This window comes from Lysinibacillus sp. FSL M8-0355 (assembly GCF_038008985.1).
Taxonomy (GTDB): domain Bacteria; phylum Bacillota; class Bacilli; order Bacillales_A; family Planococcaceae; genus Lysinibacillus; species Lysinibacillus fusiformis_D.
In genome coordinates, this window is the sequence record NZ_JBBPAI010000001.1 from 57,672 (window position 1) to 115,342 (window position 57,671).

55 protein-coding genes, 3 tRNA genes and 2 rRNA genes (2 of these 60 cut by a window edge) are annotated in these 57,671 nt (G+C 38.9%); 55 read left to right on the forward strand and 5 right to left on the reverse strand.

Annotation, left to right across the window (positions count from 1 at the left end; all coding sequences use genetic code 11):
* The 10 genes from MKY46_RS00255 to rsmI form a co-directional block, all read left to right on the forward strand.
* Positions 1-29, forward strand: partial view of an aminotransferase class I/II-fold pyridoxal phosphate-dependent enzyme gene (locus MKY46_RS00255; protein ID WP_036122273.1) — the 3' portion only. It extends 1,405 nt beyond the left edge of the window; only the last 29 of its 1,434 coding nucleotides appear in the window; its start codon lies beyond the left edge, outside the window; it ends in the stop codon at positions 27-29.
* A gap of 17 nt (positions 30-46) precedes the next feature.
* Positions 47-676, forward strand: coding sequence for a dTMP kinase (tmk, locus tag MKY46_RS00260; protein ID WP_036122276.1), 630 nt, complete (start codon positions 47-49; stop codon positions 674-676).
* A 227-nt stretch (positions 677-903) separates the two neighbouring features.
* Entirely contained in the window at positions 904-1,233 is a 330-nt protein-coding gene (locus tag MKY46_RS00265) for a cyclic-di-AMP receptor (RefSeq protein ID WP_004229230.1), read from the forward strand.
* Positions 1,234-1,342: 109 nt separating this feature from the next.
* Positions 1,343-1,783: a YaaR family protein gene (locus MKY46_RS00270; protein WP_036122373.1), complete on the forward strand. Its 441-nt coding sequence runs from the start codon at positions 1,343-1,345 to the stop codon at positions 1,781-1,783.
* Positions 1,784-1,940: 157 nt separating this feature from the next.
* Entirely contained in the window at positions 1,941-2,945 is a 1,005-nt protein-coding gene (gene holB, locus MKY46_RS00275) for a DNA polymerase III subunit delta' (RefSeq protein ID WP_036122279.1), read from the forward strand.
* Entirely contained in the window at positions 2,938-3,753 is an 816-nt protein-coding gene (locus tag MKY46_RS00280) for a PSP1 domain-containing protein (RefSeq protein WP_036122293.1), read from the forward strand. Before holB ends, MKY46_RS00280 begins: the two co-directional genes overlap by 8 nt.
* Positions 3,754-3,780: 27 nt before the next feature.
* Positions 3,781-4,137 carry a DNA replication initiation control protein YabA gene (gene yabA / locus MKY46_RS00285; protein WP_004229222.1) on the forward strand — a complete coding sequence of 119 codons (357 nt, stop codon included), beginning with the start codon at positions 3,781-3,783 and terminating at the stop codon, positions 4,135-4,137.
* Between the two features lie 63 nt (positions 4,138-4,200).
* The gene (locus MKY46_RS00290; RefSeq protein ID WP_036122296.1) at positions 4,201-4,950 is read left to right on the forward strand and encodes a tRNA1(Val) (adenine(37)-N6)-methyltransferase; all 750 of its coding nucleotides are present in this window, start codon (positions 4,201-4,203) and stop codon (positions 4,948-4,950) included.
* Positions 4,934-5,197, forward strand: a complete 264-nt coding sequence (locus tag MKY46_RS00295) for a GIY-YIG nuclease family protein (protein ID WP_036122300.1) — start codon at positions 4,934-4,936, stop codon at positions 5,195-5,197. The genes MKY46_RS00290 and MKY46_RS00295 overlap by 17 nt, the downstream gene beginning before the upstream one ends.
* Positions 5,194-6,072, forward strand: a complete 879-nt coding sequence (gene rsmI, locus MKY46_RS00300; protein WP_036122303.1) for a 16S rRNA (cytidine(1402)-2'-O)-methyltransferase — start codon at positions 5,194-5,196, stop codon at positions 6,070-6,072. Before MKY46_RS00295 ends, rsmI begins: the two co-directional genes overlap by 4 nt.
* A gap of 185 nt (positions 6,073-6,257) precedes the next feature.
* Here the strand turns inward: rsmI and MKY46_RS00305 are convergent, their stop codons facing one another.
* On the reverse strand, positions 6,258-6,536 hold the full coding sequence (locus MKY46_RS00305; protein ID WP_004229214.1) for an AbrB/MazE/SpoVT family DNA-binding domain-containing protein: 279 nt from the start codon (positions 6,534-6,536) through the stop codon (positions 6,258-6,260).
* A 334-nt stretch (positions 6,537-6,870) separates the two neighbouring features.
* Between MKY46_RS00305 and metG the strand changes: the two genes are divergently transcribed.
* The 25 genes from metG (at position 6,871) to MKY46_RS00430 (ending at position 31,070) form a co-directional block, all read left to right on the forward strand.
* Entirely contained in the window at positions 6,871-8,862 is a 1,992-nt protein-coding gene (gene metG, locus MKY46_RS00310; protein WP_036122305.1) for a methionine--tRNA ligase, read from the forward strand.
* Between the two features lie 252 nt (positions 8,863-9,114).
* A complete protein-coding gene (locus MKY46_RS00315) occupies positions 9,115-9,885 on the forward strand; it encodes a TatD family hydrolase (RefSeq protein WP_036122308.1) in 771 nt (256 codons plus the stop codon).
* Between the two features lie 135 nt (positions 9,886-10,020).
* The gene (locus tag MKY46_RS00320; RefSeq protein WP_036122310.1) at positions 10,021-11,232 is read left to right on the forward strand and encodes a G5 and 3D domain-containing protein; all 1,212 of its coding nucleotides are present in this window, start codon (positions 10,021-10,023) and stop codon (positions 11,230-11,232) included.
* Positions 11,233-11,499: 267 nt separating this feature from the next.
* Positions 11,500-12,066, forward strand: a complete 567-nt coding sequence (rnmV, locus tag MKY46_RS00325; RefSeq protein ID WP_036122312.1) for a ribonuclease M5 — start codon at positions 11,500-11,502, stop codon at positions 12,064-12,066.
* Positions 12,059-12,940, forward strand: a complete 882-nt coding sequence (rsmA, locus tag MKY46_RS00330; RefSeq protein WP_036122314.1) for a 16S rRNA (adenine(1518)-N(6)/adenine(1519)-N(6))-dimethyltransferase RsmA — start codon at positions 12,059-12,061, stop codon at positions 12,938-12,940. Before rnmV ends, rsmA begins: the two co-directional genes overlap by 8 nt.
* A gap of 156 nt (positions 12,941-13,096) precedes the next feature.
* Positions 13,097-13,357, forward strand: coding sequence for a biofilm formation stimulator Veg (veg, locus tag MKY46_RS00335; protein ID WP_004229199.1), 261 nt, complete (start codon positions 13,097-13,099; stop codon positions 13,355-13,357).
* Positions 13,358-13,471: 114 nt separating this feature from the next.
* On the forward strand, positions 13,472-13,651 hold the full coding sequence (locus MKY46_RS00340) for a small, acid-soluble spore protein, alpha/beta type (protein ID WP_036122317.1): 180 nt from the start codon (positions 13,472-13,474) through the stop codon (positions 13,649-13,651).
* A gap of 221 nt (positions 13,652-13,872) precedes the next feature.
* The gene (gene ispE / locus MKY46_RS00345) at positions 13,873-14,739 is read left to right on the forward strand and encodes a 4-(cytidine 5'-diphospho)-2-C-methyl-D-erythritol kinase (protein WP_036122319.1); all 867 of its coding nucleotides are present in this window, start codon (positions 13,873-13,875) and stop codon (positions 14,737-14,739) included.
* A gap of 56 nt (positions 14,740-14,795) precedes the next feature.
* The gene (purR, locus tag MKY46_RS00350; protein WP_004229190.1) at positions 14,796-15,629 is read left to right on the forward strand and encodes a pur operon repressor; all 834 of its coding nucleotides are present in this window, start codon (positions 14,796-14,798) and stop codon (positions 15,627-15,629) included.
* Positions 15,626-16,000: a RidA family protein gene (locus MKY46_RS00355; protein ID WP_036122322.1), complete on the forward strand. Its 375-nt coding sequence runs from the start codon at positions 15,626-15,628 to the stop codon at positions 15,998-16,000. Before purR ends, MKY46_RS00355 begins: the two co-directional genes overlap by 4 nt.
* Before the next feature lie 219 nt (positions 16,001-16,219).
* Positions 16,220-16,522 carry a septation regulator SpoVG gene (gene spoVG, locus MKY46_RS00360; protein WP_036122325.1) on the forward strand — a complete coding sequence of 101 codons (303 nt, stop codon included), beginning with the start codon at positions 16,220-16,222 and terminating at the stop codon, positions 16,520-16,522.
* Positions 16,523-16,783: 261 nt separating this feature from the next.
* The gene (glmU, locus tag MKY46_RS00365) at positions 16,784-18,154 is read left to right on the forward strand and encodes a bifunctional UDP-N-acetylglucosamine diphosphorylase/glucosamine-1-phosphate N-acetyltransferase GlmU (RefSeq protein ID WP_036122328.1); all 1,371 of its coding nucleotides are present in this window, start codon (positions 16,784-16,786) and stop codon (positions 18,152-18,154) included.
* A gap of 24 nt (positions 18,155-18,178) precedes the next feature.
* On the forward strand, positions 18,179-19,138 hold the full coding sequence (locus MKY46_RS00370) for a ribose-phosphate diphosphokinase (protein WP_036122331.1): 960 nt from the start codon (positions 18,179-18,181) through the stop codon (positions 19,136-19,138).
* Between the two features lie 249 nt (positions 19,139-19,387).
* Positions 19,388-19,978, forward strand: coding sequence for a 50S ribosomal protein L25/general stress protein Ctc (locus MKY46_RS00375; RefSeq protein ID WP_036122334.1), 591 nt, complete (start codon positions 19,388-19,390; stop codon positions 19,976-19,978).
* A gap of 145 nt (positions 19,979-20,123) precedes the next feature.
* Complete coding sequence (pth, locus tag MKY46_RS00380; protein WP_036122336.1) at positions 20,124-20,690, forward strand: aminoacyl-tRNA hydrolase; 567 nt, start codon at positions 20,124-20,126, stop codon at positions 20,688-20,690.
* Between the two features lie 245 nt (positions 20,691-20,935).
* Entirely contained in the window at positions 20,936-21,163 is a 228-nt protein-coding gene (locus MKY46_RS00385) for an anti-sigma-F factor Fin (RefSeq protein ID WP_004229176.1), read from the forward strand.
* Between the two features lie 142 nt (positions 21,164-21,305).
* A complete protein-coding gene (gene mfd, locus MKY46_RS00390) occupies positions 21,306-24,812 on the forward strand; it encodes a transcription-repair coupling factor (RefSeq protein ID WP_036122341.1) in 3,507 nt (1,168 codons plus the stop codon).
* A gap of 255 nt (positions 24,813-25,067) precedes the next feature.
* On the forward strand, positions 25,068-25,604 hold the full coding sequence (spoVT, locus tag MKY46_RS00395; RefSeq protein ID WP_036122344.1) for a stage V sporulation protein T: 537 nt from the start codon (positions 25,068-25,070) through the stop codon (positions 25,602-25,604).
* A 159-nt stretch (positions 25,605-25,763) separates the two neighbouring features.
* Positions 25,764-27,386 (forward strand): putative polysaccharide biosynthesis protein, encoded by a 1,623-nt coding sequence (locus tag MKY46_RS00400; RefSeq protein ID WP_036122352.1) that lies wholly within the window; start codon positions 25,764-25,766, stop codon positions 27,384-27,386.
* A gap of 9 nt (positions 27,387-27,395) precedes the next feature.
* A complete protein-coding gene (gene mazG, locus MKY46_RS00405; RefSeq protein ID WP_036122356.1) occupies positions 27,396-28,856 on the forward strand; it encodes a nucleoside triphosphate pyrophosphohydrolase in 1,461 nt (486 codons plus the stop codon).
* A gap of 4 nt (positions 28,857-28,860) precedes the next feature.
* Positions 28,861-29,151: an RNA-binding S4 domain-containing protein gene (locus MKY46_RS00410; RefSeq protein ID WP_036122359.1), complete on the forward strand. Its 291-nt coding sequence runs from the start codon at positions 28,861-28,863 to the stop codon at positions 29,149-29,151.
* 146 nt (positions 29,152-29,297) lie between these two features.
* Entirely contained in the window at positions 29,298-29,597 is a 300-nt protein-coding gene (yabP, locus tag MKY46_RS00415) for a sporulation protein YabP (protein ID WP_004229167.1), read from the forward strand.
* The gene (gene yabQ, locus MKY46_RS00420) at positions 29,594-30,085 is read left to right on the forward strand and encodes a spore cortex biosynthesis protein YabQ (protein WP_036122364.1); all 492 of its coding nucleotides are present in this window, start codon (positions 29,594-29,596) and stop codon (positions 30,083-30,085) included. Before yabP ends, yabQ begins: the two co-directional genes overlap by 4 nt.
* A 17-nt stretch (positions 30,086-30,102) precedes the next feature.
* The gene (locus MKY46_RS00425) at positions 30,103-30,507 is read left to right on the forward strand and encodes an FtsB family cell division protein (protein WP_036122366.1); all 405 of its coding nucleotides are present in this window, start codon (positions 30,103-30,105) and stop codon (positions 30,505-30,507) included.
* 134 nt (positions 30,508-30,641) lie between these two features.
* The gene (locus MKY46_RS00430; RefSeq protein ID WP_004229154.1) at positions 30,642-31,070 is read left to right on the forward strand and encodes a S1 domain-containing RNA-binding protein; all 429 of its coding nucleotides are present in this window, start codon (positions 30,642-30,644) and stop codon (positions 31,068-31,070) included.
* Between the two features lie 88 nt (positions 31,071-31,158).
* Here the strand turns inward: MKY46_RS00430 and MKY46_RS00435 are convergent, their stop codons facing one another.
* From MKY46_RS00435 to MKY46_RS00450, 4 genes are all read right to left on the reverse strand, one after another.
* Positions 31,159-31,410, reverse strand: coding sequence for a hypothetical protein (locus tag MKY46_RS00435; protein ID WP_036122369.1), 252 nt, complete (start codon positions 31,408-31,410; stop codon positions 31,159-31,161).
* Between the two features lie 163 nt (positions 31,411-31,573).
* Positions 31,574-31,645 (reverse strand) — tRNA-Glu (locus MKY46_RS00440).
* 5 nt (positions 31,646-31,650) lie between these two features.
* A tRNA-Met gene (locus MKY46_RS00445) sits at positions 31,651-31,727 on the reverse strand.
* 10 nt (positions 31,728-31,737) lie between these two features.
* Positions 31,738-31,812, reverse strand: a tRNA-Gly gene (locus MKY46_RS00450).
* Between the two features lie 412 nt (positions 31,813-32,224).
* On the opposite strand from MKY46_RS00450, the gene MKY46_RS00455 reads away from it, so the two are divergent.
* The 20 genes from MKY46_RS00455 to MKY46_RS00550 all read left to right on the forward strand — a co-directional run.
* Entirely contained in the window at positions 32,225-34,618 is a 2,394-nt protein-coding gene (locus MKY46_RS00455; RefSeq protein WP_036120664.1) for a SpoIIE family protein phosphatase, read from the forward strand.
* Between the two features lie 29 nt (positions 34,619-34,647).
* On the forward strand, positions 34,648-36,054 hold the full coding sequence (gene tilS, locus MKY46_RS00460; protein ID WP_036120667.1) for a tRNA lysidine(34) synthetase TilS: 1,407 nt from the start codon (positions 34,648-34,650) through the stop codon (positions 36,052-36,054).
* A 67-nt stretch (positions 36,055-36,121) separates the two neighbouring features.
* Positions 36,122-36,664 (forward strand): hypoxanthine phosphoribosyltransferase, encoded by a 543-nt coding sequence (gene hpt / locus MKY46_RS00465; RefSeq protein ID WP_036120670.1) that lies wholly within the window; start codon positions 36,122-36,124, stop codon positions 36,662-36,664.
* Between the two features lie 278 nt (positions 36,665-36,942).
* Complete coding sequence (gene ftsH, locus MKY46_RS00470; RefSeq protein ID WP_036120673.1) at positions 36,943-38,970, forward strand: ATP-dependent zinc metalloprotease FtsH; 2,028 nt, start codon at positions 36,943-36,945, stop codon at positions 38,968-38,970.
* 195 nt (positions 38,971-39,165) lie between these two features.
* Positions 39,166-39,966: an aldo/keto reductase gene (locus MKY46_RS00475; protein ID WP_051891624.1), complete on the forward strand. Its 801-nt coding sequence runs from the start codon at positions 39,166-39,168 to the stop codon at positions 39,964-39,966.
* A gap of 245 nt (positions 39,967-40,211) precedes the next feature.
* Complete coding sequence (locus tag MKY46_RS00480) at positions 40,212-40,979, forward strand: type III pantothenate kinase (RefSeq protein ID WP_036120679.1); 768 nt, start codon at positions 40,212-40,214, stop codon at positions 40,977-40,979.
* Between the two features lie 21 nt (positions 40,980-41,000).
* Positions 41,001-41,882 carry an Hsp33 family molecular chaperone HslO gene (gene hslO / locus MKY46_RS00485; RefSeq protein WP_036120682.1) on the forward strand — a complete coding sequence of 294 codons (882 nt, stop codon included), beginning with the start codon at positions 41,001-41,003 and terminating at the stop codon, positions 41,880-41,882.
* A complete protein-coding gene (locus MKY46_RS00490) occupies positions 41,866-42,837 on the forward strand; it encodes a peptidyl-prolyl cis-trans isomerase (protein ID WP_036120685.1) in 972 nt (323 codons plus the stop codon). Before hslO ends, MKY46_RS00490 begins: the two co-directional genes overlap by 17 nt.
* Before the next feature lie 249 nt (positions 42,838-43,086).
* On the forward strand, positions 43,087-44,016 hold the full coding sequence (gene cysK / locus MKY46_RS00495; protein ID WP_036120688.1) for a cysteine synthase A: 930 nt from the start codon (positions 43,087-43,089) through the stop codon (positions 44,014-44,016).
* A gap of 127 nt (positions 44,017-44,143) precedes the next feature.
* Positions 44,144-45,574 (forward strand): anthranilate synthase component I family protein, encoded by a 1,431-nt coding sequence (locus tag MKY46_RS00500; RefSeq protein ID WP_080717051.1) that lies wholly within the window; start codon positions 44,144-44,146, stop codon positions 45,572-45,574.
* On the forward strand, positions 45,571-46,152 hold the full coding sequence (pabA, locus tag MKY46_RS00505; RefSeq protein ID WP_036120693.1) for an aminodeoxychorismate/anthranilate synthase component II: 582 nt from the start codon (positions 45,571-45,573) through the stop codon (positions 46,150-46,152). The genes MKY46_RS00500 and pabA overlap by 4 nt, the downstream gene beginning before the upstream one ends.
* Positions 46,153-46,992, forward strand: coding sequence for an aminodeoxychorismate lyase (gene pabC / locus MKY46_RS00510; RefSeq protein WP_036120697.1), 840 nt, complete (start codon positions 46,153-46,155; stop codon positions 46,990-46,992).
* Positions 46,993-47,005: 13 nt separating this feature from the next.
* On the forward strand, positions 47,006-47,860 hold the full coding sequence (gene folP / locus MKY46_RS00515) for a dihydropteroate synthase (RefSeq protein WP_036120700.1): 855 nt from the start codon (positions 47,006-47,008) through the stop codon (positions 47,858-47,860).
* Complete coding sequence (gene folB, locus MKY46_RS00520; protein WP_036120703.1) at positions 47,860-48,225, forward strand: dihydroneopterin aldolase; 366 nt, start codon at positions 47,860-47,862, stop codon at positions 48,223-48,225. The genes folP and folB overlap by 1 nt, the downstream gene beginning before the upstream one ends.
* Entirely contained in the window at positions 48,225-48,737 is a 513-nt protein-coding gene (gene folK, locus MKY46_RS00525; protein WP_036120706.1) for a 2-amino-4-hydroxy-6-hydroxymethyldihydropteridine diphosphokinase, read from the forward strand. The genes folB and folK overlap by 1 nt, the downstream gene beginning before the upstream one ends.
* Positions 48,738-48,824: 87 nt before the next feature.
* Complete coding sequence (gene dusB / locus MKY46_RS00530; protein ID WP_036120709.1) at positions 48,825-49,865, forward strand: tRNA dihydrouridine synthase DusB; 1,041 nt, start codon at positions 48,825-48,827, stop codon at positions 49,863-49,865.
* Positions 49,866-50,046: 181 nt separating this feature from the next.
* Complete coding sequence (gene lysS, locus MKY46_RS00535; protein ID WP_036123105.1) at positions 50,047-51,552, forward strand: lysine--tRNA ligase; 1,506 nt, start codon at positions 50,047-50,049, stop codon at positions 51,550-51,552.
* A 209-nt stretch (positions 51,553-51,761) separates the two neighbouring features.
* The gene (locus MKY46_RS00540; RefSeq protein ID WP_036123109.1) at positions 51,762-52,043 is read left to right on the forward strand and encodes a hypothetical protein; all 282 of its coding nucleotides are present in this window, start codon (positions 51,762-51,764) and stop codon (positions 52,041-52,043) included.
* Between the two features lie 874 nt (positions 52,044-52,917).
* Positions 52,918-54,469: ribosomal RNA gene (locus tag MKY46_RS00545) — 16S ribosomal RNA — on the forward strand.
* 309 nt (positions 54,470-54,778) lie between these two features.
* A 23S ribosomal RNA gene (locus MKY46_RS00550) occupies positions 54,779-57,671 on the forward strand (it continues 35 nt past the right edge of the window).
* Together the 16S and 23S rRNA genes form the textbook arrangement of a ribosomal RNA operon.

Here is a 57,671-nt window from a genome sequence, read left to right on the forward strand (position 1 = left end):
CAGAAAAAATGATTCAGGTCATTAGATAGTTGGAGGCAATAACAGCATGAAAAGCAATTTATTTATTACATTCGAAGGTCCAGAGGGAGCAGGGAAAACAACAATCATTCAAATGATAGCTGAGCGACTAGCAGAAAAAAATATTGACGTTCTAGCAACAAGAGAACCAGGCGGCATTGAAATTGCAGAAAAGATAAGAACCATTATTTTAAATCCTGCACATACAGCTATGGACGAGCGAACAGAAGCATTGTTATATGCTGCAGCAAGAAGTCAGCATTATTTTGAAAAAGTACAACCAGCTTTAGATGCTGGTCAGTTGGTAATATGTGATCGTTTTATCGACTCATCTTTAGCTTATCAAGGTTATGCAAGAGGAATAGGTGTTGATGAGGTACTTTCTATTAACGAATTTGCTATCGGTAAGAAATTACCTGACTTAACTATATTATTTGACCTTCCTCCAGAAGTTGGATTAGCACGTATTCATGCAACTAACAAGAGAGAAATAAATCGTTTAGATGTTGAAAGTTTGCCGTTTCATCAGAAGGTACGTGAAGGATATTTACAACTAGTAGAGCGGTACCCAGAACGTATACGTGTAGTGAATGCAGACCAACATATTGAGCATGTTGTTGAAGATGTATGGTTATTATTATTGGAAGCAATGCACTAAAAGCATGAAGTTGTCCACAACATTGTGATATAATGATACTATCCATTATTTTATCTAATTCAACAGATACCTACTGAATTACGAGCAAGCTTGATAAAATATGGATGTAATTATGCCGAGGTGTAATTAATTTCACATGGATAACAGTCGAAGTATTAATGTTTATAAATGCTTAGGAATAGTATGAAAACCTATTTAGGTGAATTTTATAAAAGGGGTGAGTGCGAATGAAGTTAGTCGTAGCTGTAGTGCAAGATCAGGATAGCAGTCGCTTATCAAATGCTTTAACGAAAAATCAGTTTCGCGCAACTAAATTAGCGAGCACAGGAGGATTTTTACGTTCAGGAAATACGACATTTCTTATAGGAACTGAAGACTCTCTCATACCCAAACTTTTAGATATTATTCGGGATAATTGTCGAGCACGGGAGCAAATGGTTGCACCAGTTTCTCCATTAGGAGGAAATGCCGATTCCTATATACCTTACCCTGTGGAGGTAGAGGTAGGAGGAGCTACTGTATTTGTTTTACCAATTGAACAATTCCATCATTTTTAATAAGTAGCCTCCATTCGTAAGAGGTCACTGATATTAGGCTTATCATATGAGCCTGATATTTATCCCAATGCAGGGAGAAATTGATAAAGATAGTGGGGGCGAAACCAGCTTGAAGATTAATCAAGATATACGTGTCGGGTTAAATACAAATCGCAATGAGCCACTACAAAATAATAATCAAAATAACCGATTTGGAGATATGGTCGTTAAGCAAGGTAACAAGCTACAAACAGAGCAACTAACACGTTTATTAGGAGATATTTCGAGTGCTGGTGATCGTGTTGCAAGATCACGTAATTTACGGGAACTTGCTAAGTTTAAAATGCTTGTAAAACGATTTCTACAAGAGACAGTAGAACATGGAATGGATTTAAAACAATCACATACATGGAATCGTTTTGGCGAAGGCAGACGATTAAAAATCATTGAAACTATTGATACACGTCTTGTCGAACTTGCCCAAGATCTCTTAGATGAGGAAAAAGAAGCGATAGACCTCCTTGATAAAATCGGTGAGATTAAAGGCTTACTAATTAATTTATATATGTAAAACCCGTGTCTCATTCTCATTTAGGCGCGGGCTTTTTTCAAATTTTGATTTGGCAGCTTGCCACTAAACTAGGAAGCACTGTAATGTTTCTTTTCAAAAAGTAAAAATTGGAGACAGTTACACTTTTTGTTGTAGATACAGGAAGGAATTAAAATGTATGGCCAAGAATGTTGAAGAGCTATTCACGCTACAGCCAGTCGTAATGAAGCAACTTCAAACGATTTTTGACAAAAATAGATTAGCACATGCATATATTTTTGATGGCGAAAAAGGGACAGGCAAGGCAGATATTATGACCTTTTTTGTCAAATTAATGCTATGTGAGCAACCAAATGGAAATGTTCCATGTGAAACATGTCGAAATTGCAGACGTGTGGATTCGGGAAATCACCCAAATATTCATCAAATTTATCCAGATGGTCAATTTATAAAAATTGATCAAATGCGAGAACTTATTGGCGAGATGAAAATGATGGGTGTAGAAGAAGGGCGTAAAATCTATGTGCTTCATCATGCAGACCGTCTGAATACAGCATCAGCCAATATGATACTTAAATTTTTAGAGGAGCCGGATGGAGAAGTAACTGCCATATTATTAACAGAGCAAATGCAGTCAATACTTCCAACAATCCGTTCTCGTTGCCAACATATCAAATTTCAAAAAATGCCACGTCATGTTTTGTTGAAGCACTTACAGGACAATAATATTTCGGATTCGATGGCTTCAACAGTAAGCATGATGACAAACGAGCTCGAAATGGCTATATTTTTGGCAAATGATGAGCAGTTTGCACTCGCTCGAAAAACAGTGTTAAAATTAGTGGAGGCCATTCGGCAAAATGTACACGAGGCAATGCTTATTGCACATGAAGAGTGGTTACCACATTTTAAAGAAAAAGGCGAGATGGAGCAAGCATTGGATTTACTACTATTTGCTTACCGTGATATAGTGTCAATAAAAGCTAATCCCGAGGCAGCTTGTACTTATCCAGACATGTTACCACTATTTAAAGAAGTTGCGTTACATTCCACTTATGAGCGACTATCAAGTCAAATGGAATCTATTTTACAAGCGCGCGCCTCTTTACAACGTAACATGAATAGGACGTTATTGATTGAGCAGTTAATGCTAAATCTGCAGGAGGGATATACATTTGTATAATGTAGTAGGAGTCCGCTTTAAAAAGGCGGGTAAAATATATTATTTTGATCCGGCATCATTTCTACTAGAAGATAGTCAATATGTTATTGTAGAGACAGCTCGCGGAGTAGAGTATGGAAAAGTAGTTGTCCCTCAAAAAGTAGTAGGTGATAATGATGTTGTATTACCACTAAAACAAGTACTTAGACCAGCAGATGATCGTGATCGTATACAAGTAGAGGAAAATGCAACTGAGTCGAAACGTGCATTTGAACTCGCTAGTACTAAAATTATAGAGCATAATTTAGAAATGAAACTTGTAGATGTTGAATATACATTTGATCGTAATAAAATTATTTTTTATTTTACAGCTGAAGGACGTGTTGACTTCAGGGATCTTGTAAAAGATTTAGCTTCGGTTTTTAGAACACGTATCGAACTTCGCCAAATTGGTGTGCGTGATGAAGCAAAATTATTAGGTGGTATCGGCCCATGTGGAAGAATGCTTTGTTGCTCCACATTTTTAGGTGATTTTGAGCCAGTTTCTATTAAAATGGCTAAAGATCAAAACTTATCTTTAAATCCTTCAAAAATATCAGGTCTTTGCGGACGTTTAATGTGCTGCTTAAAGTATGAAAATGATGAATATGAAGAGGCAAAAGAGGGCATGCCAGATATAGGTGAGGTAGCGATGACACCAGATGGTCGCGGGAAAGTTGTAGGGTTAAATGTGCTGGAAAGACTTATTCAAGTATATTTACATGAGCAGGAACGCACAGTTGAGTATACACTAGAAGAACTGCTAGCATGCGAAAAAAATCTTATTTAAGATAGAGAATTTAACGAGGTGGCTTGGGTGAAGGACCGTAATTTCTTGGATACCGTTATGGAGTTCGAACAACAGCTCGAAGCAATGCAGGAGCAATTTGGTGCATTGAAACAATTTGTAGCGTTAATGATGGAAGAGCATAAGGCGCTTGAAACAGAAAATCATCATCTTCGTACACGTCTGGAAGAACTACTTTCTAATACAAACTCCGTACAAGCTGCTGAAGTAAAGAAAGAGAGTCCTCTAGATATAGGTGAAGGTTATGATAACCTAGCTCGCTTATACCAGGAAGGCTTCCACGTTTGTCATGTTCATTTTGGAAGTTCACGTAAAGGTGAAGATTGTCTGTTTTGTCTATCATTTTTAAATAAACAAAATGTGTAATAGAAGGCTGATTCCCACTACGGTGGTATCAGTCTTTTGTTTTGTAGCGTAGGAGGAATAAGCATGGAAAAATGGTTAAAGGATGATGAGCGATTAGACTATTTATTGGCGGAGAATTTGCGTATTATTCAAAGTCCCTCCGTCTTTTCGTTTTCGTTAGACGCAGTGTTGCTTTCAAAGTTTGTCAATATTCCCTATCATAAGGGAAAAATTGTTGATTTATGCTCAGGAAATGGCGTAATTCCTCTCTTTTTAAGTGCACGTACAAAAGGGGAAATTACGGGAGTTGAGATTCAGCCCCGTTTATTTGATATGGCAGAGAGAAGCATCCATTACAATCAACTGGAAAACCAAATTCAAATGATTCTTGGTGATGTAAAAGAAATACCAAAACACTTAGGCATAGAACAGTATGATGTTGTTACCTGCAATCCTCCCTATTTTTTAGCACATGAAGCAAGTGATAAAAATCTCAGTGAACATCATGCCATTGCACGACATGAATTATATTTAACATTAGAAGAAGCCATCCAATCTGCAAGTAAATTATTAAAGCAAGGTGGCAAGGCGGCATTTGTCCATCGTCCAGGTCGATTATTAGATATTGTTACAGCTATGCGAGCAAATCGCTTAGAGCCCAAACGGATGCAACTCATTTATCCGAAAGAAGGCAAAGAAGCCAATACATTATTAATAGAAGGAATAAAAGATGGAAAACCGGATTTGAAAATCTTGCCACCCTTGTATGTCTATGATGGCAATAACGAATATACAGCAGAAGTGAGAGACATTCTTTATGGAAAAGAGCAGTAATCACTACTTTTATGTGCTAGAGTGTGCGGATCAAACCCTTTATGCAGGATATACAAATAATATAGAAAAGCGTGTTGCTGTACATAACGCTGGTAAAGGGGCAAAATATACAAGAGCTAGAGGCCCAGTGAAATGTATTTATAAAGAAATGTTTGAGACAAAGCAAGAAGCAATGCGTGCTGAATATGCTTTTAAGCAATTAACAAGAATGCAGAAAATAAACTATATAAGGAGGGGTGAATCGTGAAATCACAAAAAAGTGCAATACACGATCTGACAGGTTGTTTATATCTGGTAGGAACGCCTATTGGAAATCTAGAGGATATGAGTGTACGTGCACTTCGCATTTTAAAAGAAGCCGATATTATTGCGGCAGAAGATACTAGAAATACAAAGAAGCTATGTAATTACTTTGATATCGAAACACCATTAATCAGTTACCATGAACATAATTTAGCAGTAGGTGGCGAAAAATTATTATCTATGCTTCACGAAGGGAAAACAATTGCATTAGTAAGTGATGCAGGTTTACCTTGTATTTCTGATCCAGGTGCGGACATAGTTGAAAAAGCAATTGCTCAAAACTTTCCAGTTGTACCAGTGCCAGGTCCCAATGCTGCGATTTCAGCATTAATTGCCTCTGGATTAACACCACAGCCATTTTTCTTTTATGGGTTTTTGAATCGTGGAAAAAAAGATCGACGCCAGCAGTTAGAGCAATTAAAAAGACGTCAAGAAACTATCTTATTATATGAGGCACCTCATCGCTTAAAAGATACATTAAAGGATATGGAAGCAATACTCGGAAACCGTCGCGTTGTCCTCGCGCGTGAGCTGACAAAGAAATTTGAAGAATTTTTACGCGGCACATTGGCTGAAGCTGTAGAATGGTCGCAAACCCAGGAGATTCGTGGAGAGTTTTGTATTGTTCTTGAAGGCAATAGCTCTGCCGAAGAGGAAGATGAACATGCAAAAGCCTATTGGGAGACAATGTCCATTATTGAACATGTTGATTTCATCATGGATCAATCGAATATAACATCAAAAGAAGCCATTAAGGAAGTAGCCAAGTTGAGACAAGTAGCTAAAAGAGATGTTTATAATGAATATCATAGTCAATAATAGTAAAGAGTTACCTTACTAAGGTAGCTCTTTATTTGATTTTAAATTGATAATAACTGTAAATAATAGTACCCTTAAATAGAAAGGTCTGACATGGACATTATAAGGGGTTTAGAAATTGGGTATAGTAAATTATATAAATAGAAACACCTAAATCATTGTATTTGATTTAGGTGAGCAATCAATTATTTTTTTAAATTAGATTGGATTTCTTTTACTAACATTTCAGCGCCTTCTGGACTTAAAATTAATTTGCCTCCAACTAGACGGAAGTTATCATCGGAAACTTCACCAGTAACAGCACATGTCATATTAGGCATATATTTTTTTAAGATGATTTTATCGTCATCCACATAGATTTCTAAAGCGTCCTTTTCAGCAATACCTAGCGTACGGCGTAACTCGATAGGTATTACTACACGACCTAACTCATCGACTTTACGAACAATCCCTGTTGATTTCATAATAGATTTCCTCCTAATTATTAAAAGTTATATTGGTATTTCGTCAAATTTCGACATAATTTCCTTGTCTGATAGTTATCATACCAAGTAATGCCATAAACGTCAATTAATTAATACACTAATATTATGCTTTCTAAAAAATTTTTTTGAGAAGAATGCAGTTATTTTATTCATTTTAAAAGGTTTTTAATAAATATTTTCAACAATAGTAAAAAAGATTCTTATTTAAGTCATTTAATGGATTCAATATATTATTCGACAATTTTCGCATATGATAAACTTTCATTGAAACGAATTTGGTACTTCGTTAGAATAGAAAGTATATTGTAAAACAATGGAGGCAGTTCTTGTGAGTGAAAAACAAAAAACATTCTATATAACAACACCCATTTACTATCCAAGTGGGAAATTTCATATTGGTACGGCATATACAACCGTTGCATCTGATACTATTGCACGCTATAAACGTTTACGTGGTTATGATGTTCGTTTTTTAACAGGAATGGACGAACATGGGCAAAAAATACAAGAAAAAGCAGCTGAAGCGGGGAAACACCCTCAAGATTATGTAAATGAAATTGCAGATGCTGCGAAAAAGCTTTGGTCTTTAATGGATATTTCTTATGATGATTTTATACAGACGACGCAAGAGCGACATACGAAAGCTGTCGAAAAGATTTTCCAAAAGTTTTTAGATAATGGTGATATTTATAAAGGCCAATATGAAGGCTGGTATTGTACACCATGTGAGTCATTCTTTACAGAAACTCAATTAGTTGATGGGAACTGTCCCGACTGTGGTCGACCAGTACACAAAGTAAAAGAAGAATCGTACTTCTTTAATATGAAGAAGTACGCAGATCGTTTATTAACTTATTATGAAGAAAACCTAGAATTCATTGAGCCAGAATCACGAAAAAATGAAATGATTAATAACTTCATTAAACCAGGGCTAGAAGATTTATCAGTATCAAGAACGTCCTTCGATTGGGGAATTAAAGTACCTGGGGATCCAAAGCATGTCATTTATGTATGGGTGGATGCATTAACGAATTATATTACAGCTCTAGGGTACCTGTCTGACGATGAAACACTATTCAACAAGTACTGGCCAGCAGACGTACATGTAGTAGGGAAAGATATTGTGCGCTTCCATACAATTTATTGGCCAATTTTCTTAATGGCGTTAGATTTACCATTACCGAAAAAAGTATTTGCACATGGTTTTATTATGATGAAAGACGGTAAAATGTCTAAATCAAAAGGCAATGTCATTTATCCAGAAATGTTAATCGAACGTTATGGCCTAGATGCAACACGTTACTTCCTTTTACGTGAATTACCATTCGGCTCTGATGGTGTATTTTCGCCAGAATCATTTATTGAACGTACAAACTTTGATTTGGCGAACGATTTAGGAAATTTACTAAATCGAACTATTTCAATGATTAATAAATATTTTGATGGTATTATTCCTACAGAAAATCTTCAATCGACAGAATTTGATGCAGCATTAAAAGAGCAAGCTGAGTCGGTGCGTATTAAATATGAAGAAAGTATGGAAAAAATGCAATTTAGTGTTGTTCTTGCTGACTTATGGACACTGGTGTCGCGTACTAATAAATATATAGATGAGACACAGCCTTGGGTGTTAGCAAAAGAAGAGTCAGATAAGCCAAAATTAGGAGCCGTTATGCGAAATTTGGCAGAGAGCTTACACCAAATTGCTGTCATGTTACAACCATTTATGACAACAACACCGAAACGTATGATCGATCAGTTAGGTTTAGATGACAAATTCTTAGCATGGGATACAATTGAAACATTCGGCAATACTATTCCAACAAACATTAAAGTGGTAGAAAAAGGGATACCAATTTTCCCACGCTTGGAAAATGAAGTTGAAATTGCTTATATTCGTGAGGAAATGCGTGGCTCTGTGAAAACAACACAAGAAGAAGAGACTAAAAAGACTCCAGAGACTGACGAAAACCCAGAAATTCCTGAAATTACCATTGATGATTTTATGAAAATTGATTTGCGTGTGGCGACTGTTACGGCATGTGAAACTGTTCCAAAAGCAGATAAATTATTAAAGCTTCAAGTGGATCTTGGATATGAGCAACGCCAAGTAGTTTCAGGTATTGCAAAATTCTATACACCTGATGAATTAATCGGTCAAAAAGTGATTGTCGTAGCAAACTTGAAGCCAGTTAAACTACGTGGTGAATTATCACAAGGAATGATTCTAGCTGGTGAAAAAGATGGAATTTTAAAATTAGCATCAGTTGATCCAAAACTAGAAAATGGTGCAAAAGTAAAGTAACAATCTAAGAAAGGCCTGCTGAATACATATTATTCAGCAGGCTTTTCAAATCTGTTAGAGAAATTAGGTTATTGTTATTTTGAAATAATTTATATGGTGTGAAAAATGTGATTTTATGGGTATATAGAATCATTGCAAGTATTGTCGATTAAGTGGAATGTCACAATACCGAATGGTTTGTAACAAAATTGTAATGCTTACGAAAAATATGAAATAATAAATTTTAATAAAATCGATGTTAGGAGAATGAAGATGTTTATTGATACACATGTACATTTGAATGCAGATCAGTATGAGGAAGACCTTCAAGAGGTAATTGATAGAGCCCTTGAAGCTAGAGTAGAGAAAATGGTTGTTATTGGTTTTGACCGTAAAACCATTAATAGAACAATGCAATTAATAGAGCAATATGATTTTGTTTATGGTGTCATTGGCTGGCATCCAGTAGACGCTATTGATTGTACGCAACAAGATTTAGATTGGATTGAGGAATTAGCTGCACATCCAAAAATAGTTGGCATTGGTGAAACAGGTTTGGACTATTATTGGGATAAGTCACCAAAAGAAGTTCAACAAGCACTTTTCCGCAAGCAAATTCAATTAGCGCAAAAGTTAGGTTTGCCAATCATTATTCATAACAGGGATGCAACAGGGGATGTTGTACAAATTTTGCGTGAAGAAAACGCAGCATCCGTAGGGGGTGTTATGCACTGCTTTAGTGGGAGTGTAGAAACAGCACGTGAATGTATAGCTATGAATTTTATGATTAGTCTTGGTGGACCAGTGACATTCAAAAATGCACGTCTGCCAAAGGAAGTGGCTACGGAAATACCTCTAGAGCACTTGATGATTGAAACAGATGCACCATATTTGGCGCCACATCCACATCGAGGTAAGCGTAATGAACCAAGCTTTGTGCCCTTAGTTGCGGAGGAAATTGCGCGATTGAAGGGGTTAACAATTGAGGAAATTGCACAAGCAACTACCGCCAATGCGAAAAAATTTTTTGGGATTGACAATTAACTAGCTTAGATGCCTCCAATACAGGGTTTGTGGTTGGCAAAAACATAGAAGTCAATTTTCAGAGAAATACTTTCGGGTTGACAGTGCCAAAACTAGTCCGTATAATCCAACCTTGTATTAAGGAGGCGTTTTTTCATGTCAAATAATTCCATGAAAAACTTGTTCTTAGGATCATTGAGGAGTAAGCAAGCAGTGATAAGAATTATTTCACTTGTCCTGTTTGTATCTGTAATCTCTTTCGTACTTTATCAAGGTACGAAAAAAGCCGTAACGCTTGAAGCAAACGGAGAAACAATCGAAGTTTCAACACATGCCAAAACTGTAGAACAATTATTACAAGATCGAAATATAGATGTAGCAGCGCATGATAAAATATCACCCTCTCTGAACACCAAAATTGTTAATGGATTAGCAATTCAATGGGAACAGGCAAAAGAAGTAACTATTTCAGTTGATGGAAATCAGTCAAAAGTTTGGACAACTGAAACACTAGTGAAAGACATTTTGAAGGAAGCAAATATTGAAGTATCTGAACACGACTCTTTAGCACAAGGTCTAGATACTGAACTAGGAGCAGAGAACAAAATCGATATTCAAAAAGCGTTTCAAGTAGCGCTTGTCGATGGCGTAAACAAAAGACAAGTATGGTCCACTTCGACTACGGTCGCTAACTTTTTAAAACAACAAGGAATTCAGTTAAATGAATTCGATCGTGTCGAAAATAACCTGGAGGACGTTATTACTCCACAGAGTAAAATCGCAGTAGTTCGCGTAGAAAAGGTTATCGATGTAGTGGAAGACTCTTTAGATTTCGCAGTTGAAAAGAAGCAGGATGCTTCATTGCAAAAGGGGAAACAAAAGGTAGTGGCAACGGGCGAGAAGGGCTCAATTTCTCGTACGTATGAAGTTGTCAAAGAAAATGGCAAGGTTGTAGCTAAAAACCTACAAGCAGAGGCAGTTTTAAAAGAGCCAAAAAAACAAGTCGTTGCAGTTGGCACAAAAACAGTCGTTGCAAGTGCAGCAACTGTGTCACGTGGTTCAGCAGAGCCAGCTAGTGGTAAAGAATTCTATGTAACGGCAACAGCTTATACACCATATTGCAACGGTTGTACTGGTACATCAGCAACTGGTATAAACTTGCGTTCAAATTCTGGTATGAAGGTAATCGCAGTTGACCCTTCTGTTATTAAATTAGGCTCAAAAGTATGGGTTGAAGGCTATGGTACAGCTATCGCTGGAGATACTGGTGGCTCAATTAAGGGTAATAAGATCGATATACTTGTACAAACAGATGCTCAGGCACGTAACTGGGGACGTAAGAAAGTGCGTATTAAAGTATTAAATTAAAAAAATTGTAAAATTAATCAAAATGTTATTTCACTAATGGAGCTTTCCTGTTTTGACTGGCAGGGAGGCTTTTTTTTGTTTTAACAACTGTTTAAACAGTAAGTACAACAAACGCCCCTTGAAAGAAAGCGTTGGAATGCTAATTATTAGCAATGTTTGACGGTACGTTCGCTAGAAGGCTCGTTCAAACCCTGTATTTCTGTACAAACGGTATCTTGCAGTTGTAAAATGGTCAGAAGATAAGGTAGATAGAAAAGAGGAGTCTTTTTGCAAATAAAAGAAATCATTGTCGTTGAAGGAAAAGATGATACGACAGCTATTAAGCGTGCCGTACAAGCAGATACTATAGAAACAAATGGATCTGCTATCTCTGAAGAAACATTGAAGCGAATCCAACATGCTCAAGAAAAGCGTGGTGTTATTGTATTTACGGATCCTGACTACCCAGGACGTCGAATACGTGCCATTATTGAAGAGCGTGTTCAAGGAGTGAAACATGCCTTTTTACCAAAAGCCAAAACAATTGCGAAGAATGGTAAAGGCTTGGGGATTGAGCATGCAGCTGACGATGATATACGGGAAGCATTACGACATGTCTATACCCCTAAACAAGATGTGCCAAATGAAGATGATATTACACTGGAAGATTTAATGACAGCGCGTTTGATTGGCTATCCACAATCAAAACAGCGACGTGATCGACTGGGAGAAATTTTAAATATTGGTGCTACAAACGGTAAACAGCTTCATAAAAGGTTAAAAATGTTTCAGATTACAGAACAGCAATTTGGTGCGGCGGTCGCACAGTTAGATCAGGAGGAAAATGATGCATAAGGATATTGCAACACCAATTCGTACACAGGAAATTTTAAAAAAGTATGGATTTTCATTTAAAAAAAGCTTAGGACAAAACTTTTTAATTGATCCTAATATTTTACGAAATATTGTAAGTCACGCAAATTTAACGGAAAATAGTGGCGCAATTGAAGTTGGTCCTGGTATTGGTGCCCTAACAGAGCATTTGGCGAGAAGTGCCAAAAAGGTTGTTTCCTTTGAAATTGATCAACGTTTATTACCTGTGCTAGAAGACACACTTAGTCCATATAATAATGTGTCTATTATCCACTCTGACATTCTTAAAGCAGATGTTGCAAAGATTATTGCGGAGGAAATGCCAGGTATTGAAGATATTATGGTCGTTGCCAATCTACCGTATTATGTTACTACCCCAATCTTAATGAAATTGCTAAATGACCGATTACCAATCCGAGGTTTTGTTGTCATGATGCAAAAAGAGGTGGCTGATCGTATAACGGCTAAGCCTGGAACGAAGGAATATGGTTCATTATCTATTGCGATTCAGTATTATGTTAAGGCTGATATTGCTATGACTGTACCAAAAACAGTGTTTATGCCACAACCAAATGTCGATTCAGCGGTTATTCGGCTCATCAAGCATGACGAGCCACCAGTAAAAGTAATAGATGAGGATTTTTTATTTGTTGTGACTCGAGCATCTTTTGTTCAAAGAAGAAAAACAATCTACAATAATCTGCAAGCTGGTTTACCAAATGGGAAGGCACAAAAGGAACAAATTTTACAGGCATTAGAGGCAGCTACAATTGAGCCAACTCGTCGAGGAGAAACACTTACTATTCAAGAGTTTGGAAAATTAGCCGATGCACTATATCCTGTGTTTGCAAAGTAAGAATTTTTGTTAACATTTTTTCATGGATGTAAAAAAATATATGCTTTTTATAAAAAATAAGTTGACAAGATTTATAATGGGCTGATAAAATATTATATTTTGTTGACATTTTTGGGCGATTCGCTTATACTAGTTAGTAGTGAGGTGTAAGCGAAAATGCCAAAAACTTTAGCGGACATTAAAAAGTCGTTGGATTGTCATTTGGGTAAACGTTTGCAATTAAAAGCAAATGGTGGTCGCAAGAAAACGGTTGAGTGTGCAGGGATATTACGTGAGACATATCGCGCTATCTTTGTAGTAGAGCTCGATCAAGAAGACAATACGTGCAAGCGCGTATCGTATAGCTACACAGATATTTTAACTGAAGCAGTAGAGATTACATTTTTAGACGAAGCAAAAGCTGCTGTCGCAAAATAGTTTCTAGTACTTATTTCTATATTTTAGAAACACTCATGTATGTTAAAAACTACATGAGTGTTTTGCGTTTTCACGGGCATACTAAATTCGTCAGTTGTTAAAGGAGGAGTTTATATGCCTAGAAAAGGTATCATGTCACCTCGATTAAAAGAAGAGATCGCAAAAGAGCTTGGATTTTATGATGTTGTGCAAAAGGAAGGCTGGGGCGGCATAAAAGCTCGAGATGCTGGTAATATGGTCAAACGTGCCATAGAAATGGCTGAACGGGCAAGTAATGAGCAAGAGCATAAGTAGGCTATTTTTATTAAAGTAGTCATCTTATAAAGTTTCATTCAGCAAGGATAAAAATCCTTACTGACACAACAAATACAACTGACGAGAGAGAGCCGTTACTCCGAACAGGGTAAACGGTTCTTTTTTTCCATTTTCGCATTCTCATTATGGTAAAATAAAATGAATAATCTTGCGCGAAAAAAAGAACTGTTTATACGTGTAGCTATAAGGGAGGAAGAAAGATGCTTTATGTAAAGGCGCCTGCAAAAATCAATTTAACATTAGATGTACTTTATAAAAGGCCAGATAATTTTCACGAAGTAGAGATGGTTATGACAACTGTCGATTTAGCTGATCGTATCAGTCTTGAATCTCGAGAAGACGGTGTTATTCAAATTATTTCAACAGATAATTTTGTACCAAATGATCATCGTAATTTTGCGTATCAGGCAGCGCGTCTCATTAAAGATACATACGGCATTAGGCAAGGTGTATCCATTACTATTGAAAAGGAAATACCCATTGCGGCTGGACTTGCAGGTGGCAGTAGTGATGCAGCAGCTACATTAAAGGGACTAAATGAGCTTTGGGATTTAGGGTTATCGATAGATGAATTAGCGGAGCTGGGTGCTAAAATTGGCTCGGATGTTTCGTTTTGTGTCTATGGTGGCACAGCACTCGCTACAGGCCGTGGAGAAAAAATAGCTGAATTACCAGCCCCTCCAAACTGTTGGGTTGTATTAGCAAAGCCTAAAATTGGCGTGTCAACGGCTGAGGTATATGGGGGTCTTAAGGTTGAAGGGTTGAAACATCCAAATACCAAGCAAATGATACAAGCGATAGAAACAAAAGATTATGAGCTATTATGTTCTTCATTAGGAAATGTTTTGGAAACTGTAACATTTAACTTACATCCAGAAGTTGTGATGTTAAAAGAACAAATGAAACGCTTTGGTGCAGATGCTACGTTAATGAGTGGAAGCGGCCCGACTGTGTTTGGACTAGTTGATAGTGAAGCTCGTGTTAGTCGCATTTATAATGGTTTACGTGGTTTTTGTGAGGAAGTTTATGCAGTGCGAATTTTAGGTGAGCGGAATACGCTTGCTTAGAAACGCAAATTTGTGTTAATTTTACCTATAAATATTCGTGTTTAGGAGAGGGTCGCATGAAATGGAAGCGTAGTGAACGACTAGTTGATATGACGTACTACTTACTAGAACATCCACATCAGCTGATCCCGCTAACTTATTTTTCAGAACTATATCAATCTGCGAAGTCATCCATTAGTGAGGATTTAACGATTGTAAAGGAAACATTCGAAGAAAAAGGAATCGGGTTATTGATGACAGTGCCAGGTGCTGCTGGAGGAGTAAAGTATATTCCGAAGATGTCCGAGGCAGAAGTACGTTTAGTCATTCAGGATTTAAAGGCAGAGCTTGAACATTCAGATCGATTGTTACCAGGCGGTTACTTATTTATGACAGATTTGCTAGGAAACCCAGATTTAATAAATCGTGTAGGAAAGGTCTTTGCTTCTGCCTTTGCAGATCAACAAATTGATGTCATAATGACTGTAGCAACTAAGGGGATATCCATTGCCCATGCCATTGCAAGACATTTAAATGTACCAGTAGTAGTTGTGAGAAGAGACAGTAAAGTAACTGAGGGCTCTACAGTTAGCATTAACTATGTGTCTGGTTCTTCCAGAAGAATTCAGACAATGGTATTATCAAAAAGAAGCATGAAGAGTGGACAACGTGTGTTAATTACTGACGACTTTATGAAGGTCGGTGGTACTATGAACGGCATGAAAAATCTATTAGAGGAATTTGACTGTCAGCTAGCAGGCATCGCGGTGCTTGTGGAGGCTGAGCATGCGGACGAAACTTTAGTAGATGATTATTATTCACTTGTAAAGCTTCATGAAGTAAACGAAAAAGATCGTACAATTGCATTAAGTGAAGGTAACTATTTTTCTAAAAGGGGACATGACAAATGAAAGTAGTAGCAACAACAAATGCGCCAGCAGCAATCGGACCATATTCACAGGGGATTATTGTTAACGGTATGTTTTATAGCTCTGGTCAAATTCCATTAACAGCTACAGGTGAATTAGTGGAAGGCGATATTACTGCTCAAACAAATCAAGTGTTCGCTAATTTAAAAGCAGTTTTAGCGGAAGCTGGAACTTCTTTAGATCATGTTGTGAAAACAACGGTTTTTATGAAGGATATGAACGACTTTATCGCAATGAATGAGGTTTATGCAGGCCATTTTGGTGATCATAAACCAGCACGTTCAGCTGTAGAGGTAGCTCGTCTTCCGAAAGATGTGAAAGTAGAAATCGAAGTTATCGCAATCGTAAAATAAAATAATTCGTTAAGTTCCCTAAAAAGAAAGGCTCTTCTTTTTAGGGAATTTTTTTAAGCTGACAAACAATTGTCAAAAATTCCGTATATAAGAAAAAATATTATTCTAATAAGTATTCAAATTTTTTAGAAAATTTGATAGACTATTAAAAGGAAAATATTCGGTAATTGAGGATATGATATTTTCATGAAGGCATCTAAGAAGAGAGGTGGTGAGAAAATGGAAGTTACTGATGTGAGATTACGTCGAGTACAGACGGATGGTCGCATGCGTGCGATTGCTTCCATTACACTTGACAATGAGTTTGTTGTTCATGATATTCGTGTAATTGATGGAAATACTGGTTTATTCGTAGCTATGCCAAGTAAACGAACACCGGATGGGGAGTTTAGAGATATTGCGCATCCAATTAATTCTGACACTCGAAATAAAATTCAAGAGATCATTTTAAACGCCTATCATAACTCTAGCGAAATAGAGGAAACGGGCAAAGAGGAAGAATTAGAGGGTATTGGTGTGTAATAAAAAGGGAATAAATACCTATTAAAGGATTTGCTACAAATTAATGTGTAGAAAATGAGGAAGAACTCTTCTAGTAGGAAGGGTTCTTTTTATTTTGATAAAAAGAGAATATGAGTAATTTTAGGATATACTTCATGACAATCGAGCATAAGGTGCAATGGATTTTGTAATTCATCTTTTTGTCAACTCTACATGCCTTGAAAATAGATGAATTTTGCTATATAGTCATAAGAGAAAATGAGCGTATTGGAGGACTTACAGATGAGCAATATTTTTGCTGTCATTTTGGCTGCAGGTCAAGGTACACGTATGAAGTCCAAATTATATAAAGTGCTCCATCCAGTATGTGGGAAACCAATGGTGCAACATGTGGTGGATCATATTCAAACGTTAGATGTAAATCGCATTGTAACGGTTGTTGGACATGGTGCAGAGAAAGTGCAACAACAGCTTGGAGATAAAAGCGAGTATGTTCTGCAGGCCGAACAGTTAGGTACAGCTCATGCTGTTCAACAAGCTGAGGCTATTTTAGGTAACGAAGAAGGAACTACATTAGTTGTATGTGGGGATACACCACTAATTCGTCCTGAAACAATGCAGGCTTTATTCGAACATCACCAAGCAAAGAATGCTAAAGCAACTATTTTAACAGCGATTGCGGAAAATCCAACTGGCTATGGTCGTATTTTACGTGGCGATAACGGACAGGTTGAGCAAATTGTTGAGCAAAAGGACGCTTCAGCAGAACAGCAATTAGTAAAAGAAATAAACACGGGCACATACTGCTTTGATAACAAATTGTTATTTGAAACATTGAAGCTTGTGAAAAATGACAATGCACAAGGTGAATATTATTTACCGGATGTCATTGAAATTTTACAAAAGCAAGGTGATATTGTTGAAGCTTATGTCACTGATGATTTTGAAGAAACATTAGGTGTCAATGATCGTGTAGCTTTGTCACAAGCTGAGACATTAATGCGTACGAGAATCAATGAAAAACATATGCGTAATGGTGTCACAATTATACATCCTGAAACAACGCATATTAGCGCAGACGCAGTTATTGGGTGCGATACGGTTATTCAACCAGGCTCAATGATTGAAGGTGCCACTGTTATCGGTGAAGATTGCATAATTGGACCAAATACTCAAATTGTAGATAGTCGCATTGGTGACCGCACAACTGTACATTCTTCTGTTGTACGTGAAAGCGCTATTGCGGATGATACAGCTATTGGGCCATTTGCTCATATTCGACCACTTTCAGACATCGGTAGCCATGTGAAAATTGGTAACTTTGTAGAAGTGAAGAAAAGCAAGCTAGATAATGACACGAAAGTATCGCATTTAAGCTATATTGGTGATGCAGAAATAGGCAGTAACGTCAATATTGGCTGTGGTTCCATTACAGTAAATTATGATGGAAAAAACAAGTTCAAAACAATTATTGAAGATGATGTATTTGTAGGATGTAATACTAACTTAGTAGCACCAGTGAAAGTTGGAAAAGGTTCATTTATTGCAGCAGGTTCTACAATTACAAAAGAAGTTCCTGAAGACGCACTAGCAATAGCTCGTGCACGACAAGAAAACAAACCGAATTATGTAAGCAAATTAAATTCAAAATAATTATCAACTAAACAGGAGGCCATCATGCCGTATCATTATGCAAACTCACAATTAAAAATATTTTCACTTAATTCCAATAATCCATTAGCTCAAGAAATTGCGCAGGAAATGGGCGTTGAATTAGGTAAATCTTCTGTTAAGCACTTCAGCGATGGAGAAGTTCAAATTAGCATTGAAGAAAGTATTCGTGGTTGTGATGTGTTTATCGTGCAGTCTACTTCTGCACCAGTAAACGAACATTTAATGGAGCTTTTAATTATGGTAGATGCAGTTAAACGTGCGTCTGCTCGTACAGTAAACGTTGTAATGCCTTATTATGGTTATGCACGCCAAGACCGTAAAGCAAAGGCGCGTGAGCCAATTACAGCTAAATTAGTGGCTAACCTACTTGAGACTGCTGGTGCAACACGTGTTATCGTATTAGATCTACACGCACCTCAAATCCAAGGTTTCTTCGATATCTTAATTGACCACTTAATGGCGGTACCATTACTATCTGATTACTTCAAATCTAAAGGTATTCCAGATGATGAAATCGTGATTGTTTCACCAGACCACGGTGGGGTAACACGTGCTCGTAAAATGGCTGAACGATTAAAAGCACCGATTGCAATTATTGACAAACGTCGTCCGAAACCAAATGTTGCGGAAGTTATGAACATTGTTGGTAATGTTGATGGTAAAGTGGCAATCTTGATTGATGATATTATTGATACAGCAGGTACAATTACAATTGGTGCCGATGCTTTACGTGCTGCTGGCGCTAAAGAAGTTTATGCTTGCTGCTCACACCCTGTATTATCTGGCCCAGCGATTGAACGTATTGAAAACTCTTCTATTAAAGAATTAGTTGTGACAAATACAATTCAGTTGCCAGCAGAGAAAAAATCGCCTAAAATTACGGAGCTTTCTGTAGCTAAATTAATGGCTGATGCTATTTCTCGTGTTTATGAAAACAAATCTGTAAGTACTCTATTTGATTAATAAATATGGCGAGTTAAAGACAAATCTACCTTTTTGGGTGGATTTGTCTTTTTTATATTCATTTTTGTGAAGATGACGTAATAGATGAGTGCTTTTGGTGTGAATCATCTCACAAAGGGGTATAATAGATAATGTGTCTTAATAATATTTACTCTAAGTTAAAAAATAGAGCTAAATATTATCATAGCCTTCAACAAATACATTGTTGATAAGGCGTAAATAATTTTCTTGGAAGGGGAATAAAGAGGTATGAGTACAGTATTAAGTGTTACAAGGCGCGAAACTGGGCATCGTTCGACATTAACCCAACTTAGAAAAGGGGGAGCCATTCCTGCAGTTATTTACGGCTATAAGTTAGATTCAACCCCAATTTCTATTGCTGCAAAAGATTTTAAAAAATCCATTCAAAAAAATGGGCAAAATAGTGTGTTTTCACTAGAGTTAGAGGGGAAAAAAGTGAATGCTGTTGTGTCAGAGGTACAGCAATGTTCATTGAAAGATGAAGTAAATCATGTCGACTTTTTAGCTATTAATATGGCTGAAGAGTTAGAAGCTGATGTTCCGATTAAATTACTTGGTCAGTCAGTTGGAGTAAGTGAGGGCGGTATTTTAATGCAGCCTAACTTAGAATTGAAAGTGAAAGTAAAACCTGCGGCGTTACCTGAATCAATTGATGTTGATATTTCAGCATTGAAAATCGGGGAAACCCTAACGGTAGCAGATATTCGTGAAAAAATACCTGTTGAAATCATCAGTGAAGATGACTATATATTAGTAACCGTTGTGGCGCCTCCTTCTGTAGGGGAAGAGACTACAGAAAGTGTGGAAGAGCAAGTATAAAAGTAAATAATGGGTAAGGCTAATAAGGAGGCTACGGCTTTCTTATTAGCCTTTTTTTATGTCAGTAGGATTGTACAAAATGCTTTCTAGGTGTGCTATATGGTAAAATAATGACTATTAGATTGGAAAGAAGAGAGAGGTACTTATGAAAATTATCGTTGGATTAGGAAATCCAGGTAAACCTTATGAACATACAAGACATAATATTGGCTTTGATGTTATTGATGCATTAGCAGAAAAATGGGGGACACCTTTAACAAACTCGAAATTTAATGGGATGTATACAACTGTACATCGACCTGAGGGAAAGGTTCTACTTGTTAAACCTTTAACATATATGAATTTATCAGGGGAATGTGTCGGTCCCCTTATGGATTATTTTGATATTGATGTAGAAGATTTGATTGTTATTTATGATGACTTAGATTTAGAAACAGGTAAATTACGTCTGCGACAAAAAGGAAGTGCAGGTGGTCATAACGGCATTAAATCCTTAATTCAGCATCTTGGTACTCAGGAATTTAATCGTATCCGAGTAGGGATTAGCCGCCCACCAGCTGGTATGAAGGTAGCAGACTATGTATTAGCAAGATTTTCAAAGGACGATCAAGGTCTTATTGAAGAAGCCATTGAAAATTCTGTAAATGCTGTTGAAGCATCCCTTTCAAAGCCATTTCTTGATGTGATGAATCACTTTAACGCTAGCAAATAGATGGAATGCCACTAATAAATTTCCGTTAAAGTCTTTGGATAATTGGACTGGTTTAAGGTGAATGACTACAGACCTTTTACTATCATGACAGCTGATGTTTGTAGTGATTAGTCTTTACTACAAGCAAAAATCAATTCTCTAATTTTCAAGTTATTGCAATGCGGATGCCATTGGAAAGTGCATAATCCGTTTTATAAATGTCTATACTTTAAGTAGAAAGCTGCTTAAAGGAGGATGATTTGGAGATGTCAGTTCGCTACCGATGTCGGCATTGTGAAGTAGAAATAGGGACACTACCATTTGATGCAGATGATACAATTCGAAAATTGCATATTTTTGAATTGGGAGAAGCAGATGATTATGTTGAGAAAGATCAACATGGACAAACGACTGTGCACTGCATTTGTGAGCAATGTGAGGATTCGCTGAAACAATATCCAGATTATCACGCACTCAATAAATGGATTCAATAATTGGAAGGATGCTTTGACGCACTTCATGTGTGTTCAAGGCTTTTTCCATTTTATAAAATAGCTGATAAGAAAGATAAATAAAATAGTACTAGAATAATAGCATTGAAAATTTAGAATTTTATGCTGAAAGGAGCTTTTGACTGTGGAGGTTTTACGACAGCTTGTGTCGCAGGATAAACATATTACATCATTTTTACAGGAGATTCAGAGCGGTCAAACTGCATCACAGCTTATTACTGGTTTAACAGGAAGCGCACGCCCCGTAATGGTCGATGCGTTATTTGAGCATGTGAAGAAGCCAATCTACATTGTTTCTCCTAATCTACTGCAGGCACAAAAGATGGTTGATGAGCTTGCTGGATTATTAGGTGAAGAGCATGTTCATTATTATCCAGCGGATGAATTCATTGCAGCAGACCTTTCTGTTGCTTCACCAGAACTACGTGCGGAGCGAATTGCAACACTCGATTGCTTAGCTAGAGGTGAGAAGGCTGTCTACGTCATACCAGTGGCAGGTTTACGGAAAATAATGCAGCCTAAGGAACATTGGCTACAATATTTTTTACAAACAGCTGTAGGCGATGAGATTGAAATAGATACTTGGTTACAAACATTAGTTGAAATGGGCTATGTGCGTAATTCAATGGTAACGACACCTGGAGAATTTGCGTTGCGCGGAGGCATACTAGATATTTATCCACCTTATTTGGAAGCACCTATTCGAATTGAATTATTTGATACTGAGGTTGATTCCATACGAACATTTTCAGCAGATGATCAACGTTCGATTGATAAATTACAAAAGATTCGTATTCTTCCTGCTTCAGAGGTCATTCTAACTAAGTTAGAAAGGCAGGCATTAGCAGGCCGTTTAGAAGCGGCATTGGCTGCAAGCCTAAAGAAGGTAAAAAAGCAGGAGACAAAAGAACTTCTGTATCAATATATTCAATATGATATTGAATTGTTACAGCAAGGGAATTTACCCGACTACGTAAATAAATACGGCTCATTATTATACGATAAAACAGCTTATTTAGGAGATTATTTTGCACAAGATGGTATTGTGCTCTTTGACGAGCTTGGACGCATTCAGGAAGTGATGGATGCATGGGAACGTGAAGAGGATGAATGGTTTTTATCTTTAATTGAAGAAGGAAAAATGGTTCATGATGTCAAACCTGCCTTTACATTAAAAGAAATACAAGCAATGTTGTCACAACAGAAGCTATCATTTTCATTATTTTCAAGAACATTTGCTGGAATAACGTTTAATAAGACAACTAATTTCTCTTGTAAGCCAATGCAGCAATTTCACGGACAAATGTCATTGCTTCAAACTGAAGTCGAACGTTGGTTACTTGGTAAATTTACCGTACTGATTGTTGCAAGAGATAAAGAACGTGTTAAACGGGTTCAGCACATGCTTGGAGAATACGATATTCATACGGCTATTGGTGAACCAACAGAACCTGGTATTTATATAGTAGATGGTGGCTTGTCGAGTGGCTTTGAGTTGCCACTGCAACGTTTAGCAATTGTGACAGAAGACGAGCTTTTTAAACAGCAGGCAAAGAAAAAAGCACGTACACAAAAAATGACTAATGCTGAACGTATTAAAAGCTATACGGAAATTAAACCAGGTGATTATGTTGTACATGTTCATCATGGGATTGGTAAATATATTGGTGTAGAAACATTAGAGGTCAATGGTACACATAAGGATTATTTGCATATTCGCTATCGTGCAGACGATAAACTATACGTACCTGTAGAACAAATAGACTTAATCCAAAAATATGTGGCGTCAGAGGATCGTGAACCGAAGCTACATAAATTAGGTGGCGCTGAATGGAAAAAGGCTAAAGCGAAGGTATCTTCTGCTGTACAGGATATTGCCGACGATTTAATTAAGCTATATGCGAAGCGTGAAGCTGAGAAGGGGCATGCTTTTACACCTGATAATGATGACCAGCGTAATTTCGAGTCATTGTTCCCTTATGAGGAAACAGAGGATCAGCTACGTTCTATTGTAGAAGTGAAACGAGATATGGAGCGAGAACGCCCTATGGACCGTTTAGTGTGCGGTGATGTAGGCTATGGTAAAACCGAGGTAGCCATTCGTGCAGCATTTAAAGCTATTCAAGATGGTAAACAGGTTGCATTCCTCGTTCCTACAACGATTTTAGCCCAGCAGCATTATGAAACCATCCGTGAGCGCTTTCAGGATTTTGCCATTAATGTTGGCCTGTTATCTCGTTTCCGAACGAAAAAGGAGCAGTCTGCCACATTAAAAGGCTTAAAAGAGGGGCGCGTTGATATAGTTATAGGAACACATCGAATTTTATCTAAAGATTTAATTTTCCAAGATCTTGGTTTGTTAATTGTTGACGAAGAACAACGCTTTGGTGTGACACATAAGGAAAAAATTAAACAGCTAAAGACAAATGTTGATGTTTTAACTTTAACGGCAACTCCAATCCCGAGGACACTTCACATGTCAATGGTAGGAGTCCGAGATTTATCTGTTATTGAAACGCCACCAGCTAACCGATTCCCGGTTCAAACGTATGTGATGGAGCACAGTGGCGCATTAGTGCGAGAAGCTATTGAGCGGGAAATGGCGCGTGGCGGACAAGTGTTTTATTTATATAACCGAGTAGAAGATATGGCTCGAAAGGTTGAGGAGATTCAAGTGCTTGTCCCTGAAGCACGTATAGGCTTTGCGCATGGAAAAATGACAGAGTCAGAGCTGGAATCTGTGATTTTAGCCTTTTTAGAGGGTGACTATGATGTGCTTGTTACAACAACCATTATTGAGACAGGCGTCGATATACCAAATGTGAATACATTAATTGTTCATGATGCTGATCGCATGGGCTTAGCGCAGCTCTATCAATTACGTGGACGTGTTGGTCGCTCTAACAGGGTAGCCTATGCGTACTTTATGTACCAACGTGACAAAGTATTGACAGATGTAGCAGAACAACGATTGCAGGCAATTAAAGAATTTACTGAGCTAGGCTCCGGCTTTAAAATTGCTATGCGTGATTTATCTATTCGGGGAGCAGGTAACTTACTTGGTGCGCAGCAGCATGGCTTTATCGATTCAGTCGGCTTTGATTTATACTCACAAATGCTTCAGGATGCCATTGCTGAACGTCAAACAGGTGTGAAAAAAGAAGAAAAGCCAGATATAGAAATATTGCTAAGTGTTGATGCTTATATCCCTGATGCCTATATTCCAGATGGGTATCAAAAAATCCAAATGTATAAACGTATTAAGGCAATGGATCAGGTGGAGGAGTACGAAGAAATCATGGAGGAATTGGAGGATCGATTTGGCGATCTTCCAATAGAAACAGAGCGTCTACTACGAATAGCAAGAATGAAGGTTTGGGGCTTAGGTGCTGGAGTAGTATCTGTAAAGGAAAAGCAAAAAATTATTACTATCCTATTATCCGAACAGGGGACAGCCAATGTCGATGGCAGTAAGATTATTGAAGCGTCAATGAAGTTTGAGCGTGCTGTTGGCTTTGGTATGGATGGCATGCAGTTGAAATTAACAATCGATGAGCGTAAGAGCGGAAAATATCAACCCTTTGATATTTTGGAAGAGCTAATGCAAATTATCGATAAGGCAAAAAAATAGCAAAAGGCTAATCTTATCTTTTTATGGAAGAGATAAGATAGCCTTTTTATTTTTCCAGTTTTTTTTATGAATTGATTATAGAAATTTGTTCCTTGGGTAATCTAATAAGGAGTTGATTGATGTAAGTAATAAAGTTTTTTGAAAAAATTTGATGGTTGTGAAATCCTTTTTCTTCAGTTTTTGCATAGATTGTTTAAAAAAAAACCATACTATAGTTGAATAAAAATTTCATTGTAGCGAAAGCGAGGCATTAGAATGAAGGCAACAGGAATTGTTCGTCGTATTGATGATTTAGGGCGTGTGGTTATTCCGAAAGAAATTCGTAGGACGCTACGTATTCGTGAAGGCGACCCGCTTGAAATTTATACGGACCGTGAAGGTGAAGTCATATTAAAAAAATATTCGCCCATCAATGATTTGGGTGAATTTGCAAGAGAATATGTTGAAACACTTTATGAAACATTAGGAACACCAGCATTTGTCACTGACCGCGATGAGGTAATCGCAGTTGCAGGGATTGGTAAAAAGGAATATATTAACCGTCGCATTACATCCTTTGCGGAGAGCTTCATGGAAGAGCGCTCAACAAAAATAGAAAAAATGGAGACAACGATTGAAATTGTCCCTGGGCAATATGAGCAAGTGAAATCGTATTGTGCGACACCTATTATGGTGAACGGTGATCCGATAGGTTGCATTATTGCCTTATCTAAAGTACATTTTGTCGGTGAAGTAGAGGTAAAAGTAGTGGAAACAGCTGCAAACTTCTTAGCTAAACAAATGAATAGTTGATGCATGGAAAAGTTATTGCGATGACCTTTAAGGCTGAACAATAACTTTTTTTGCGTACATAAAGATTGGTCAATATAGGAACAGTATAGCTCCTTAGCGCGTCAAACTTTTGAGATATGCTATACTATTGGCATTGTTAAGAAGGAAAGAGGGCAATTTATGTCGCAACGTTTTGGCATGAAAAGCTACATGAAGGGTGCCGCCTTATTGACAATAGCGGCTCTTATTGTAAAGGTTCTTAGTGCAATTTATCGTGTACCTTTTCAAAATCTAGTTGGAGATGAAGGCTTTTATATCTATCAACAGGTATATCCAGTTATATCGATTTTCGTTGTTTGGACATCTAGTGGCTTTGCTATAGCCATTTCTAAAATGCTTGCAGATAATGATTGCATTGTTGATACAATAGAACGTAATCAAAGACGAAGCACTATTATGCGTGTGGTTTTCCGGTATTTGACGGTGTTATCGCTACTGTTTTTTGCTGTTTTATTTGGAGGAGCTGAAAAAATTGCCCAATTGATGGGAGATGCTCAATTAGCACCATTGATTCGCTCAGGCTCATTTGTAGTATTGGTTATGCCAGCATTGGCTATTTTAAAAGGTGGCTTCCAATCTAGAGGCATTATGGAGCCGATTGCTTATGCCCAAGTCCTCGAACAAGCGGTAAGAGTTACTGTTATTTTAGCAGGAACATTTATCATTATGACGACTACTAAATCCCTTTATGGTGCAGGTGAAATGGCTGTTATTGGTACTGTAATTGGTGAAATTACGGCCTTGTTATTACTTGCCTATATCTCATATAAACGTTTTGGGCTAAAGCTAACTAAACTACAACTACATCCTATTTCAAGTTTGCCCATTGTTAAAGAGGTGACATGGCTAAGCTTAAGTGTCAGTATGAGCGGTCTTCTACTACTTGGATATCAGCTTGTCGATTCGTTTACGATATATTCAGCATTAATTGATAATGGTATGAATCCTACAATGGCGAAGGAAACAAAAGGTATTTATGATCGTGGACAACCTTTAGTTCAACTAGGTGTTGTCATTGCATCCTCATTGTCGCTTGCTATTGTTCCGCTTGTTGCTCATTTATCTAAAAAACAAGAGGGGCGCAGTGCAGTTCCATTTATACAATTAACGTACAAAGCGTCCATACTATTCGGCTGGTCTGCAGCCTTGGGTTTAATGCTAGTTATGCCGTATTTAAATGAAATGCTTTTCAAAACGAATACTTTATCCGAAGTATTAATCGTCTATGTATTCCAAATTGTACCATTATCGATTATTCTTACATTTACAGCGATCTTACAAGGCTATGGAAAATTAAAAAAGCCAGCTCTATTTTTAATGCTAGGTTTTCTGCTAAAAATGATACTGAATGTACGATTAATCGGTTGGTTAGGTGTATTAGGAGCGGCTATCGTAAATGATATAGGATTATTATTAACAGCGATTTTACTAATTATTTATTTAAAAACATTGACTGGCATTCAGCTAGCATCTGTCGATTTTTATAAAAAAGTTGGGACAGCATCTTTCAGTATGGCAGTCGTTGTACTTGTCTGGTTACAGTTTGTATCGGCAATCTTAAGCCATTCACTGTCTTCACGTATGGTAGCTATGGTGACGGGTTTAACAGCTGTATCCATAGGGGCATTTGTTATGCTGACTGTCATTGCGAAGAAACGAGTATTAATGGAGAAAGAGTGGTATTTATTGCCGTTTGGACGTAGAATGGCTGTTTACCAACTTTGGCTCAATTCAAAGAAGTAGGTGTGAATATTGAAAACTTTAACAATTATTGGCTTAGGTGCAGGGGATTTTAATCAGCTGCAAATGGGTGTTTATAGAAAATTAAAGGCTGCTAAAAAATTATATGTACGTACGATAGATCACCCAGTATTAGAGGAATTAGCAGCAGAGGGTGTTAAATTCGAAAGCTTTGATAAAGTATATGAAAAACATGATGCATTCCAGCCTGTCTATGCGGAAATAGCAAATGCACTTATTGAAGCTGCTGCTGTTGAGGATATTATGTATGCTGTGCCAGGCCATCCATTAGTTGCAGAACAGACAGTGCAACTGCTTATTGCAGCAGCGGATGAAGGCAAAATTAAGTTAGTCATTGAGGGCGGTCAGAGTTTCATAGATCCGATTTTTGGTGCATTAAAAATTGATCCAATAGAAGGTTTTCAATTGCTTGATGGTACCGGCTTTTCAATGCATGACATTAACATGCGTCAACATATTTTGATCGCGCAAGTATACGATACATTTAGTGCCTCGGAAGTAAAGCTAACGTTGATGGAGAAATATGATGACGAGTACCCTGTGACGGTTGTGACGGCTGCAGGGTCTGCACAAGAACAGATTGTTACGGTACCTCTCTATGAACTCGATCAAAGTGTAGAAGTTAATAATTTAACAACAGTCTATGTACCACCTGTCAAATCGCAAGAAGAGGCATTAAAAGATTGGACAACATTCCGTCAGATTATTGCAACGCTAAGAGGTCCAAATGGCTGTCCTTGGGATCAAAAACAAACACATGAGTCGTTAAAAAAATATTTACTCGAAGAAGCACATGAATATTTGGCTGCTATAGATGCTGAGGACGATTTTGCAATGATCGAGGAACTTGGTGATGTGCTATTACAAGTATTTTTACATGCACAAATTGGAGAAGATGAAGGTTACTTTACACTTGAAGATGTGTTAGCTTCCATTAGTGAAAAAATGATTCGCCGCCACCCACATGTTTTTGGTGATGTTGCAGTGGAAGATGCGGACGATGTTGTGGCCAATTGGGAGGCTATTAAGGCTGAAGAAAAGGGTACTAGCGATAAACCACTATTAGACGAGGAGTATAGAGCCTCTTCTGCATTACAAACAGCATTTAATTACCAAAAAAGAGCTGCAAAAGTGGGCTTTGACTGGCCAGATGTGGATGGGGCATGGGATAAATTTGATGAGGAGTGGCAGGAATTTCGCCAGGAAGTAACGAAAGGCTCTAATGCATCCCGTTTGGATGAATTTGGTGACGTGTTGTTTACACTAGTAAATTTAGCGCGTTTCTACAAACTGTCACCAGAAGAGGCTATGCTACATGCAAATGAAAAATTTGCACGACGTTTCGGTTATGTAGAGGAACAGGTAAAGATCAGTGGAAAGTCTTTTTCCGATTTTACATTAGAGCAATTAGATGCATTTTGGAATGAAGCAAAGCGACTAGAAAAGGAGTAAAAAGATGAGACTAGATAAATTTTTAAAAGTATCCCGTTTAATAAAACGCCGCACTTTAGCGAAAGAGGTGGCAGATCAAGGTCGTATCACAATCAATGATAAGGTAGCGAAAGCTAGTAGTACAGTAAAAGCAGGAGATGAGCTAGCTATTCGTTTTGGTCAAAAAATAGTGACTGCACGTGTAGAAGAATTACGTGATACAGTGAAAAAAGAAGATGCCGCAAAAATGTTTACCATTTTGAAGGAAGAAAGACTAGAAAAGGTTGAACCTGAATTTATTGATGATGAGGATTAAAGTTAAATTTATTTTTTAAACCTCCTAATGTTGTCCCACCTTTCTTTTGTGGATGAAAGTATTACACAACTTAAATAAAGTTGTCATGCTTTGAAGGTTGTCCGCATAAAGTGAACAGAAGCTAGGACGACTAAAGGAGGAAAAAAATGACGCTACATCAAGAAAGTAATCGTTACACAATTCCATCTGGAGAGCATATTTTAACGATTCGTAATCGTAAAAGAATGGACATGACTTCTGTAAAATCAATTGAACGCTTTGATCAGGAAGAGTTTTTCATTAAGACGTCCCAAGGGCACTTGTTAATTCGCGGAGAAGAACTGCATATCGTTCATTTAGATGTTGATAAAGGATTATTGACGCTTGAAGGAACTGTAAAAACCTTACAGTACGACGAGGAGGAAAGTGGCTTCTCGAAAGGTTTCCTTCATAAGTTATTTGGATGATTGTTAGTGAACAATTATATCAATTAATTGTCATGGTTTTGAGCGGTATAGCAGTTGGTTTCATTATTGATAGTGTAAGGCTCGTAGTTTTTTCAACTCCAAAAAGGTCAAGCCTTCGAAAGTGGATGATGATTGTTGAATTAATAACATGGATTCTACTTGGGGGAGCGACATACTATTTATTATTTTGGCTAAAAGACGGCGCTTGGCGGGCTTATGACCCGCTAGCGCAAATAGCCGGAATTTTTTTGTATCAATCGTTATTTCAAAATTTTTTACGTTTCATTGCTAGAATTGTGGTGAATATAACTTGGAGACCCTTCTGGTTCATTGTACGCTTCATAGTCGCTGTTATTCGACAAATTTTGCAGCTATTCATAAATATAGTAATGTTTGTTATAAGACCTTTTGTCAAAATTTATTCCTATTTGTCCTACACTTTTTTTAAAAAATTACGATATTTGAAGTATAATAGAAAGCAACAATAATTTTCGGAGGTGCGGGCATGACTAGACGTCATTCATCAGATGATGAACAACAAAATTTCACGAAGCTTGATAATGACTATGTCCGTAACACGGATAGAGCTATAAATCGCAAACAGCAGGCTCGTAAACGTAAATTGCGTCGTATTGTCTTTTTTGCGATTGTACCAGTCATTATTATCGCTCTTCTCTTAAATGTGCTATCACATCAAAATGAAACTTTAGCAGCAAAAGAGAAATTAAAGAAAGAAGCGAATCAGCATCTCACTGAATTGAAAGAAGAACAAGATACATTAAATCTTAAAATCAAACAATTACAGGATGATGAATATATCGCAAAGCTATTAAGAAAAGAGTATTACTTATCTGATGAAGGTGAGATTATTTTTATCATTCCAGATAAGGAAGATAAAAAAGACGACTGAAAAGCTGTGTATTGTTGACACTCTTTTATTGTTATATATAATGAAAAGAGAAGCTTAATGCAATAAAAGGTTTGATTAAATTGATTACATGGCTCAAATGAGTCGCTTAATTTTTAAGGAGGAGCATTTTTTTTATGTCAATTGAAGTAGGCAGCAAGGTACAAGGTAAAGTAACAGGAATCACAAATTTTGGAGCATTCGTTGAGCTGCCAGATGGCAAAACAGGCTTAGTTCACATTAGTGAAGTTGCTGACAATTATGTAAAAGATATCAATGAGCATCTAAAAGTTGGAGATGAAGTTGAAGTAAAAGTGATGAATGTTGAAGCGGACGGGAAGATCGGTCTTTCAATCCGTAAAGCAAAGCCTCAAGCTGAGAGACCAGAACGTCCAGCACGTCCACGTCGTGATAATCGTTCTAATGATCGTAACGAACGCCACCAGCCAAAAGAAAATTTTGAGCAAAAAATGGCACGCTTCTTAAAAGATAGTGATGAACGTCTAGCAACACTTAAACGTGCTACAGAATCAAAACGCGGAGGTCGCGGAGCTAGAAGAGGGTAGTTTGCTGACTGTTTTAATCGTAGAAAAAGTGTATGAAATAGAGTTGGGATTAGCTTTTTAATAAAGCTAATCCCTTTTTTTCATTTACCTACAAAGTAGAAGAAGGTCTCTTTTTCTTTTTTGTGGGGTTTATTGTTTTTTCATCGGCAGAAGCTATGGATGTTTTCTCCACTGGATGAGTAACCATTTTGACAAGTAAGAAAACACCATATACACTCACGGCAAGTCCACAAAGTAATAGGATTATTTGAACAAAAAAAGGTAAATTAATAAGAATTGAAATAAGAATAATCATCGAGCCACTTCCGCAAATTAACGCGGCTTTTGTTAATGCACTCAAGGGAATTTAACCTCCTAAAAAACACTCTTTTCTTTAGTATGCCATATTTTTATACGCAGTCACATAGCTATAAATGAACAGACGGATAGATGGGAATAGTGACAAAATAGATTACAATAAAAATAGGCGCCTCAGAATTTAGTTCTGAGGCGCCTATTTGAAATGACCCGTACGGGATTCGAACCCGTGTTACCGCCGTGAAAGGGCGGTGTCTTAACCACTTGACCAACGGGCCTACTATGGTGGCGGCCGAGGGGATCGAACCCCCGACCTTACGGGTATGAACCGTACGCTCTAGCCAGCTGAGCTAGGCCGCCAATTACTATATGGAGCGGAAGACGAGGTTCGAACTCGCGACCCCCACCTTGGCAAGGTGGTGTTCTACCACTGAACTACTTCCGCACAGTCGTTTAAGCAACAAGTTAAATAATACAAGCCAAACGTGCTAGTGTCAAGTAGGTTTTTTAAAAAAATATATTTCGTAAAAACTAGCATAGAAGAGTATTTTAGCGGATTTTTTGTTCTTACGTAGAAATGTATCGTGGTAACAGTTGAATAAAGTGATTGATAGCTCATAGAATGCCCTCGCACTAAGCTTTAAGATGAATAGCAAGTCATTACAATTTTGTTTTTATAAGTGGATTTTTCAACGTTTTTCATGAATGTTAGGCTGTTGCGAAAGAAATTGTTGCCAATTCTCGTATTTATGAATAGCTATTAGTCGAAATATTTATATTTTTTTCTGTCAACGTCAGACAATCTTTCCGCACATAATTTTTTATAATAACCAAAAGTGCGGAAAGGGGATAATTAAATGACAAGTATTGAATGGTATAATACAACGAATGTAGATGACCAAAAGATCGGTATGAAAAAGAAGCAGATCCTAATAGGTTCTCTCTTTTTTTTAACCGCCTTTTTCTTAGCTCAATCTGTTGTATTTGAAGCAGCTGTACCGTTCTCAGTTCCTTTTTGGGCCATTATTCGAACAAAGTATAGGGAGTATGCCAAATTCGTTTTATTCGGTAGTTTAGCAGGTTGTTTTTTCCTTGGTTTTGGACAAGTCTTCATTCTAGCGTTACAAATTGTTATGTATGAATGTATCATGCGTTTCCGTTACTGGCAGTTGCCCCAAAGTATTGCGGTGTCTTTAGCTGTATTACTGGTACAAATAATGTGGCAAGGGGTGATGTATCAAGGCTTACCACCAGTGCTTGTACAATTTTATGTAGGCTGTGAGGCAGCTCTAGCTCTTATTATGACGCTGTTTATGCAAGTGCTATTTGTTAACTCGTATGAATGGTTTACGAGTCATTGGACATATGAGAAGCTAGGCTCTGGATTAGTCGTGTTTGCTGCCATGCTTACTGGGATGCAAGCAGTTGTGATTAGCTATTTCTCACTCCCCATTTTTTTATTGCAGCTTTTTATCTGTTTTGGTGCATTGGTTGGCAGTGTCCCATTAGCAACAGTAATCGGAGCAGTGCTGGGAACTCTTATCGGTATTGCTAAGCTTTCATTTACCGGGATGCTTTCAGTTGCGACCTTAACGGGGCTGTGTGCAGGAATGGGAGCTAAAGGTGGTAGATTTGGTGTTGCGATCGGTAGTATTTTGCCAAGTGTCTTTTTTTTATTTTATGACGCCACACTGCCTTTAGATAGCGTGTATTTTACCTCCATTGCCATCGGGAGCATTCTTTTTCTAACGATCCCAAAGAAATATTCAGATAGGGTGAGGGACAAGCTTTTCCCACAACGTGAGGAGATTTTACTGGCACGACAGAATTGGTTAACCGAACATGTAACGTATAAATTAGAGCATTTTCAGCATTTTGTACAATTCATGAAGGAGCTTGTATTTGATCGCTTTATGACGGCTCCAGTTGAAGCTGCGAAGGAAGTATCTCCAATGAACACTTGTTTAAGCTGTTTCCGCTATGAACATTGCTGGGGTGCTAAAAATAACGGTATGGACAAGCTTGTGACAGACTGGTTTCATATGAAAGGAGTAGGCAAGGAATCAGCTATTCATCGTGTAGAAGAACAAATACGCTATAAATGCGTAAAATCGACGAAGATTTTCGAGGAATTAGATACAGAGCTTTATAGGGAACGCATTAATGGGCAGTACTTTCATGGTAAAAAAATGATTGCCCTGCAACTTCGTGATATGAGTAACCATTTAAACCAGTTAATCGCTGAGATGAAGGAGGATACAATTTCATTTGTTAGTGTAGAAAAGGATATTGCTGAACGCTTAAAGGATGCCAATATTGAATGTTTTCAACTAGATGTGCTTAGCAATAAGCCAGGTGCAAGAAAGATTGTTTGTGCTTTAGCACCAGCACGTGTCAACTGGGAGGAAGATACAACATTAGCTGAACGCATGATTCTGCCAATTCTTTATGAGATTTTCGATGAACCTTTTGAAATAGAAAAAGTAATAGCCTGTGAAATACCGTTTCGTCATGTTCAAATATGCTTTAGATCAGCTATTAGCTTTGAAGTAGAGTATGATATATATAGCATGTCGAAAGATGCAACACTATATTCTGGAGACTCTCATGCCCTCTTCCAATTGCATCCAGGACTATTTGCCATTTTGCTGTCTGATGGTATGGGGCAAAATAAAGAAGCACAACATGAAAGTAGAAAATTGATCCACTTGATGCGAGAGTGTCTTAATTACAATATGAATCCGGAAACGGCGATGCATACATTGCATTATGTTATGTCATTAAAGCAACAGGATGATATGTATGCAACACTTGATTTTGCACTTGTTGATTTACAGCATGGTGATTTGTGGTCGTGGAAGGCTGGAGGTATGTCGACCTATATTTTACGTGGAAAAGAGGTGCTGAAAGTTGAAAGTAATGCAGCACCTGTAGGATTTTTATCTATTTCAACAGTAGAAGCTGAAAAAAGAAAACTGAAGGCAGGAGACGTTATTTTAATGCACTCAGATGGCCTGTTTTCAAGTGTAGATGATTGGGATGAGCAAGAGGAAACATTTTTAGCTTTTGCACAGCAGGTTGCCAGTACAAATAAAACCATTCAAGAAAAGCTAACAACGATCATGCAATCATTCCAAGGGTATTTCGAAATAGAAGATGACTGTACAGTATTAATGTTAGAGGTGACGCATGTTGTACCGACATGGGCTGTCTTTAGACCAACTCAGTATTCTATGAGTAATTCATCTTAAAATAACAACGAAAAGGGGAGGAGAAGCGTTTGTCATTTGAATTAAAGGTCAAAACATTTATTGAAGAAGAGCAATTATTACAGCAAGGCGATCATCTTCTCATCGCCGTTTCGGGTGGGGTAGACTCTATGGCGTTACTCCATTACTTTATCCAAACACAGGCGCAGTGGAACATTCAGGTGGAAGCAGTACATGTCGATCATATGTTGAGAGGGCAAAACTCTGCTGCAGATAGAGCATTTGTCCAAAAGTATTGTGACGACAATGGTGTTTACTTACATGCTACAGATATTCCAATACCTGCAATTATGGCACAGGAAAATGGTAATACACAGTTAATTTGTCGTAGGGAGAGGTATCGATATTTCAAAGAAATCTTGAGAAAAACAAATGCCAATAAGCTTGTAACTGCACATCATGCGGATGACCAACTGGAGTCAGTATTAATGGCCCTTACAAAAAATGCAACAATGAACAGTATGCAAGGCATACGTCCTCAACGATGTTTTGAAGGCAAATCATTAATTCGTCCGTTTTTAACGGTTACAAAGTCTGAAATAAGGGAATATTTACTTAGAAAAGGTTTGGATTATCGAGAAGATGCTAGCAATTCCAAAGACACCTATGTACGCAATCGCTTTAGACATCATGTGGTGCCTTTACTGGAGGCAGAAAATCCGAGAGTGACTGAGCAGGTGGCCCATTTCACAAAGCAATTGCAAGAAGACGATACCTTTTTAATGACATTAGCCCAAGATGTATTTTCTCAAACCATCATAAGAAGTAACGAAAATACATATAGCATGGAAATTGAGGCTTTTCAATTGGTACCACTTGCTTTACAAAGGAGGCTCATTTTAATACTATTAAACTATCTTTACAAAGATTCAAATACGATACAAAGTTATGCTTTATTGACTTCAATTTTAAAGCTTTGTGATACAACAGCAGGGTATGCTGAAATTCACTTGCCTGAAGATTTTCTAGCAGTTCGCCTTTACGGGAAATTAACGATTCAGAAGAATAAGCCATTAGAAGGCCAAACATCTCCTGAGAAACAAATGATTACGGCTGCTGATGGATGGACAACACTGACAAATGGTGAACGCTTATGCGTAGTCAATTTGCATGATTTATCGTCTGAATTGCTGACGGATACTGCACAGCTTTTTTATTTTAACGCTAGCAAACTCCAACTACCGCTCTATATTCGAGCACGCAAGGACGGAGACAGAATGCTGTTAAAAGGAATGGATCAGCCAAAACGCTTATCTCGCCTTTTTATAGATGAAAAGATTCCTTTAAATGAGCGAAATAGCTGGCCGTTACTGATTTCTCAATCTGATGAGGTGGTAGCGGTAATTGGTGTGCGTATGGGAATATTTTTTTCAACCACTCCGCAACCAAACGATGATACAGTGCTCATCGTAGACTAAGGTCTTTGTAAAATATTTCACCATAATTGGTTGAAAATTTTTTGATACATCACGAGGAGGAATCGATATGTTACAAAACGACATCGAAAAAATTATGATTACAGAAGAACAACTGCAAGAAAGAATTGCACATTTAGGTGCACAATTAACAGAGGAATACAAAGATGCATTCCCATTAGCTGTTGGTGTGCTTAAAGGAGCAATGCCATTTATGACAGACCTAATGAAACGCTTCGATTCTTTCATCGAATTGGATTTTATGGATGTTTCTAGTTATGGTAATGCTACTGTGTCATCGGGTGAAGTGAAAATTTTAAAAGATTTAAACACAAGCGTTGAGGGACGTGACGTATTAATTATCGAGGATATTATCGATAGTGGTTTAACGTTAAGCTATTTAGTAGATTTATTTAAATACCGCAAAGCAAAGTCCATCAAAATTGTTACATTATTAGATAAACCATCAGGCCGTAAAGTGGACTTATCTGCTGACTATGTTGGTTTTGAAGTGCCGGATGGCTTTGTTGTAGGGTATGGCTTAGATTACGCAGAAAAATATCGTAATTTACCTTATATTGGTATACTGAAGCCTGAAGTTTATTCTTTCTAAGTTACAAAAACCAGCTATAAATGCAAAGGCCTCCAGCGCAAGTCATGTATTTTTCGTTATGTTTAACATAATTCAAAATCTTGACACAATGTTCAGCTATATCGAGTCCAAGGAACAGGTACAATTACGCTGGGACATATAAAGATGGCCTAAAACTGTTTTGATAACGGCAAAAGTGAACGAAACATTTTTTAAGTAGGGCTTTTCGTTGTATGATGAAATCATGATATGTTAAGATTTTACTTATAATTTTTCTGTTTGTAATGAGGAGGCTGGAGATGAATCGAATATTTCGATATACCATATTTTATTTACTGATTTTCCTAGTGATTATCGGTATTTTTGGTACTTTCAATAGTGGAAATTCACCAACGAAAGAGTTATCTTATCATGAGTTTCAACAAGCTCTAGATAAGAAAGAAATAACAAGTGCTACAATTCAACCTGATAAATCAGTTTACATCGTTGAAGGTACACTGAAAGGTTATGAGAAGGGTCAAAGCTTTACAGTGAATATCCCTCGTGAAAACCAATCTTTAATGGACCGTATCGATGAGGCTGCTAAGGATAAAGATAGTAATATTAGTTTTTTAGCAGCACCAGAAACAAGTGGATGGATTCAATTCTTTACAGGAATTATTCCTTTCATCATCATCATTTTCTTATTCTTCTTCCTAATGAGCCAATCTCAGGGTGGCGGTAATAAAGTGATGAGCTTTGGTAAAAGTAAAGCTAAACTTTATGATGACCAAAAGAAAAAAGTTCGTTTTACAGATGTAGCAGGTGCTGATGAAGAGAAAGCAGAGCTTGTAGAGGTTGTAGATTTTTTAAAAGACCATCGCAAGTTCACTGAAATCGGTGCACGCATTCCAAAAGGTATCTTACTTGTCGGTCCTCCAGGTACAGGTAAAACATTACTTGCACGTGCAGTGGCAGGCGAAGCAGGCGTTCCTTTCTTCTCAATTTCAGGTTCTGACTTCGTAGAAATGTTTGTCGGCGTCGGTGCATCACGTGTTCGAGATTTATTTGAAAACGCGAAGAAAAACGCACCATGTATCATCTTTATCGATGAGATTGATGCGGTTGGTCGTCAACGTGGCGCTGGTCTTGGCGGTGGTCATGACGAACGTGAACAAACACTGAACCAATTATTGGTTGAAATGGATGGTTTCGGAGCAAATGAAGGTATTATTATCATTGCTGCAACAAACCGCCCAGATATTTTAGATAAAGCGTTATTACGTCCAGGTCGATTTGACCGCCAAATTACTGTAGGTCATCCTGATGTAAAAGGGCGCGAAGCAATTCTTAAAGTACATGCACGTAATAAACCTTTAGCAGATACAGTTGATTTAGCTGCAGTTGCTCAACGTACTCCAGGTTTCTCCGGTGCAGATTTAGAAAACTTACTAAACGAAGCAGCACTTGTAGCAGCTCGTAAAAGTAAACGTACGATTAGTATGGCGGATATCGATGAAGCCTCTGACCGAGTAATTGCGGGTCCAGCTAAAGCAAGTCGAGTATACTCAGCTAAAGAGAAAAAACTGGTATCCTTCCATGAGGCTGGTCACGTAGTAGTAGGTCTTGAGCTTGATGAAGCGGATACAGTGCACAAAGTAACAATTGTTCCTCGTGGTCAAGCGGGTGGATATGCGATTATGTTACCGAAGGAAGAACGTTTCTTTACAACAAAGCAAGAGCTCTTAGATCGTATTGCAGGCCTTCTTGGTGGTCGTGTAGCTGAAGAAATTGTTCTTGGTGAAGTTTCTACTGGGGCACATAACGATTTCCAAAAAGTTACAAGCATTGCTCGTGCTATGGTTACCGAATACGGAATGAGTGAAAACCTTGGTGCTATGCAATTTGGTTCAAGTCAGGGTGGCAATGTATTCCTTGGTCGCGACTTTAATTCAGATCAAAATTATTCTGACTCAGTAGCCTATGAAATTGATAAAGAAATGCAAAAAATTATTGATACACAATATGAGCGTACAAAACGCATCCTAACGGAGAAACGTGATTTGCTTGATTTAATTGCCAATACTTTAATGGAGAAAGAAACATTAAATGCACAGGAAATCGAACATTTACGTGATCATGGTATTTTACCAGAGCCAGAGGTCGTAGAAAGTATTGAGGAGAGCACTCCGAAAATTGAAGCGAAGCCAACATTAGATACTATTGGTGAACCAACTGTTGAAAAAGAGCTACTTAGCAAAGAGCCTAACCCAACAACTTTAAATCTGGCAAAAGAAAGTAAAGAACCAAATGATGCTCCTAAAGGTATCGATGAGAAACGTGATTAAAGTAGAAAAGACTGTTTACTAAAATTAGGTAAACAGTCTTTTTCTTTGCCTTTTCTTGCTAATAAGCATTAGGATATATTTATGTAAGACAGTTACATATAACTCTGCTCTTAGGGTGGAGAGAAGATGTAAAGTTAGTGAAAACAGATTGGAGTGTTTAACGTGGGAAATGTAACATTGAATAATGGACTTAAGATGCCTTTGGTTGGTTATGGTGTTTTTCGAGTACCTGAAGGAGATGACCTAGCAGAAGCCGTAAAAACAGCTATTGCTAAAGGTTATCGTAGCATTGATACAGCACAAGTATATCGCAATGAAGAAAGTGTTGGTCGTGGAATACAAGCCGCAATTGAAGAAGGTTTAGTAACTCGTGAAGAACTATTTATCACATCCAAAGTTTGGAACGATGGTCTTTCCTATGAAAAAACACTTGCCGCATATGATAGCAGTTTAGAGAAAATGGGATTAGACTATTTAGATTTGTATTTAGTGCACTGGCCAGGAATTGATCAAAATTATATTAAGGTTTACAAAGCACTAGAAAAAATTTATCAAGATGGTCGAGTACGCTCAATTGGTGTTAGTAATTTCCATGTGCATCATTTAGAAAGCCTTTTGAAGGAAACGACTGTTATTCCTGTTATTAATCAAATTGAATTTCACCCACATTTAACACAAGAGGAAGTACGTGCCTATTGTGAGGATAAGGGTATACAGGTGGAGGCGTGGTCTCCATTGATGAATGGCTCTCTACTTGAAGAAGCGTTGATTCAAGAATTAGCCTCTAAATACAGCAAGACACCTGCACAGATTGTGTTACGCTATGATGTACAGCATCATGTTGTCACAATTCCAAAGACGATGACACCGGCACGTATGTCTGAAAACCTTGATGTTTTTGACTTTGCGTTATCTGAGCAAGAAATGACACAGTTGGATGCATTGAATGATGGTCTACGTTGTGGTCCAGATCCAGAAAAATTTAATTTTAAATGACTTTCAAAGGGGCTGCCTAGTTTAGGGAGCTCCTTTTTAAAGAAGCTTTCATCGTTATAGATGAACATCCACTGAAAAAATAAAGTAAGCATTCCGCTCACGCCTTTAGAGGAAGGAGATGAATGCTGAATCAAGGTAAAAAGTATGGTATCATTTTCTAAAGTATTTTATCTTCATTTCAATTAGATTGTAGCTGTCATGTTAGGTTTATGAAAGGTGCAATGATGATAGGGGAGGTGTCAGCCTTGATTTTAGTTTTAGATGCAGGGAATTCTAATATTGTATTAGGTGTCTATGATGACAACGAACAATTAGCTTTCCATTGGCGTATGGTGACGGACCTTCATAAAACAGAGGATGAATATGCTATGCAAGTTCTTTCATTTTTTAATCATGCAGGCATTTCATTTGAACAAATTACAGGTATTATTATATCCTCAGTTGTGCCACCAATTATGTTTTCATTAGACGCGATGTGTCAGAAATATTTTCGAAGAAAGCCTGTGGTAGTTGGCCCGGGTGTGAAAACGGGTTTAAATATTAAATACGAAAATCCACGTGAGGTTGGGTCAGATCGCATTGTGAATGCCATAGCAGCTCTAGATTTATATAAAGCCCCTTGTATCATAGTTGATTTTGGTACAGCGACAACCTATTGTTATTTGAATGAGAAGGGCGATTACATGGGTGGTGCTATCGCGCCGGGTATAACGATTTCTACAGAGGCTCTTTATACACAGGCTGCAAGATTGCCGCGTATTGAAATAGTACGGCCTTCACATATTGTCGGGAAAACGACCGTTTCTGCCATGCAGGCAGGTATTTTTTATGGCTTTGTAGGACAAGTAGAGGGCATTGTTAACCGGATGAAAGCACAAAGTAAAGAGGAGCCATTAGTTATTGCTACAGGTGGGCTAGCAAATTTAATCGCAGGGGAGACACAAATCATTGATGTTGTGGATCCGTTTTTAACTTTGAAGGGTTTATATAAGCTATATAAACGTAACCAATAGGAAATGAGGGACATTCCATTTATGAATGATTATTTAGTAAGAGGGTTAGGATTTAATGGGCAAGTTCGTGTGTTTGCAGCTCGTACAACTGCTACAGTAGGTGAAGCGCAACGTCGTCATGATACTTGGCCAGTTGTGTCAGCAGCTTTAGGTCGTTCAATGACAGCAGCTGTCATGATGGGAGCTATGTTAAAAGGTGAAGAGAAAATCACGATTAAAATTGAGGGTGACGGTCCAATTGGCCCTATGGTAATTGATAGTAATGCACATGGGGAAGTACGCGGATTTGTTACAAACCCCCATGTTCACTTTGATTTAAATGAGCAAGGGAAGTTAGATGTTCGAGCAGGCGTTGGTACAGAAGGATTTCTTACAATTGTTAAAGATCTTGGATTGAGAGATATGTTCTCTGGACAAACACCAATTGTTTCGGGTGAAATCGCTGAAGACTTTACTTATTATTTCGCAACATCTGAGCAAGTACCATCATCAGTTGGATTAGGTGTATTAGTCAATCCAGACAACACTATTCTTGCAGCAGGGGGATTTATTCTTCAATTAATGCCGGGCTGTGAGGAAGAAACAATCAATGAAATTGAACAACATCTTGCTACAATAGAGCCTGTTTCAAAAATGATTGAAAAAGGCTTTACACCAGAGCAAATTTTAGAAGCTGTTTTAGGAAATGGACATCTACAAATTTTAGATTCCATGCCAGTTGAATTTAAATGTCAATGTACAAAAGAGCGGTTTGGTGCAGCAATTTTAGGTTTAGGAGCAGCGGAAATTAGAGAAATGATTGAAGAGGATGGCGGAGCAGAAGCAGAGTGTCACTTCTGCCTAGAGACATACAGTTTTTCTAAGGATGAGCTAGAAGGGTTTATTGATGAGCTCAACGCGTAATCGACGACCTTCAACCACTGTAACACCAAACCAAACGCCTTTACTGCAACGTCGTTTAAAGACAAAGCCTGCTTTAGCTGTCATAGCGATTCTGTTATTAGGAAATATTTTATGGTTCATCAGCTGGTTAATCCCAAACAAAGGTCAGGAAATTGGTAGCGACGAACAAGTCGCTGCCATTGATGGGGATGTGATCACGCGCCAAGAGTGGATGATTGCCATGGAAGAACGATATGGTAAAGAAACACTACAAAATTTAGTAAATGAATCGGTAATGGAAAAGGCAGCAAAAACATATAAAATTAAAGTTACCGATAAAGAAATAGATCTTGAACTTGCGTTAATGCGTTCTGCTCAAGATAAGTTTGATACAGCCATGCAAAATCTATCAGTAGAGCAACTACGCCAAAAAATTCGTTCACAGCTTATATTGGATAAAGTACTCACGAAGGACGTAGTGATAGAGGAAGAAAGTGTTGAAAAGTATTATGAGGAAAATCAGGGGTTATATAATACAAAAACAAGCTATCGTACGAATTTTATTGAAGTCGATTCAAAAAAAGCTGCTGATGAGGCACTAGGTGAATTGAAAAATGGTTCTGATTTTACAGTGCTGGCACGAGAAATATCTGTTGATAGTGCTTCAGCCAGTCTAGGAGGAGATATTGGTTTCCTCACAGAGAATCAGGAGAATGTGGACCCTACCATTATTAATACTGTGAAATCTCTTAAGGCAAATGAGGTAAGTAAAGCCTTTAAGTTAGATAATGGTCATTATGGAATTGTTCAAGTGCAAGAGGTATTAGAAGGACAATCCTTTACATATGACGATGTGAAAGAACATATTGAGCGTGAATTGGCTTTAGAGCAATTGACGCAATCTGTTACACCGGAAGCATTTTGGTCTGAATTTAATGCTACTTGGTATTATGGAGAGTCTAAAAAAGAAAAATAATACATGAAAAGAGTCTGCAGGTTTTGCGGGGTAAAATGAGTCTGATCAAACTTGCAGGCATTTGTAGTGACATACCCAATGGATGCAGATTCTTTTTTTGTAGACAGATGATAAGGCTTTTCCGTTTTAAGTAATGATAAATATTCTGAAAATATAAGTTTTATTTATTGACAATCGAATGGAAAAATTGATAAAATACAAAATAAGTAAAACCTATAAAAATAGTAGGGATTGGGAGTGGATTAGTAAATGAGTAGATTAGCGAATTCAGTGGCTGAATTAGTTGGTAAAACACCAATTGTAAAATTAAATCATGCAACAAATGAAAATGAAGGCACTGTGTATGTAAAATTAGAATATTTTAATCCAGGAAGCTCAGTAAAAGACCGTCTAGCTCTTGCAATGATTGAAGCTGCAGAAAAAGACGGGACATTAAAGCCGGGTGGTACAATCATTGAGCCGACTTCTGGTAATACAGGTATCGGTCTTGCGATGATTGCTGCTGCTAAAGGATACAAAGCGATTTTAGTTATGCCAGAAACAATGAGTTTAGAGCGTCGTAACTTATTACGAGCTTATGGTGCAGAGCTTGTGTTAACACCTGGTCCAGCAGGCATGAAGGGTGCAATTGCTAAAGCAGAAGAACTATCTGCTGAGCATGGCTACTTCCTCCCACAACAATTTACAAATCCAGCGAACGCTGTTATTCACCGTCTGACAACAGGTCCTGAAATTGTAGAAGCATTTGATGGCCTAACACTTGATGCATTTGTAGCTGGCGTTGGTACAGGTGGTACCATTACAGGTGCAGGTGCTGTATTAAAAGAAAAGTATCCAAACATTGAAATCATTGCTGTTGAACCAAAAGATTCACCGGTTCTTTCTGGTGGTCAACCAGGGCCACATAAAATTCAAGGTATTGGAGCTGGATTTGTACCAGAAGTACTAGATACAGATGTTTATTCTGCTGTATTCCCTGTTGAAAATGAGGTTGCTTTTGAAGTAGCACGTAAAGTAGCACGTGAAGAAGGTATCCTATGTGGTATTTCATCTGGTGCGGCCATCTATGCTGCGATTGAAGCGGCAAAACGTTTAGGTAAAGGTTCGAATGTTCTTGCCATTGTACCTTCTAACGGAGAGCGTTACCTTTCAACACCTTTATACCAATTTGAAGACTAAATAAAGATTTTTATGTAAGGGCTCCTTTTTAAAAGGAGTCCTTTTTAGTGCATAAAAACGGACACTATTAAAATTATAAAAATATTCGCTTCTATGTAATATTCAAGTTAAGATGGAATCACACCACATGTTTAAAGGGGAAAATAACTTGAAAACAATACTTACAAAAACATTAACAATGGATGCAGATTCATTTTTTTATAGCTATAAGAAGCAAACAGAGACACAGCAAGCGCATGTGTTTTTAGAGAGTGGACGCGGAGGGCATTTTACGATAGCTGCTTGGAATCCGTTAGCTACTGCACAATCAGTAGAGGAGGGGCTTTTAGTAAACTGGAGAAATGATAGACAAGAAATTTTACAAGGTGAATCTCTAGCTTTACTGGAAGAGCTTGTAGCGGAATATCGAATTTCTTATAATGTGGACCTTCCTGTTTTTCAAGGAGGGGCTATTGGATTTGTTGCATATGATTATGCACGTAAAATTGAAGTACTTCCTAATATGGCAAAGGATGACTTGCAAATACCAGATATCAATTTTTATATTTTTGATAGTTGGGCAGTACATGATGTGAAAACGAATACAGTTACTCTTATGAAGCTAGAAGATAGTGACGTTAACTTGGAAGAATGGGCTAACAACTGGCAGGTTGCAGCACAGTCTGGTTTAGAGGCGCGTAAATTTGAAAAAACAAATGCTGTAGAAGTTGCTAATGATGAGCATGAATTGCTTGTCTCATTTGCAGGAACTGATTTTGAAGCAGCTGTAAAGAAAATTCAAACCTATATAGCACAGGGTGATGTGTTTCAGGTAAACTTATCTGTTCGTCAGTCCAAGAACTTAAATGCGACTGCGATGGATGTCTACGAGGCTTTACGAGCGTTTAATCCGTCGCCATACATGGCTTATATTGAAGCACCTGATTTTGCTGTAGTTTCTGGGTCACCCGAGTTATTAGTAAAACGTCATGGCAATGAATTATCGACAAGACCCATTGCAGGTACTCGACCAAGAGGGAAATCCGAAGCGGAAGATTTAGCATTGGCACAAGAGTTGATTGATAATGAGAAAGAACGTGCTGAGCATGTGATGTTAGTGGATTTAGAGCGCAATGATTTAGGACGAGTATCAGCCTATGGAACAGTGGAAGTGGACGAATTTATGGTCATTGAGCGCTATTCACATGTCATGCACATTGTTTCAAATGTACGAGGAGAAATAGCGGAAGATAAAACGAATGCAGATGTTATCCGTGCAATGTTCCCAGGTGGGACGATTACAGGTGCGCCAAAGATCCGCACCATGGAAATTATTGAAGAACTGGAGCCTGTACGACGAGGTTTATACACTGGTTCTATCGGTTGGCTCGGCTATACAGGTGATATGGAGTTTAATATTGTGATCCGTACAGCATTTATAAAAGATGGGGTTGCACATATTCAAGCTGGAGCAGGTATTGTCATTGACTCTGTGCCAGAAAGGGAGTATCAGGAATCCTTAAATAAGGCGAAGGCAATGTGGCAGGCAAAGGCAATGGCAGAGGAGCGAGCAAAATGATTTTAATGATTGATAATTATGATTCATTTATCTACAACATCGTACAATATTTAGGTGAATTTGGTCATGAGATAGTAGTGAAACGAAATGATGATATAACAGTAAAGGAGATTGAGCAACTTGCACCTGATATGATTGTTATTTCTCCAGGACCATGTAGTCCAAATGAGGCAGGTGAAAGCCTGAACATTATTAAATATTTCGCGGGAAATATTCCGATTTTAGGGGTCTGCCTGGGTCATCAGGCACTTGCACAGGTGTTTGGCGGCAATGTCATACGAGCTGAGCATCTTATGCATGGTAAGACATCACCTGTGCTACATGCTGAAGTGGGTTTGCATAAAGGTATGCCAAATCCCTTCCAGGCCACACGTTACCACTCTCTTATTGTAGAAAAAGAGACGTTACCAGCATGTCTAGAAGTAACCGCTTGGACAGAAGAGGGGGAAATTATGGGGCTTCGTCACACGGAATATTCGATAGAGGGTGTACAATATCATCCAGAATCTATTATGACAGAGCAAGGCAAAAAACTATTGCGTCAATTTATAGAGAAGTATGTAGAAGGAGTGGAATAGATGCAGTGCTGGATGAATGGAAACTATATGGCCGCACAGGATTTGCGGATTTCTCCATTTGATCATGGCTTTTTATATGGATTGGGCTTTTTTGAAACATTCCGCACATATAGAGGTCAGGTATTTCGCTGGGAAGAGCATATGGATAGATTACAGCTTGCTTTATCTCAGTATCACATTCATTTAACCTATCCTGAAAAATTTTTACTTGAAGTTGTGCAACAGTTAAACAAGCTGGCTGGCGGTCAGGATGGCTACTTCCGTTTAAATGTATCAGCTGGAGAACATCATATTGGATTACAGCCAACAGAATATAAACAACCCAATGTCATTATCTTTCGAAAAGAACTTCAGAATACAAAACGTGGTACGGAGAAAATTGCGCAATGGCTTTCAACGCCACGCAATACACCTGAACAAGGATTGCGAGTTAAATCACATCATTATGGTAACAACGTGCTTGGCCGCTTTGAAATGCTATCACTGGCACAACAAGAAGGGTTCTTTTTAACAGAACAGGGCTATGTGGCTGAAGGTGTGACATCAAATGTTTTTTGGGTAAAAAATGATATACTATATACGCCTTCCTTAGAGACAGGTATTTTACCGGGTATTATTCGAGCGTGGGTTATAGAGAAGGCCTCTGAACTCGATTTAGAAGTTAAAGAAGGTTTTTATACAAAAGAAGACTTACTACAAAGTACGGAATGCTTCATTACCAATTCAGTACAAGAGCTTGTGCCGATTAGTAGCTTAGAGAATGTGCAATTTTTAGGTAATAATGGGCCGATTTATTTGTGTTTACATGAGGCATTTGTTCAAGAAGTGGAGCAAGGATAGAGGGAGCGTTTACATGCTAGAAAAATATAAGAAACCATTAACGCTTAATGGTATTACATTAGACTATACAAAAGAAACATTTGTTATGGGGATTCTCAATGTTACACCAGATTCCTTCTCAGATGGTGGAAAATACAACAATGTAGAAGCTGCTGTTGCTCAAGCGAAAAAAATGGTGGCTGAAGGGGCTAAAATAATTGATGTAGGTGGGGAATCTACACGCCCTGGGTATGAACGAATTTCAGATGAAGATGAAATTGCACGCATTGTGCCCGTTATTCAAGCATTAGCGAAAGAAGTAAGGGCCGTTATTTCCGTTGATACGTATAAAGCAAATGTAGCCCGTGCTGCTATTGAAGCAGGGGCACATATGATTAATGATATTTGGGGTGCGAAGGCTGAGCCAGAAATTGCTCAGGTTGCTGCGGATTTACATGTGCCTATTATTTTAATGCATAATCGCGAAAATATGGATTATGGTGTTGATTTTTGGGCGACAGCAAAAATGGACTTAGAGAAAAGTATTGCCATCGCTCAGCAAGCGGGGGTTCCTGAACATCATATCATCTTAGATCCAGGTATCGGCTTTGCTAAAAATACTGGCCAAAATATAGTTATGATGCAACACTTAAAGGATTTAGTAGCTATGGGTTACCCTGTATTATTAGCAACGTCACGTAAATCAATGATTGGCAATGTCTTAAAACTACCTGTTGAAGAGCGTCTTGAAGGGACAAGTGCGACAGTGGTTTATGGAATTGAAAAGGGCTGTCATATGATACGTGTTCATGATGTAAAGGAAATGACGCGTGCTACGTATATGGCTGATGTCTTAGTGGGAAAACGTTTGTTTAAGGAGGAAGCGTGATGGATTACATTCATTTAAAGGACATGCAGTTTTATGGCTACCATGGTGTATTAGCAGCAGAAACAACTCTAGGTCAACGCTTTCGAGCAAATGTTTCCCTTGCTGTAGATATGACCAAGGCTGGAGAAACAGATGATCTCTCTTATACAGTGAACTATGCAGAGGTCTATGCATTATGCCGTGATATTGTGGAGGGGGAACCGTTTAAGCTAATTGAGGCTCTGGTCGTGAGAGTAGCGGATGCAATATTAACAACCTACCCTGATAAAGTAAAAGGAGTTCGTGTAGAACTAATTAAACCAGACCCACCAATTCATGGCTATTACAAAGAGGTGTCTGTTGAGGTAACGAGAGGTGATTTCTGATGAAGGATGTCTATTTATCTATCGGAACGAATATGGGAGAGAGATATGAAAATCTTCAGCATGCAGTTGCCCTTTTAAAGGAAACGGAAGGTATTAAACTTGTTCGTGTATCGTCTGTTTATGAAACTGCTGCAGTGGGTTATACAGATCAGGCAGATTTTTTAAATATTGCTGTTCATCTAAAAACAGATGTTTCTTCTGCTGATATGTTGAAGATCTGCCAATCCATAGAACAGGAATTAGGGCGTGTTCGAGAATTTCGCTGGGGCCCACGAATCATTGACCTTGACATTTTACTTTACAATCAAGAGAATATTGAAACGGAGAGTTTAACAGTTCCCCATCCAAGAATGTACGAAAGAGCATTCGTCTTAGTACCATTAGTAGAGATTGCAGCATCACCCTTTGATGTACAGCTACAACAAGCGCACGATCTGTTGCAGCAAATGGATTGCGAAAATGAAGGTATCACCCTATGGAGTCCGTTTGAAGAGTTTTCAACGGTGTATTAAGAATAGTATGTGGATGAAAGATTAATGCATAGCATTAACAATAGATAGCAAATAATAGGTAAAAGCTTTTAGAGGAGGAAGACAACGTTGAGTCTTACAACAGAGAAGCCGTTTCAAATTGGCGATATCGTCATGGACAATCGAGTGGTTTTAGCGCCAATGGCTGGGATCTGTAACTCTGCTTTCCGATTAACGGTTAAAGAGTTCGGAGCAGGTCTCGTGTATGCTGAAATGATTAGTGATAAGGGTATTGTCCAAAAAAACGAAAAAACATTAGGGATGCTTTATATCGATGAACGTGAAAATCCTCTGTCATTGCAAATTTTTGGTGGAGATAAAGCAACTTTAGTGGAAGCGGCGAAATATGTGGATGAAAATACAACTGCTGATATTATTGATATCAACATGGGGTGCCCTGTTAATAAAATCATTAAATGTGAAGCAGGAGCCCGCTTGTTACTTGATCCAAATAAAGTATATGAAATGGTAGCGGCTGTTGTGGATGCTGTCAAAAAACCGGTCAGCGTAAAAATGCGTATTGGCTGGGATGACGAGCATATTTTTGCAGTGGAAAATGCACAAGCTGTTGAGCGTGCAGGTGCAGCAGCGGTGGCGGTTCATGGTCGTACACGTGTACAAATGTATGAAGGTAAAGCGAATTGGGATTTCATTCGTCAAGTGAAGGAGAATGTAAACATTCCTGTGCTTGGTAATGGTGACGTGGAAACACCACAAGATGCTAAACGTATGCTTGAAACTACAGGAGTAGATGCAGTCATGATTGGGCGTGCTGCATTAGGTAATCCATGGATGATTTACCGCACGGTTCAATACCTAGAAACAGGTGAGTTAAAGGAAGAACCAAGTGTTCGAGAAAAAATGGATGTATGTCTCCTACACTTTGAACGTCTTCTCCAATTAAAAGGAGAAGGAATTGCGGTGCGTGAAATGCGTAAACATGCGTCATGGTATTTAAAAGGAATTCGTGGTAATGGGAAAGCACGTAATGCTATTAACCAAACAGAAACGGCGGCAGACCTTCGTGCGCTATTAAATGGCCTTGTGCAGGAATATGAAGAGAGCGAATTTAATTTAGTCGGTCCAGAAGCTAAGGAATTAATTGTATAGTGATATGTATAGGGCGTCTCGGTATTTTTAAAAGAGGCGCCTTTGTGTTGCTAACTTTAATTTTTAGAATTATTAATCATCTTTTGTTGGATTGAAAATAAATTGAAACAGATGATTACAGCACTAAAATTGTGTACAATAGAAATATTATGGACGTAAACGCGGACAATTTACTTAAGGAGTGAAACAAGTGTCAAATAATATAGAAGAATTAAATGATCAACTTTTGGTGAGACGCCAAAAAATGACGACAATACTAGAAAACGGACAAGACCCTTTCGGAAGTCGTTTTGAGCGTACACATTTATCAACAGAAGTGCGTGAGCAATTTGCAGACCAAACAAAAGAGCAGCTAGAAGAAAACCTTCAAGAGGTTGTTATTGCGGGTCGTATTATGACGAAACGTGGTAAAGGAAAAGCTGGCTTTGCCCATATTCAAGATTTAGGTGGCCAAATTCAAATTTATGTTCGTCAAGATCATGTAGGCGAGGAAGCATATGAATTATTTAAGCAAGCAGACTTAGGAGATATTGTTGGAGTGCGTGGAAACGTATTCCGTACACAAGTTGGAGAGCTTTCAGTAAAAGCGGAGGGCTTCACGTTCCTTACAAAAGCACTTCGTCCTATGCCAGAGAAATTCCACGGCCTACAGGATGTTGAGCAACGTTATCGCCAACGTTACTTAGATTTAATGACAAATGAAGATAGTAAAAAAACATTTATAACTCGTTCTAAAATCATCCGTGCAATCCGTAATTATCTAGATAACTCTGGATATTTAGAAGTAGAAACACCAATGCTTCATACGATTGCTGGTGGTGCAGCTGCTCGTCCATTTATTACGCACCACAATGCACTAGATATGGAACTATATATGCGAATCGCAATCGAATTGCATTTAAAACGTTTAATAGTTGGTGGTTTAGAGAAAGTTTATGAAATCGGTCGTGTATTCCGTAACGAAGGAATCTCTACACGTCATAACCCTGAATTTACAATGATTGAGCTATATGAAGCATATGCTGATTATCAAGATATCATGTCACTAACTGAAAACCTTATTGCACATGTTGCGCAAGAAGTTCTTGGTACAACGACAGTTCAATATGGAGAAGATGAAATCAACCTTGCAGTAGGTTGGAAACGAGTACACATGGTAGACGCTGTAAAAGAGGCAACAGGTGTAGACTTCTGGCAGCCAATGACAAAAGAACAAGCGCAAGCACTTGCAAAAAAGCACGGAGTAGAAGTGAAAGATGTTCATGAAGTAGGTCATATCATTAATGAATTCTTTGAACAAAAAGTAGAAGAGACTCTTGTGCAGCCAACATTTGTATATGGTCATCCAGTAGAAATTTCACCTCTTGCGAAGAAGAATCCAGAGGACGAGCGTTTCACAGATCGTTTTGAGCTATTTATTGTTCGTCGTGAGCATGCAAATGCCTTCACAGAATTAAATGATCCAATCGACCAACGCCAACGCTTTGAAGCGCAATTAGCAGAAAAAGCAGCTGGTAACGATGAAGCACATGAAATGGACAACGATTTCATTGAAGCGTTGGAATACGGTATGCCTCCAACAGGTGGACTAGGTATTGGTATTGACCGTTTAATCATGCTTCTTACAAATTCACCATCAATTCGTGATGTATTATTATTCCCAACAATGCGTCATATTACAAAATAGTTAAATTGTAATGAAGTCTTTTCGTGAAGCAATAAAAGAATAGTAATGAATGAAGAGGAGAATTCACAATATAGGTGAGTTCTCCTCTTTTTAAGCTATAAAAAAATTAAGTTGTTTAAACGAGGATAAAATTTAGGTTATACTTTTATAGTTCTATGTTTTTCAAATTCAAAAAGTATAAAAAGAAGTATTTTTATTGGGGGCTTATAATGAATTACAAAATTATTAACAAACAAGTATTTGAACAGGCACAACTACGTTCGGTTTCTGATGTGCCATTTACTGAAGAAGAACTTGAGAATGGTATGAAATTAGTGGTTGCTAAAAAAGATGAGAACCTTACTTTATATTTAGTAGAAATAGATGGCCACAAGAAATTCGACGTTCGTTGGGATGATTCTTCTGAAGTTTTCAGTGGCTGGTATTCTGCGTGGGACAATTTCTTATGGTGCTTAAATATTGTGGATCCTCAAGCGGATGACCTTAAATAGGGACATAAATAGCAGTAAGCAGGCGCTAAAGTGCAGTAGAAGCACTTTAGCGCCTGCTTATTTGTTAGGAAATGAAAAACTAAATAGAGCTTTATAGTGACTTATATAGGAAATGTTGTTATGGCGGTTATAAAATTAAAAGTAGGTTTGTGCGAAAGGTTGCTTAGATTCAAACTATCCAGAAGGCAACGGGATTTATTCATAGTAGCGTTATAGCATGAAATTATATTGCTATGTTGATTACAATTTACAAGACTTTGATTTATAAATCTGAAGGAGTAATGTTTACAAACAAATACCACTGAGATTTCCTTCCCTAAACAAATGGTATCTTGAGAATAAATAAGTATTTTTATTTTAAAACATTGAGATTTAAAAGAAAGAGATGTATAGTAAAACAAATAATTAAGTAAGCAAAGAGAATATCTCAATTTGGTATTCTCGTAAATGCACAAAAATGCTTATAAATTTGTGTTTTTTTAATTCAATAGATTTTATTTAAAAAACACTTGCCAAGTCTATCATAACGTGATAAATTATTACTTGTCGTTAAGACGACGTAAGAACTAACATCAAACTTCAAAAACAATTTGAATAAAAAGATGTTGACTTGGTAAAGTGGTTATGATAAGATTTAAAAGTTGTCTCTTCTGGGAATGAAATTTTTCTTGAAAAAAGATGTTGACAACGAGAAATGATGTTGTTATAATATAAAAGTTGCTGTCGAAAGATGGTTGACGAAATGAACCTTGAAAACTGAACAAGCAAAACGTAATCAATAAAGTTTTCAGTAACTAACTTCGGTTAGTGAACAAAACAAAATTTTGGACATCAAAATGATGCCAGCAAAACAATTTGAGCTATTCAAATTTCTTTTATGGAGAGTTTGATCCTGGCTCAGGACGAACGCTGGCGGCGTGCCTAATACATGCAAGTCGAGCGAACAGAGAAGGAGCTTGCTCCTTCGACGTTAGCGGCGGACGGGTGAGTAACACGTGGGCAACCTACCTTATAGTTTGGGATAACTCCGGGAAACCGGGGCTAATACCGAATAATCTGTTTCACCTCATGGTGAAACACTAAAAGACGGTTTCGGCTGTCGCTATAGGATGGGCCCGCGGCGCATTAGCTAGTTGGTGAGGTAACGGCTCACCAAGGCGACGATGCGTAGCCGACCTGAGAGGGTGATCGGCCACACTGGGACTGAGACACGGCCCAGACTCCTACGGGAGGCAGCAGTAGGGAATCTTCCACAATGGGCGAAAGCCTGATGGAGCAACGCCGCGTGAGTGAAGAAGGATTTCGGTTCGTAAAACTCTGTTGTAAGGGAAGAACAAGTACAGTAGTAACTGGCTGTACCTTGACGGTACCTTATTAGAAAGCCACGGCTAACTACGTGCCAGCAGCCGCGGTAATACGTAGGTGGCAAGCGTTGTCCGGAATTATTGGGCGTAAAGCGCGCGCAGGTGGTTTCTTAAGTCTGATGTGAAAGCCCACGGCTCAACCGTGGAGGGTCATTGGAAACTGGGAGACTTGAGTGCAGAAGAGGATAGTGGAATTCCAAGTGTAGCGGTGAAATGCGTAGAGATTTGGAGGAACACCAGTGGCGAAGGCGACTATCTGGTCTGTAACTGACACTGAGGCGCGAAAGCGTGGGGAGCAAACAGGATTAGATACCCTGGTAGTCCACGCCGTAAACGATGAGTGCTAAGTGTTAGGGGGTTTCCGCCCCTTAGTGCTGCAGCTAACGCATTAAGCACTCCGCCTGGGGAGTACGGTCGCAAGACTGAAACTCAAAGGAATTGACGGGGGCCCGCACAAGCGGTGGAGCATGTGGTTTAATTCGAAGCAACGCGAAGAACCTTACCAGGTCTTGACATCCCGTTGACCACTGTAGAGATATAGTTTCCCCTTCGGGGGCAACGGTGACAGGTGGTGCATGGTTGTCGTCAGCTCGTGTCGTGAGATGTTGGGTTAAGTCCCGCAACGAGCGCAACCCTTGATCTTAGTTGCCATCATTTAGTTGGGCACTCTAAGGTGACTGCCGGTGACAAACCGGAGGAAGGTGGGGATGACGTCAAATCATCATGCCCCTTATGACCTGGGCTACACACGTGCTACAATGGACGATACAAACGGTTGCCAACTCGCGAGAGGGAGCTAATCCGATAAAGTCGTTCTCAGTTCGGATTGTAGGCTGCAACTCGCCTACATGAAGCCGGAATCGCTAGTAATCGCGGATCAGCATGCCGCGGTGAATACGTTCCCGGGCCTTGTACACACCGCCCGTCACACCACGAGAGTTTGTAACACCCGAAGTCGGTGAGGTAACCTTTTGGAGCCAGCCGCCGAAGGTGGGATAGATGATTGGGGTGAAGTCGTAACAAGGTAGCCGTATCGGAAGGTGCGGCTGGATCACCTCCTTTCTAAGGATTATTTCGGAATACAAACCTAGGGTTTGTAAGATTACGTTTTGCGTTCAGTTTTGAAGGTTCATTCTTCTTGAATGAAAAGCTTCAAAACTTGTTCTTTGAAAACTGGATAAAACGACATTGAAATTGTAACAAACACATTTATTTTTTAAGTTTTTTTATAGGCTTAATAACATTAAGAGGGTTTCAAGACACGAGCAGTTCTAGGAAGCAATCGAGTGAATGAAGGAGCGTACTTTTAGTACGTGACTGATTGAACGAGTGAAGCTGACAACGAAATGTGATGTGTATTGAAAGCCGTTAGGTTAAGTTATTAAGGGCGCACGGCGAATGCCTTGGCACTAGGAGCCGAAGAAGGACGGCACTAACACCGATATGCTTCGGGGAGCTGTAAGTGAGCTTTGATCCGGAGATTTCCGAATGGGGGAACCCACTACGTTTAATCGCGTAGTATCTTGACGTGAATACATAGCGTCTTGAAGGCAGACCCAGGGAACTGAAACATCTAAGTACCTGGAGGAAGAGAAAGAAAAATCGATTCCCTGAGTAGCGGCGAGCGAAACGGGAAGAGCCCAAACCAAGAGGCTTGCCTCTTGGGGTTGTAGGACACTCAATACGGAGTTACAAAAGAGCGAGTTAGATGAAGCGACTTGGAAAGGTCCGCCAGAGCAGGTAAAAGCCCTGTAGTCGAAAGTTCGTTCTCTCCTGAGTGGATCCTGAGTACGGCGGAACACGTGAAATTCCGTCGGAATCCGGGAGGACCATCTCCCAAGGCTAAATACTACCTAGTGACCGATAGTGAACCAGTACCGTGAGGGAAAGGTGAAAAGCACCCCGGAAGGGGAGTGAAAGAGATCCTGAAACCGTGTGCCTACAAGTAGTTAGAGCCCGTTAATGGGTGATAGCGTGCCTTTTGTAGAATGAACCGGCGAGTTACGATTACGTGCGAGGTTAAGCTTTAGAAGGCGGAGCCGCAGCGAAAGCGAGTCTGAATAGGGCGAAATAGTACGTGGTCGTAGACCCGAAACCAGGTGATCTACCCATGTCCAGGGTGAAGGTAAGGTAACACTTACTGGAGGCCCGAACCCACGCACGTTGAAAAGTGCGGGGATGAGGTGTGGGTAGCGGAGAAATTCCAATCGAACTTGGAGATAGCTGGTTCTCTCCGAAATAGCTTTAGGGCTAGCCTCGTGATGAGAATACTGGAGGTAGAGCACTGTTTGGACTAGGGGGCCATCCCGGTTTACCGAATTCAGACAAACTCCGAATGCCAGATATTTATACACGGGAGTCAGACTGCGAGTGATAAGATCCGTAGTCAAAAGGGAAACAGCCCAGACCACCAGCTAAGGTCCCAAAGTAATCGTTAAGTGGAAAAGGATGTGGCGTTGCACAGACAACCAGGATGTTGGCTTAGAAGCAGCCATCATTTAAAGAGTGCGTAATAGCTCACTGGTCGAGTGACGCTGCGCCGAAAATGTATCGGGGCTAAACGATTCACCGAAGCTGTGGATTGACATCTACGATGTCAGTGGTAGGAGAGCGTTCTAAGTGCGTTGAAGTCAGACCGGAAGGACTGGTGGAGCGCTTAGAAGTGAGAATGCCGGTATGAGTAGCGAAAGACGGGTGAGAATCCCGTCCACCGTATGACTAAGGTTTCCTGAGGAAGGCTCGTCCGCTCAGGGTTAGTCGGGACCTAAGCCGAGGCCGATAGGCGTAGGCGATGGACAACAGGTTGATATTCCTGTACCACCTCCTCACCGTTTGAGAAATGGGGGGACGCAGTAGGATAGGGTAAGCGCGCTGTTGGTTATGCGCGTCCAAGCAGTAAGGCGTGTGTGTAGGCAAATCCGCACACTGTAACGTTGAGCTGTGATGGCGAGTCCGTATGGACGAAGTTCCTGATTTCACACTGCCAAGAAAAGCCTCTATCGAGGTGAGAGGTGCCCGTACCGCAAACCGACACAGGTAGTCGAGGAGAGAATCCTAAGGTGTGCGAGAGAACTCTCGTTAAGGAACTCGGCAAAATGACCCCGTAACTTCGGGAGAAGGGGTGCTCTTGAGCGTGCAAGCGCATGAGAGCCGCAGTGAATAGGCCCAGGCGACTGTTTAGCAAAAACACAGGTCTCTGCAAAACCGTAAGGTGACGTATAGGGGCTGACGCCTGCCCGGTGCTGGAAGGTTAAGAGGAGTGGTTAGCGCAAGCGAAGCTGCGAATTGAAGCCCCAGTAAACGGCGGCCGTAACTATAACGGTCCTAAGGTAGCGAAATTCCTTGTCGGGTAAGTTCCGACCCGCACGAAAGGCGTAACGATCTGGGCACTGTCTCAACGAGAGACTCGGTGAAATTATAGTACCTGTGAAGATGCAGGTTACCCGCGACAGGACGGAAAGACCCCGTGGAGCTTTACTGTAGCCTGATATTGAATTTTGGTACAACTTGTACAGGATAGGTAGGAGCCAGAGATCTCGGAGCGCCAGCTTCGAAGGAGGCGTCGGTGGGATACTACCCTGGTTGTATTGAAATTCTAACCCATGCCCCTTAGCGGGGCAGGAGACAGTGTCAGGCGGACAGTTTGACTGGGGCGGTCGCCTCCTAAAAGGTAACGGAGGCGCCCAAAGGTTCCCTCAGAATGGTTGGAAATCATTCGTAGAGTGTAAAGGCACAAGGGAGCTTGACTGCGAGACCTACAAGTCGAGCAGGGTCGAAAGACGGGCTTAGTGATCCGGTGGTTCCGCATGGAAGGGCCATCGCTCAACGGATAAAAGCTACCCCGGGGATAACAGGCTTATCTCCCCCAAGAGTCCACATCGACGGGGAGGTTTGGCACCTCGATGTCGGCTCATCGCATCCTGGGGCTGTAGTCGGTCCCAAGGGTTGGGCTGTTCGCCCATTAAAGCGGTACGCGAGCTGGGTTCAGAACGTCGTGAGACAGTTCGGTCCCTATCCGTCGTGGGCGTAGGAAATTTGAGAGGAGCTGTCCTTAGTACGAGAGGACCGGGATGGACACACCGCTGGTGTACCAGTTGTCTTGCCAAAGGCATCGCTGGGTAGCTATGTGTGGACGGGATAAGTGCTGAAAGCATCTAAGCATGAAGCCCCCCTCAAGATGAGATTTCCCATTACGCAAGTAAGTAAGATCCCTCAAAGACGATGAGGTAGATAGGTTCGAGGTGGAAGTGTGGTGACACATGGA

What these genes read in the sequence shown, in the direction of transcription:
- tmk (WP_036122276.1), top strand. Translation starts at nt 47, where the DNA reads ATGAAAAGCAATTTATTTATTACATTCGAAGGTCCAGAGGGAGCAGGG.
- MKY46_RS00265 (WP_004229230.1), top strand. Translation starts at nt 904, where the DNA reads ATGAAGTTAGTCGTAGCTGTAGTGCAAGATCAGGATAGCAGTCGCTTA.
- holB (WP_036122279.1), top strand. Translation starts at nt 1,941, where the DNA reads ATGGCCAAGAATGTTGAAGAGCTATTCACGCTACAGCCAGTCGTAATG.
- MKY46_RS00290 (WP_036122296.1), top strand. Translation starts at nt 4,201, where the DNA reads ATGGAAAAATGGTTAAAGGATGATGAGCGATTAGACTATTTATTGGCG.
- MKY46_RS00295 (WP_036122300.1), top strand. Translation starts at nt 4,934, where the DNA reads ATGGAAAAGAGCAGTAATCACTACTTTTATGTGCTAGAGTGTGCGGAT.
- MKY46_RS00305 (WP_004229214.1), bottom strand. Translation starts at nt 6,536, where the DNA reads ATGAAATCAACAGGGATTGTTCGTAAAGTCGATGAGTTAGGTCGTGTA.
- metG (WP_036122305.1), top strand. Translation starts at nt 6,871, where the DNA reads ATGGAGGCAGTTCTTGTGAGTGAAAAACAAAAAACATTCTATATAACA.
- MKY46_RS00315 (WP_036122308.1), top strand. Translation starts at nt 9,115, where the DNA reads ATGTTTATTGATACACATGTACATTTGAATGCAGATCAGTATGAGGAA.
- MKY46_RS00320 (WP_036122310.1), top strand. Translation starts at nt 10,021, where the DNA reads ATGTCAAATAATTCCATGAAAAACTTGTTCTTAGGATCATTGAGGAGT.
- rsmA (WP_036122314.1), top strand. Translation starts at nt 12,059, where the DNA reads ATGCATAAGGATATTGCAACACCAATTCGTACACAGGAAATTTTAAAA.
- veg (WP_004229199.1), top strand. Translation starts at nt 13,097, where the DNA reads ATGCCAAAAACTTTAGCGGACATTAAAAAGTCGTTGGATTGTCATTTG.
- MKY46_RS00340 (WP_036122317.1), top strand. Translation starts at nt 13,472, where the DNA reads ATGCCTAGAAAAGGTATCATGTCACCTCGATTAAAAGAAGAGATCGCA.
- ispE (WP_036122319.1), top strand. Translation starts at nt 13,873, where the DNA reads ATGCTTTATGTAAAGGCGCCTGCAAAAATCAATTTAACATTAGATGTA.
- purR (WP_004229190.1), top strand. Translation starts at nt 14,796, where the DNA reads ATGAAATGGAAGCGTAGTGAACGACTAGTTGATATGACGTACTACTTA.
- MKY46_RS00355 (WP_036122322.1), top strand. Translation starts at nt 15,626, where the DNA reads ATGAAAGTAGTAGCAACAACAAATGCGCCAGCAGCAATCGGACCATAT.
- spoVG (WP_036122325.1), top strand. Translation starts at nt 16,220, where the DNA reads ATGGAAGTTACTGATGTGAGATTACGTCGAGTACAGACGGATGGTCGC.
- glmU (WP_036122328.1), top strand. Translation starts at nt 16,784, where the DNA reads ATGAGCAATATTTTTGCTGTCATTTTGGCTGCAGGTCAAGGTACACGT.
- MKY46_RS00370 (WP_036122331.1), top strand. Translation starts at nt 18,179, where the DNA reads ATGCCGTATCATTATGCAAACTCACAATTAAAAATATTTTCACTTAAT.
- MKY46_RS00375 (WP_036122334.1), top strand. Translation starts at nt 19,388, where the DNA reads ATGAGTACAGTATTAAGTGTTACAAGGCGCGAAACTGGGCATCGTTCG.
- pth (WP_036122336.1), top strand. Translation starts at nt 20,124, where the DNA reads ATGAAAATTATCGTTGGATTAGGAAATCCAGGTAAACCTTATGAACAT.
- MKY46_RS00385 (WP_004229176.1), top strand. Translation starts at nt 20,936, where the DNA reads ATGTCAGTTCGCTACCGATGTCGGCATTGTGAAGTAGAAATAGGGACA.
- spoVT (WP_036122344.1), top strand. Translation starts at nt 25,068, where the DNA reads ATGAAGGCAACAGGAATTGTTCGTCGTATTGATGATTTAGGGCGTGTG.
- MKY46_RS00400 (WP_036122352.1), top strand. Translation starts at nt 25,764, where the DNA reads ATGTCGCAACGTTTTGGCATGAAAAGCTACATGAAGGGTGCCGCCTTA.
- MKY46_RS00410 (WP_036122359.1), top strand. Translation starts at nt 28,861, where the DNA reads ATGAGACTAGATAAATTTTTAAAAGTATCCCGTTTAATAAAACGCCGC.
- yabP (WP_004229167.1), top strand. Translation starts at nt 29,298, where the DNA reads ATGACGCTACATCAAGAAAGTAATCGTTACACAATTCCATCTGGAGAG.
- yabQ (WP_036122364.1), top strand. Translation starts at nt 29,594, where the DNA reads ATGATTGTTAGTGAACAATTATATCAATTAATTGTCATGGTTTTGAGC.
- MKY46_RS00425 (WP_036122366.1), top strand. Translation starts at nt 30,103, where the DNA reads ATGACTAGACGTCATTCATCAGATGATGAACAACAAAATTTCACGAAG.
- MKY46_RS00430 (WP_004229154.1), top strand. Translation starts at nt 30,642, where the DNA reads ATGTCAATTGAAGTAGGCAGCAAGGTACAAGGTAAAGTAACAGGAATC.
- MKY46_RS00455 (WP_036120664.1), top strand. Translation starts at nt 32,225, where the DNA reads ATGACAAGTATTGAATGGTATAATACAACGAATGTAGATGACCAAAAG.
- hpt (WP_036120670.1), top strand. Translation starts at nt 36,122, where the DNA reads ATGTTACAAAACGACATCGAAAAAATTATGATTACAGAAGAACAACTG.
- ftsH (WP_036120673.1), top strand. Translation starts at nt 36,943, where the DNA reads ATGAATCGAATATTTCGATATACCATATTTTATTTACTGATTTTCCTA.
- MKY46_RS00475 (WP_051891624.1), top strand. Translation starts at nt 39,166, where the DNA reads ATGCCTTTGGTTGGTTATGGTGTTTTTCGAGTACCTGAAGGAGATGAC.
- hslO (WP_036120682.1), top strand. Translation starts at nt 41,001, where the DNA reads ATGAATGATTATTTAGTAAGAGGGTTAGGATTTAATGGGCAAGTTCGT.
- MKY46_RS00490 (WP_036120685.1), top strand. Translation starts at nt 41,866, where the DNA reads ATGAGCTCAACGCGTAATCGACGACCTTCAACCACTGTAACACCAAAC.
- cysK (WP_036120688.1), top strand. Translation starts at nt 43,087, where the DNA reads ATGAGTAGATTAGCGAATTCAGTGGCTGAATTAGTTGGTAAAACACCA.
- MKY46_RS00500 (WP_080717051.1), top strand. Translation starts at nt 44,144, where the DNA reads ATGTTTAAAGGGGAAAATAACTTGAAAACAATACTTACAAAAACATTA.
- pabA (WP_036120693.1), top strand. Translation starts at nt 45,571, where the DNA reads ATGATTTTAATGATTGATAATTATGATTCATTTATCTACAACATCGTA.
- pabC (WP_036120697.1), top strand. Translation starts at nt 46,153, where the DNA reads ATGCAGTGCTGGATGAATGGAAACTATATGGCCGCACAGGATTTGCGG.
- folP (WP_036120700.1), top strand. Translation starts at nt 47,006, where the DNA reads ATGCTAGAAAAATATAAGAAACCATTAACGCTTAATGGTATTACATTA.
- folB (WP_036120703.1), top strand. Translation starts at nt 47,860, where the DNA reads ATGGATTACATTCATTTAAAGGACATGCAGTTTTATGGCTACCATGGT.
- folK (WP_036120706.1), top strand. Translation starts at nt 48,225, where the DNA reads ATGAAGGATGTCTATTTATCTATCGGAACGAATATGGGAGAGAGATAT.
- MKY46_RS00540 (WP_036123109.1), top strand. Translation starts at nt 51,762, where the DNA reads ATGAATTACAAAATTATTAACAAACAAGTATTTGAACAGGCACAACTA.